This window comes from Sphingomonas naphthae (genome assembly GCF_028607085.1).
Classification (GTDB): Bacteria; Pseudomonadota; Alphaproteobacteria; order Sphingomonadales; family Sphingomonadaceae; genus Sphingomonas_Q; species Sphingomonas_Q naphthae.
In genome coordinates, this window is sequence record NZ_CP117411.1 from 57,672 (window position 1) to 113,841 (window position 56,170).

Below are 56,170 nucleotides of genomic sequence, written 5' to 3' on the forward strand. Positions count from 1 at the left end.
GCTCGCTTTCGGTATAAGTGTAGTTGAGCGATAGCGAGACGGCCGGCGTGAAGGCGAACTTCACCGCCACTTCGCCACCCCGCGTCACCGCCTTGTCCACGTTGACCGTTTGGCCGAAATTCTCCGCGCGCGGGAATTCGCCGAGATCGAGGCAACCCGGTCGGTTGCGCTGCACGCTCCAGGTGCAGTTGGGGATCGGCGCGCCGGTCGCGATCTTGTCCTTGAAGCGGTTGTTGAAGACAGTGGCGTTGCCGCTGACGACGCCGCCGTCGTCATAATAGACGCCCACTTCCATCGAGGTGCTGGTCTCGGGCTTCAGCCCCGGCGTGCCGATCAGCGGAATGGTGCCCTGCCCGCCGAAGCCGACGATGCCCGGCGCGATCTGGTCGAGGCGCGGCGTCTTGAAGCCCCGGCTGACCCCGCCCTTCACGGTGAAGGCGTCGCTGGTGTTCCACACCGCGTAGATGCGCGGCGAGAGCTTGCCGCCAAACGTCTCGTGATCGTCGTAGCGCGCGCCCAAGGTCACCTTGAAGCGATCGACCAGCTTCACCTCGGCCTCGCCGAACAGCGCCCACTGGACGAATTCGTACTTATCGACGGCGACGCCATCGACCATCTCGGCCTGCCAATATTGCCCGCCGACGGTGGCGGTAACGGGCCCCAGCGGCACGACCGCGCGGCTGTCGGCGATGCTGTTGGTCGCCGTCAAGCCGCGCGGATCGCCGGCGACCTTGCCGGGGGTGCCGGGCGGGATGGTGCGGCCGAACGTCTCGGTGATGTTGCGCGTCAGGGTCGTGTCGATCTGCGCGAAGCCCGCGCGCCAGCTGTGCGCCAGCACATAATTGTCCCGGTTGAACCTCATCTCCGGGCCGTAACCGCCCTGCACCGTGCCGGTGCCGAGCTGCGAGTCCGAATTGTCATACCATTGCCGGTTAATATCCGCCTCGAACCAGAGGTCGTGATCGACATGCGGGGTCATCGACAGGCGGCCGCCCAAGGTGTGCGTGCGCGACTTGACCGGTGCCGGCCCGCGCTTGCTCACCTCCGCTTCGGTGCCGGTGATCGTCTCGTAGGTGATGTCGGCGGCCTCGCGGCGGAAATAGCTGCCGCGCACCGAAAGGCCGATCAGATCCCTGACCAGCGGCCCATGCAGATAGGCGTTGCCCGAATAGATGTTGCCGAACTGGCCATCCTCCTGAAGCGTCGCCTCGCCGGTGACGGTGCCCGCCCAGCGCGTGCCGACCTTGCGGGTGATGAGGTTGACCACGCCGCCCATCGCGTCCGATCCGTAGAGCGTCGACATCGGCCCGCGCACCACCTCGATCCGGTCGATCGCGGAGAAGGGCGGCAGGAAGCTGGTCGAGGTCTCGCCGAAGCCGTTGGGCGTTACGTTGCCCGGCGCGTTCTGGCGGCGTCCATCCACCAGGATCAGCGTGTAATCGCTCGGCATGCCGCGGATCGAGATGTTGAGCCCGCCGGTCTTGCCCGCCGTCTGGCCGACGTCGATCCCTTCCACGTTGGTCAGCGCCTCGGCGAGGCTGCCGAAGCGGCGCTCCTGCAATTCGGCGCGATTGAGCACGCTGATGCTGGCCGGCGCGTCGCGGATCTTCTGCTCGAAGCCGGCGGCGGTCACCACGATTTCGTCGGGGTCGCTCACCTCGGGCGCGGGCGCCACCGTCGCCGGTGCGGCCAGCACGAGGGCGGGGCAGAGCGACAGCGCAAGCGCGCTGGTCAGCGCCAGATGGCGTGTATGGGCGTGCAGCATTTCGTCCCCCGATAATGCGATTGATTAGCAATTGCGGGGTGCGTTGGTGGGTGAGGGCCGGACCGTCAATCGCGGGTTGCGGCGCGAAAAGGTTCTTAACGGAACCGACATCCGCGCATAATCGACAGGCGCTTTCGGGAAATGTTGGGGGCTATTCGCCGCAGTCGAGCTTCACCGTCGCCGTCTGGCGCTGCCTGCCCCAGATGGCTGTGAGGGTGACCTTGCCGGCGCACTGGATGTTCGGCACCCACAACGGGCTCACCACCGGATCGCGATAGGGGATCGAGAGGTAGGGGAAGGTGCGTTTCGCCAGCACCTTGCCCGCCGTGTTGGTGGCCGTCAGGGTCAGCGGCACCTCGCTATTCTCCCCCATGTCGCGCCCCGCCGGCATCCGCACCGCGACGCTGACGATCATGTCCTCGGCTGGCTCCTTCGTGTCGCCTTCGCCGGCACCCGTATTCCAGCCGACGAATTTGGCGGGCGAGGCGATGTTGGCCGAGAGCGTGCCGGTCGTCTTGTAATAGAGCTGGGCGCGGATCGGGCCAAGGACGGGGCCGGTGTCGGCGGCCGGAGCCGGGGCGCCGAGGGTGGCGAGCGCGAGGCCCGTCAGGATCGCTGGCCGCATCATTTCTCCTCCCGTTCGATCACGCCATTCTTCATCACCAGCCGCACCGCGCGCACCGCCGTGATGTCGCGGGTGGGGTCGCCCGCCACCGCGACGAGATCGGCGAGGAGGCCCGGCTTCACCGCGCCCAGCCGGTCGGCGATGGCGAACAGCGCGGCATTGCCCGATGTGGCGGCGATCAACACCCGCGGCGCGGGCATGCCGGCGGCCGCCATCAACTCCAGCTCGCGGGCATTCTCGCCATGGGGAAAGACGCCGACATCGCCTCCGGCGCAGATCGCAACGCCGGCAGCGCGCGCGGCGGAGAAGGCCGCGCGGGCGGTGGCGAGAGAAGCGGGCACCGGATCGCCGCCCGTCCAGCCGCGATAGCGGGCGATCGCGTCGGCGGCGGCGAGGGTCGGGCAATAGCCGATGCCGCGCGCCTTCATCTGGCGGAACAGATCGGGCGTGCCGGCATAGCCATGTTCGATCGTATCGACCCCGGCGAGGATCGCGCGGCGCATCCCCTCGGCGGTGGAGGCGTGGGCGACGGCGGTGCGGCCGGCGCCATGGGCGATGGCGACCGCGCTTGCCAGCTCCGCCTCGGTGAAGGTGGCGCGGGCGGGTTCGCCCGGCCGCCAGCGGTAATCGGCGTAGAGCTTGACCACGTCGGCGCCGTTCGCGATCTGGCGCCGCACCGCGCGGACCAGCCCGTCGCTATCCGCCTCCTCGGCGCCCTGCGGCACGACCACGCCGGGCTCGAACCCCTTCGGCCCGTAAGCGCCGGTCGCGACCAGCGCGAGCGTGGCGACCAGCATGCGCGGGCCGGGGATGATGCGCTGCTCGATCGCCTGCTTCAGCCCGACATCGGCATAGCCCGCCCCCTCGGTGCCGAGATCGCGCACCGTGGTGAAGCCCGCCATCAGCGTCGCCTTCGCCGCGACGCTGGCGCGCGCGGTGCGCAGCGCCAGCGGCTCGTGCAGCACCTGATCGTCCCACGATGTTTCGTTATAGGGATGGAGGAACAGGTGCGAATGGCCCTCGATCAGGCCGGGCATCAGCGTGGCGCCGGGCAGGTCGATCACGGTCGCGCCGGCGGCCGACAGGTTCGGCCCGACCTCGGCGATGCGTTCGCCGCGCACCAGCACCTGCCAGCCCTCGTGCGGGCGCGGATCCATGCCGTCGAAGACGCGGGCGGGGCGGATGAGATAGACGGTCTCGGCCGACGCCAGGCCGGGCGCGAGGAGAAGGAGCAGGGCGATCAGCAGGCGCATGGACTTCCCCGTCGCGGCGGTTAGGTTTCGGACTATGCCGCAATCCACCCGCTTCGCCACCCGCGTCCTGCTTCCGCTGCTGCTGATTGCCACGCCGGCGATCGCGCAGGGCCCCGCCGATCTCGGCCGCTGGAAGGCGCAGGCGGCTAGGGTCACCATCACCCGCGACACGCATGGCATTGCGCATGTGAAGGGCAAGACCGACGCGGACGCGGTGTTCGGCATGATCTACGCGCAGGCCGAGGACGACTTCAACCGGATCGAGAGCAATTACCTCACCAACCTCGGCCGCATGGCCGAGAGCGAGGGCGAGATCGCTGTGTGGCAGGATCTGCGGCAGCGGCTGTTCATCGATCCCGAGGTGCTGAAGGCGGATTACGCCAAGTCGCCGCCGTGGCTGAAAAAGCTGATGGATGCCTGGGCGGACGGGCTGAACTATTATCTCGCCACCAACCCGCATGTCGTGCCCCGGGTCATCACGCATTTCGAGCCGTGGATGGCGCTGAGCTTCACCGAGGGCAGCATCGGCGGCGATATCGAGAAGGTGCCCGTCACGCAGGTACAGGCCTTCTACGGCCGGCAGGCGGTGGCGATGACCGATGTGGAGCGTGGCACCGCCTATCGCGAGCCGCAGGGATCGAACGGCTTCGCCATCGCGCCGAGCCATACGCAGAACGGCCACGCGCTGCTGCTCATCAACCCGCACACCAGCTTCTTCTTCCGATCCGAATTGCAGATGACGAGCGACGAGGGGCTCGACGCTTATGGCGCCGCGACCTGGGGGCAATTCTTCGTCTATCAGGGCTTCAACGCGAAGGCCGGCTGGATGCACACCACCAGCGGCGTGGATGCGGTCGACGAATTCGCCGAGACGATCGAGACCGGCGCGGACGGGCGCCGCACCTATCTCTACGGCACGGAGCGGCGGCGGCTGATCGAGAAGGTCATCACGCTCAAGGTGCGCCAGCCCGATGGCTCGCTCGCCGAGCGGCGCATCACCACTTATGCCACCCATCACGGCCCGATCACGCGCGCGGCTGGCGGCAAGTGGATCGCGACCGCGCTGATGAACCGGCCGATCGCCGCGCTGGAACAGAGCTTCCTGCGCACCAAGACGGCCGATCTGGCCGGTTTCGTGAAAGTGGCCGGGCATCATCAGGCGAACAGCTCGAACAACACGCTGTTCGCCGACGCCAGGGGCGAGATTGCCTATCTCCACCCGCAATTCGTGCCGGTGCGGGACGATCGCTTCGATTATCGCAGCCCGGTCGACGGCAGCGATCCGGCGACCGACTGGAAGGGGCTGACCCCCTTCGCGCAGCTGCCGCAGGCGCTGAAGCCCGCCAACGGCTGGACGATGAACGTCAACAACTGGCCGTGGACGGCGGCCGGGGCGGACAGCCCGAAGCGCGAGGCCTTTCCGCGCTACATGGATCAGGTCGGCGAAAATCCGCGCGGGCCGCACGCGCTGCGCGTGCTGGAAGCGCGCAAGGATTTCACGCCCGAGACGCTGATCGCGGCGGCCTACGATCCCTACCTCACCGGCTTCGCGCGGATGCTGCCGCCGCTGATCGCCGCTTATGACGCGCTGCCGGCGGGCGATCCGCAGAAAGCGAAGCTGGCCGAGCCGATCGCGCTGCTGCGCGGCTGGGATTATCGCTGGGGGCTGGCCTCCAAGCCGACCTCGCTCGCGGTCTTCTGGGGCGAGATATTGTGGGCGGCGGTGACCGACGCGGCCAAGGCGCAGCGCATATCGCCATGGGATTATATGAGCGATCGGGCGAGCGACACCCAGCGCCTCGCCGCGCTGGCCGCCGCCGCCGATCGGCTGAAACAGGATTTCGGCTCGGTCGCGGCGCCGTGGGGCGAGATCAACCGCTTCCAGCGCAACGACGGGCGGATCGTGCAGCAGTTCGACGACGCCAAACCGTCGATCGGGGTGCCCTTCACCGGATCGCAATGGGGCTCGCTCGCGGCGTTCGGCGCGCGGCGCTATCCGGGCACGAAGCGATATTATGGCACGCTGGGCAACAGCTTCGTCGCGGTGGTCGAGTTCGGGCCGAAGGTGCGCGCCTGGGCGGTGAGCGCGGGTGGCGAGAGCGGCGATCCGGCCTCGCCGCACTTCAACGATCAGGCGCAGCGTTATGCCGATGGCGCGCTGCGGCCGGTATATTATTATCCCGAGGATGTGGCCGCGCATGCCGAGCGCCGCTACCGGCCGGGCGATTGAGGAGGGTTTCGATGGTTCGCACTTTCGCGCTGGTGCTGGCGCTCCTCGCCGCCCCGCTGGCGGCGCAGACGCCGGTGGTGCCGCCGCCCGCGCCGCCGATGCTGGGCGTCGCCCCCGCGCCGCGCCCGGCGACCGTGAAGGTCACGCTCGCCACCAGCGAAGGCCCGATCGTGCTGGAGCTGGAGAGCGAGCGCGCGCCGATCACGACCGGCAATTTCCTGAAATATGTCGATCAGAAGCGGCTCGACGGCACCAGTTTCTACCGGGCGACGATGGTGGCGAAGGAGCCTCTGTTCGGGCTGATCCAGGGCGGCGTGAAGTTCGATCCGAAGAAGGTGCTGCCGCCGATCAAGCATGAGCCGACGACGGTGACGGGCCTTGGCCATACCGACGGCACGATATCGATGGCGCGCGGCGCGCCGGGCACCGCGACGGCCGATTTCTTCATCACCATCGGCGACATGCCCTCGATGAACGCCGACCCCAAGGCGCCCGGCGACAATCAGGGCTTCGCGGCGTTCGGCCATGTGGTGGAGGGGATGGACATCGTCCGTCGCATCCTGACCGCGCCGACCTCCCCCACGGCAGGGGTGGGGCCGATGAAGGGCCAGATGCTGGCGGCGCCGGTGAAGATCGAGACGGCGAAGCGGGTGAAGTAAACAAGCCCATCCCTTGAAGGGGAGGGGCTTAGGTTAGGCCAGCCGCTCTGGCACTTCCTCGGCTTCGTCGATCAGACTCTCTCGCTCCTGCATCGCTTCCCACGGGAAGACGAACCAGTCCTTGGTCACCGAGCGATCGATCTCGCGCGACCAGTAATCGACGGTCGCCTTGGAGCGGACATTGTTGATGAGGACGGCGACGCGGGCGTTGGCCATGTCGCCGCCGTGGGCGCGGATCGCGTCGAGCAGATAGGCGATGGTCGATCCCGAATCGTTGATATCGTCGACGAACAGGATGCGCTCACCCTCGGCGGTCTGGTGGGCCAGCTTCACGAGCAGTTCGTCGGCGAAGCCATAGACCTTGCTGCTGTGATCGACCGACAGCATCGAGATCCCCGTGCTGTGCGAGAGATACGCCCCCGGAACCAGCCCGCCGCGGCCAATGCCGACAACGAAATCGGGCGTCCAGTCCCCCGCGCGCACGGCGGCGCCGATCGCCTTCACGTCGGCGACGAAATCCTCATAGGGAATGTAGGCGAGATTGGGCTGGCTCATGCGCGGCCTCTAGCGCGGGAGAAGGGGATTCGCCACTGGCTGTGTGGTCGAAGAAATTCGGTGCTCCGGCGCAGGCCGGAGCCTTGGCCGCAGGTGCTGCGCTCCGTAACCCTGGGCTCCGGCCTGCGCCGCAGCACGGTGGGGCTTACTGGAAGGCGGCCACATAATCGTCGATCGCCGCAATCTGCTTCGTCACCGCTTCGTCGTCCAGGAACGAGCCCAGGAAGCTGTTGCGCGCCAGGGTCGCGAAATCGGCCTTCGTCAGCACGCCGTTGGCGGCGATGGCGCGGTAATTGTCGTTCACATAGCCGCCGAAATAGGCCGGATCGTCCGAATTGATCGTCGCGCGCAGGCCCGCGCCCAGCATCCGCTCGATCGGGTGGCCGGCCATCTCCGGCACGACGCAAAGCTTGAGGTTGGAGAGCGGGCAGACCGTGAGCGTCATCCCCTCGCGCGCCAGCCGGGTGGTCAGCACGGCATCCTCCAGCGCGCGATTGCCATGGTCGAGCCGGTCGATCCTGAGGATGTCGAGCGCTTCGTGCACGTAAGCCGGCGGCCCCTCCTCGCCGGCATGGGCGACCAGCTTCAGCCCTTTGGCGGCGGCGGCGGCGAACACACGGGCGAATTTCTCGGGCGGGTGGCCGATTTCGGAGGAATCGAGGCCGACCCCGGCGATGCGATCGAGCCACGGCTCCGCCTGCTCCAAGGTCTTGAACGCCTCGGCTTCGCTCAGATGGCGCAGGAAGCAGAGGATCAGTTTCGAGGTGATGCCGTGGCGCGCCTCGGCCTCGGCCATGCCCGCCAGCAGGCCTTCGATGGCGACCGAGAAGGGCAGGCCGCGATCGGTGTGGGTCTGCGGATCGAAGAAGATTTCCGCATGGGTCACATGGTCGGCCGCCGCGCGATCGAAATAGGCCAGCGCCAGATCGCGGAAATCCGCCTCGGTCTGGAGGACACCCGCGCCCTGATAATAAATGTCGAGGAAATCCTGAAGGTTGGAGAAATCATAGGCCGCCCGCAGCGCCTCGACATCGGCGTAGGGCAGGGTGATGCCGTTGCGCGTCGCCAGCGCGAACATCAGCTCGGGCTCCAGGCTGCCCTCGATATGCAGGTGCAGTTCGGCCTTGGGCAGGCCGGAGACGAAGCGGTCGAGATCGGTCATTTGCTATCCCTGATGTGCGCGGGTCGGCCGCGCAGATAGGTGCTGTGGACCGCGCGGTCATCCCCCAGCATCATCAACGCGAACAGCCGGTCGTGGAGATTGGTGGTGGCTGCCGTCCGCCGGGCGAGCAACGGCGTGGCGGCGGGATCGAGCACGACGAAATCGGCCTCGTATCCGGCGGCCAGCGCGCCGATCCTGCGATCCAGCTTCAGCGCCTTCGCCCCGCCCAGCGTGGCGAGATAGAGCGCGCGGAAGGGATCGAGGCTGGTGCCGCGCAACTGGCCGACCTTATAGGCTTCGGCGAGCGTCGCCAGCAGCGAGAAACTGGTGCCCGCGCCGACATCGGTGCCCATGCCGACCGTCACCCCCGCCGAATCCGCCGCCGCAAGGTCGAACAGGCCGGAGCCGAGGAACAGGTTGGAGGTGGGGCAGAAGGAAATCGCCGATCCCACCTTGGCCATCCGCGCCATCTGGCCGGCATCGAGGTGCACGCCATGCGCGAACACCGATCGATCGCCGACGAGGCCGTGGCGGGCATAGACGTCGAGATAATCGTCGTGATCGGGGAAGCAGGCCGCCACGGCGGCGATCTCGCCGTGATTTTCGGACAGATGCGTGTGGAGCAGCACGTCGTCATGCGCGGCCAGCATCGCGCCTGCGCTGCCGAGTTGCTCGGGCGTGGAGGTGAGCGCGAAGCGCGGGGTGACGGCATAACCCAGTCGCCCGCGCCCCCGGTAGCGCGCGATCAGCGCCTCGCTCTCCTCGCGCCCGCTGGCGACCGTATCGCGCAGGCCATCGGGCGCGTCGCGGTCCATCAGCACCTTGCCCGATACGATCCGCATGTCGCGGGCGAGGGCGGCATCGAACAAGGCCTCGACCGACTGGCGGTGGACGGTGGCGAAGACGAGCGCGGCGGTGGTGCCGTTGCGGAGCAGTTCGCCCAGGAAGAAATCCGCCACCCCGTCGGCATGCGCCCGGTTCGCGAAGGCCAGTTCGGCGGGGAAGATGTGGCGATCGAGCCAGTCGAGCAACTGATGGCCGTGCGCGGCGATGCGGTCCGTCTGCGGATAATGGATGTGGGTATCGACGAAGCCGGGGACGATCAGGCCGGGCAGGCTGGTCGTCGGCACGCCGTCATATTTCCACCCCAAAGCGGCGCGCGGGCCGACCTCGACGATCTCGCCATCCTCGACCACCATCAGGGCGGAGGGAATGTGGCGGATCGCCGCCTCGCCGTCGCGCTGCGGATCGGCGAGCGTGGTCAGCAATTCGCCGTGAAAGGCTTCGGTCGTCATGCTTGGGGCTTCACGCTCGCGATGGCGGCGAGGATGCGTTCGGGGGTGGCCGGCGCGTCGAGGCGCGGCATGGCGCCATCGCCCGCCGCCTTGACCGCCTCGGTCAGCGCGGAAAGCACGCTGATCGCCAGCATCAGCGGCGGCTCGCCCACCGCCTTGGAGCGGTGGATCGTCTCCTCCACGTTCCGCCCACCAGCCCACAGCGCGATGTTTATCACCGGCGGCCGATCGGAGGCGCAGGGGATCTTGTAGGTGGAGGGGGCGTGGGTCAGCAGCCGGCCGTCGTCCGCGAACACCAGTTCCTCGGTCGTCAGCCAGCCCATGCCCTGCACGAACCCACCCTCGATCTGGCCGAGATCGATCGCCGGATTGAGCGATTTCCCGACATCGTGGAGGATATCGGCGCGCAGCACGCGGCTTTCGCCCGTCAGCGTATCGATCGCGACTTCGGCGACGGCGGCGCCATAAGCGAAATAATAGAAAGGCCGGCCGCGATGGTTGGCCCGATCGTAGCCGATCTTGGGCGTGGCGTAGAAACCGGCCGACGATAGCGACACGCGGGCGAGATGGGCGATGCGGCAGAAATCGTCGAACGGGGTCGCCTCGGTGCCGGCGACGACATGGCCGCCCTCGAAGGTGACATCTTCCGCCGCTACGCCCGCGCGGGCGGCGGCGAGCGCCGCGAGGCGGTCGCGGATCGCGGTGGCGGCGTTGAAGGCGGCCATGCCGTTGAGGTCCGCGCCCGAGGAGGCGGCGGTGGCGGACGTATTGGGCACCTTGTCGGTCACGGTGGCCGAGGTGCGGACCCGATCGACGGACACGCCGAACACGTCGGCCACCACCTGCGCTACCTTCACGAACAGGCCCTGGCCCATCTCGGTGCCGCCATGATTCAGCAGGATCGACCCGTCGGCATAGACATGCACCAGCGCGCCTGCCTGGTTGAGATGCGTCGTGGTGAAGCTGATGCCGAACTTCACCGGCGTCAGCGCGATGCCGCGCCGGAGATAGGGGTGGCTGGCGTTGAATTCGGCGATGGCGGCGCGGCGGGCTTCGTAATTCGACGAGGCGGCCAGTTCGTCGATGATCTCGGGCGCGACATTGTCCTCGACGATCATGTGATAGGGCGTCACGTCGCGCTCCGGCCCGTAGAGGTTGGCCCGGCGCACGGCGAGCGGATCGGCCCCAAGCGTCGCGGCGATATGGTCCATCACCCGCTCGATCGCGACCATCCCCTGCGGCCCGCCGAAGCCCCGGAAAGCGGTGTTGGAGACGGTGTGGGTGCGGAAGCGGTGGCTGACGATCTCGACCGCCGGAAAATGATAGCAATTGTCCGCGTGGAACATCGCCCGGTCGTTGATCGCGAGGCTGAGATCGACCGTGGCGCCGCAGCGTGACGCGAGATCGAGGCGGATGCCGGCGATGCGGCCGTCGCCGTCGAAGCCGACGTCGTAATCCACCACGAAATCATGGCGCTTGCCGGTGATCGCCATATCCTCGTCGCGATCGACGCGATATTTCGCCGGCCGCCCTGTCTTGGCCGCGACCAGCGCGCAGGCGGCGGCGAACAGCGCGGCCTGGCTTTCCTTGCCGCCGAACGCGCCGCCCATGCGCCGCACCTCCACCGTCACGTCGGCGTGGGTCAGGTGCAGCATGTGGGCGACGAGATGCTGGATTTCGGAGGGGTGTTGTGTCGAGGCGAGGATGTGCACCGCGCCGCTCTCGCGCGGGGTTGCGATCGAGACCTGCCCTTCGAGATAGAAATGATCCTGCCCGCCGATTTCGATCGATCCGGCGATCCTGTGCGGCGCGGTGGCGAGCGCGGCATCGGCGTCGCCGCGCGCCATGCGCTGGGCTTTCTCCAGCACCGATCCGGCGGCGCGCGCTTGGGCGATAGTGACGAGCGGCGGCTCGACCGCATAGTCGATCCGGCCCAGCTTCGCGGCGGCGCGCGCGGCGCGGACGCTGGTGGCGGCGACGAGGAAGATCGGCTGGCCGTGCGAGATCACCTCGCCATCGGCCAGCAGCAGATCGTCGGCGAACACCGGGCCGACGCTGTTGCGGCCGGGAATGTCGGCGGCGGTATAGACGCCGACCACACCCGGCGCGGCGCGCACCGCATCCAGATCGACCGACAGGATCTTCGCCCGCGCATGGGCCGATCCGCCGAAGGCGAGGTGCAGCATATCGCCGGGTTCGGGCGTGTCGTCGGTATAGGTGGCCGTGCCCGAAACGTGGAGCGCCGCGCTGTCGTGCGCCAGCGCGCGGGCGACCTGGCGGGTCGGGCGGCGGGGATCGGCCTCAGCCATCCACCGCCTCCAGCGCGAGCAGGCCGGCGGGCGCGCTGCGCTCGTGCCACATCCGCCGCAGGATATTGCCCGCCGCCTCCAGCCGATAGGCCGAGGTGCCACGCAGATCGTCGAGCGGTTGATAATCCTCCGCCAGCGCGCGGGCGGCGCTGTCGAGCGAAGCGGCGGATAGCGGTGCGCCGGTGAGCGCGGCCTCGGCGGCGGGCGCGCGCTTTGGGGTGCCCGCCATGCCGCCGAAGGCGATGCGTGCGGCAGTGACGATCTCCCCGGCCATGGTCAGCCGGATCGCGGCGCAGACGGCGGAAATATCGCTATCGAACCGCTTCGAGAGTTTGACGATGCGGACGATATCGGTGGGCGCGGGGCGCGGCACGAAGACGCTCTCGACCCACTCGCCGGGCTGGCGATCCTGTTTCCCATAGGCGAGGAAATAGTCTTCCAGCGGCATCGTGCGGCGTTCATCGCCCCGCCGCAGGGTGAGCGTGGCGCCCAACGCGATCAGCGCGGGCGGCATGTCGCCGATCGGCGAGCCGTTGGCGATATTGCCGCCGATCGTGCCGGCGTTGCGCACCTGCGCCCCCGCGATCCGCCGCACCAGTTCGCCGAGATCGGGATGCAGCCCGCCCAGCGCCGCCTGCGCCTCGGCATAGCGCACGCCCGCGCCGATCGTCAGGCCGGCATCGCTGTCCTGAGTATCGCGCAGATCGGCGATGTCGGCGATCGAGACGACGGTATCGATGATCCGCCCCATCTTGGTGACCCACAGGCCCACATCGGTCGCGCCCGCCACGATCCGCGCGTCGGGGTGGCGCAACATGACCGCCGCGAATTCGTCCGCCGTGCGCGGGGCGATCCAGCGGCGGGTGGTGCCGACGATCGGATCGGCCCAGGTGAAATCGAGCGCCGCGTCGCGCTGGATCGCCTGCAACGCGGCGATCGTCGCGCCATCGTCGCGCGCCTCGGGCACGATGTCGCGCGCCACGTCGAGGATCGGGCCATAGCCGGTGCAGCGGCACAGATTGCCGCCGAGCAGGTCCGCCGCCGATCCGCCGCTGCCCGCCGCATCGATGCTGCGCGCGTAGAGCGACATCACGATGCCCGGCGTGCAGAAGCCGCATTGCGATCCGTGCCGCTCCACCATCGCCTGCTGGACGGGGTGGAGCGCCCTGGGCGTGCCGAGGCTTTCGACCGTGAGCAGCGCCTTGCCGTCGAGCGCGGGGAGGAAGAGGATGCAGGCGTTGACCGCGCGCCATGCCATGCCGTCGCCCGCCAATTCGCCGACCAGCACGGTGCACGCGCCGCAATCCCCCTCGGCGCAGCCCTCCTTCGTGCCGGTGCGGCGGGCGCGGGTGCGCAGCCAATCGAGCAGGGTGCCGGTGGGATCGACCGGGCCGGGCGCGATGATTTCGCCGTCGAGCAGGAAGCGGGCGCCGGTCATGCGCGGGCCGCCCCGTCCACCCGTTCGTCCTGAGCGTAGTCGAAGGACGTGCGGCTGGACGCAGCGCTTGGGGCACGCCCTTCGACTGCGCTCAGGGCGAACGGGGTTGGTGGGGTGACGTATGCCACCTCAACTCCCCCGATAGGTCGAATAGCCGAAGGGCGAGACCAGCAGCGGCACATGATAATGGCCATCGGGTTCGGCCACGCCGAAATCGATCCCGATCACGTCGAGGAAGGGCGGATCGGGCAGCGCCACGCCCGCGCCCCGAAAATAGTCCGCCACCGCGAACTCCAGCCGATATTGCCCCGCCGCGAACGGACGGTCGCCGATCAGGCCGGGGCAGCGGCCGTCGCCGTTGGTGACGCCCTCCGCCACCAGCTCGCCGCCCACGAACAGGCGGAGGGCGATGCCGGCCGCCGGGCGGCCGTGGGCGGTGTCGAGGACGTGGGTGGAGAGGCTCATGCGCCGGCCTCCGGGCGCACCCACTGGCCAGTGAATTCGATCTCCGAATAGTCGAGATAATCCTGCAACATCGCCTGCTCGTCATCGAGGAAGAGCTGGTTGGCGACGCCGGTCACCAGCTTGGGAATGGCCTGTTTCAGCCCGGACAGCGCGGCGGCTGACAGGCCCAGCGAGATCAGCGCCGAATAGTTGAACGCGAACAGCCCGTGCAGCCGCGCCACCCCCGCCTCGCTGCGCGCGGTGAACTGGAAGCCCTGGCCCAGATAGGGGTGGGCGTCGGCCAGCGCATTGCCCCTGCCATCGGGCACGTAGCGATCCGACCAGCGCGCGATATCGTCCGCCACCAGCGCCAGTTCGGGCCGCAGCGCGGGATCGCTGACGAGGCCGGTCGACAGGACGAGGAAATCATAGGTGAAACGGCCCTGCGGCGTCGTCACCACCACGCCCTCGGCCGTCTCCTCCACACTCTCCCACGGGGCGCCCAGATGCAGCGCGAAGCCGGGATAGGCCGCCGCGCGATCGAACGTGTCGTTGGTCGGCGGCTGGTTGCGATCGAGGAAGCTGACCATCACCGCATATTTGCCGGCATCGTCGAGCGCGGTGTAGCGGCCGATCAGCCCGGCCTGCTCCATGTGGCGGATCGGATTGACGCGGGGCATCTCCCGCCGGCGAATGAACACCTCCGCCGCCGCCACGCCCAGCGACAGCGCATGTTGCGCATTGTCGAACGCCGAGGCGCCGCCGCCGAGGATGGCGACGCGCTTGCCCTTCAGCGCCTCATAATCGATTGGCTCGGACGTGTGCGCGTAGCGCGATTTCGGCAGGGCATCGCGGATGAAGCCGGGCGTATGCCACTCGCCGCCGCCCTGGATGCCCGTCGCCAGCACCACCTTGCGCGCGACGATCCGCCCGGAGGCGGGCGCGCCGGGGCCGGAGACCTGCAACACGTGCACGCCACCCGCCTGCGGCTCGATCCGGTCGAGCCGCGTCTCGTTGCGCACGGGAATGCCCAGCACCTGCCGATACCAGCGCAGATAGGCCATCCAGTCGCGGCGCGGGATCTTGCCGACCGCTTCCCAGCCGGCGGGGCCATGCTGCGCCTCCCAATAAGCGCGGAAGGTGAGGCTGGGGATGCCCAGGTCGATCGAGGTGATCGCCTTGGGCGTGCGGAGCGTCACCATGCGGGCATAGGTATCCCACGGCCCCTCGTAGCCCGCCGGATTCTCGTCGATGACGAGGATGTTCGACACCCGCTCGCGCATCAGCCCGAAGGCCGCGCCGAGCCCCGATTGCCCGCCGCCGACGATGACGACGTCATGGACCGGCTCGCCATCCACCGGCGCGCGCGGGCGGGTCCAGCTCGCCCCGCCATGGGCGAGCGCCTCCAGATCCCACGCCACCTGCGCGGCGAGGTCGTCGAGGCTCATCGGGCCCATCATCCGGCGACCCGATCGTCGAGGCGCAGCCGCACGATCTCGCCGATCTGGGCGATGGCCTCGGCCAGTTCGGTATCGCTGTCGTGGGCCAGTCGCCGCTCCATCGCCGTCAATATCCCCGCCTTGTCCGTCAGCCGGACGCAGATGATGAAGGGAAAGCCGAAGCGCGCGCCATAGGCCGCGTTCAGTGCGTGGAAGCGGTCATATTCCGCTTGGGTCAATCGATCGAGGCCCGCCGAAGCCTGTTCGGCGGTGGATTCCGCCGTCAGCGTCCGGTCGATCGCCGCCTTGCCGGCCAGTTCCGGGTGGGCGCGCACCAGCGCCAGCCGGGCTTCCGGCGATGCATCGGCCACCACCGCCATCAGGCTTTCGTGCATCGCCGCGAAGTCGCCGAACGGTCGCCGGCCCGCCGCCTCCGCCACGATCCATGGCGAATGTTCGAACAGGAAACCGAAGGCGGCGACGAAGCCGGCCTCGTCCAGATTATTGACCTCGTCGATCGTCAAGAGGTGGTGCCCTCCAGAGAGACATGCGCCGAGACGACCTTCCAGCCGTCCGGGAACTTCACCCACGCCTGCGTCTGCCGCCCGCGCCGGTCGGAACTCTCGCGGAAGAACTCCGCGTCGGCGGTGGCGAAGCTATCGCCATAGACGGTGATCGCGACCTTGCCCAATTTGCGCTGGGGTGATCCGCCGCGCCCTTTGCGGAACTCGCGGATTTCCTCGATGCCGTACAGCACCTCGCCCACGCCATAACGGTTGGTGGTCGGCGCGTCGTGGAACAGCAGATCCATCGCGGGGATGTCGTCGGCCATCAGCGCGCGCTCATATTCCTGGAAGGCGGCGGTCACTTCGGCGAGCAGCTTGGGGTCGTCGATCGTCATGCGGGAAAAGTCTCCATCCAGTGGCGGGCGATATCGATGCGGCGCGCGACCCATACGTCGGAATGCGCCATCACATGATCGAGGAAGCGGGCGACCGCCAGCGCGCGGGCGGGCTTGCCGGCGATGCGGCAATGCAGCCCGACCGACATCATCCGCCCGCCCTCGTGATAGAGCATGTCGAACGTGTCGCGCAGGTGGCGGAAGAATTGCTCGCCCTCGGTGAAGCCGTTCAAGGCCACGAACTTCATGTCGTTGGCCTCCAGCGTATAGGGCACGATCAGCTGCACCCCGCCGTTGGCCTTGTCCCAATAGGGCAGATCGTCGGCATAGCTGTCGGCGTCGTAGAGGAAGCCGCCCTCCTGCGCGATCAGCCGCGCGGTGTTGGGGCTGGTGCGGCCCTGATACCAGCCGAGCGGCCGCTCGCCGGTGAGCATCGTGTGGATCGCGATCGCCTGGTGGATGTGGGCGCGCTCGACCTCCTCGGGCACATTCTGGTAATCGATCCACTTGAGGCCATGGGTCGCGATCTCCCAGCCGGAGGCGAGCATCGCCGCGACGGCCTCCGGATGTTTCTCCATCGCGGTCGCCACGCCGAAGACGGTGAGGGGCAGCTGCCGCTCGTCGAACAGGCGGCGCAGGCGCCAGAAGCCGGCGCGGCTGCCATATTCGTACAGGCTCTCCATCGCCATCGCGCGGGCGGGATGGGCGGGGGCGCCGACCATGTCGGAGAGGAACGCCTCGGAGCCGGCGTCGCCATGCAGCACGCTGTTCTCGCCGCCCTCCTCGTAATTGAGGACGAAGTTTACGGCGATGCGGGCGCCGCCCGGCCAGCGCGGGTCGGGTGGGGTGGCGCCGTAGCCGATGAGATCGCGGGGGTAGGTCATGTGACCAAATTCCTCCCCCGCAGGGGGAGGGGGACCATGCGAAGCATGGTGGAGGGGTATCGCGCTATCGAGAGGGGGGATACCCCTCCACCACCGCCTGCGGCGGCGGTCCCCCTCCCCTTGCAGGGGAGGAACTCAGGAATATTCATCCCCACGCCTCCAGCGCCGCATCCACCCCCGCGCCCGCCGGCACCGCAAACCCCTCGGCCCGCAACACCGCCTCCAGCGCGCCCAAGGTAATCAGCACCTTATGCTTGCGGGCGTTGTAGCCCATCGCCCCGATCCGCCAGATGCGCCCCGCCAGCGGCCCGAAGGCCGTGCCGATCTCGATCTCGAAATCCTCGCGCATCCGCCGGCGGATGGCCTCGCCGTTGACGCCCTCTGGTATCCACACGCCGGTCACGTTGGTCATGCGGCAGGCGTCGTCGCCGAACACCACGAGCCCCATCGCGCGCAGCCCGGCGGTGATGGCGCGGCCGGCCGAGGCATGGCGGGCGAAGCGCGTCTCCAGCCCTTCCTCCAGCATGATCCGGGCACATTCCCGCGCGCCGTAGAGCATGGTCGTCGCCTCGGTATGGTGGTTGAGGCGCTTTTCGCCCCAATAATCCATCACCATCGCCAGATCGAAATAATTGGAGCCGATCCGCCGCCCCGGCCCCTCGTCGAGATCGTCGGTGGCGATGCCCTTTTCGACATGGCGGCGCGAGAAGATGAAGTCGGCCGCACGATCGGAAATGGTGATCGGCGCCGAGCCGGACGGGCCGCCGAGGCATTTCTGCAAGCCGCCCGTCACCACGTCCGCGCCCCAGCCATCCGTATCGACCGCCATGCCGCCGATCGTGGCGGTGGCATCGACATAGGCCAGCGCGCCCACCTCGCGCGCGACCGCGCCCAGCCCGTCCAACGGCTGCGCCATCGTCGTCGAGGTGTCGCCATGGACGCAGGCGATCACCGCCGGCCGCACCCGCCGCGCCGCCTCGGCGATGGCCTCCATACTTACCACCTGGCCCCATTCGGCATCGACCGTCTCGACCCGGCCGCCGACCCGCTCGACGATCTCCTGCAACAACAGGCCGAAGCGGCCGGCGCGCACCACCAGCACGGTCGCCCCCGGTTCGACCAGCGAGACGAGCGCCGCCTCGATGCCCGCCCGCGCGGTGCCGTCGACCAGGAAGGTCCAGCGGTTCCCGGTCATGAAGACGCCCCGGTAGAGCGCCATCGTCTCGTTCATGTATCCCGTCATCTCGGGATCGAACTGGCCCAGCAGATCGGCCGACATCGCCCGCAGCACGCGGGGATGCGCGTTGACCGGGCCGGGGCCCATCAACAGCCGCTGGGGCGGATCGATCTCACCGAAAACGTCAGGCACGGGGCACATCTCCAAACCGCCGAACGAAGCCCAGCATCGCCTGAAGCGCAAGCTCCACGTCGGCGGGATCGACCTTTTCCGCCGGATTGTGGCTGATCCCGCCTGCGCAGCGGATGAACAGCATCGCCATCGGCGCGAGCCCCGCCATCACCATCGCATCATGCCCCGCGCCCGAAACGAGCCGGCGGACGGGCAGACCGAGATCGGCAATCGCGGCGTCGAGCAACGCCATCAACTGCGGATCGCAGGGCGAGGCTGGCAGATCCTGCACCTGCTCCCACGTCAGGCCGAGCCCGCGCGCGGCGGCGATGGCATGCAGCGCCTCGCCGATCCGCGCCGCCCCGGCATCGCGCCGCGCCACTTCGCCCGATCGCACATCGACCGAAAACTCGACCCGCCCCGGCACCACATTCACCGCGCCCGGCGCGACGCTCAGCCGGCCGACGGTGGCGACCAGATCGGAGGAATCGTCTGTGGCGATCCGCTCGACCGCCAGCACCATCTCGGCCGCGCCCGCCAGCGCATCGGCGCGCAGGCCCATGGCGGTGGTGCCGGCATGGCCCGCGCGACCACTGACGACCGCGCGAAACCGCAATTGCGCGGCGATGCCGGTGACGGTGCCCAGCGCCAGCCCCTCGGCTTCCAGCACCGGCCCCTGCTCGATATGCGCCTCCAGAAAGGCCAGCACCGTCCCCGGCCGATAGCCCGCCCGGCCGAGCCCCGCGACGCCCAGGATCGGCGCGGGCACGCCCGGCGGTTTGGGAAAGGCCTGGAGCGCGGCATCGAGTGTCAGCCCGTCGCGATCGACCACGCCGTCGGTGGCGTCTGCCGGCAGCGACCCCGCCGCCGCGCGCGAGCAGATCATGCTGGCGGGGAAGCGCGACCCCTCCTCGTCCCCGAAGGCGATGACCTCGATCGCGAAAGGCGGCCGCTCGCCCGCCGCATGGAGCGCCGCGACCGTTTCGATACCCAGCATGATGCCGAGCGGGCCGTCGTAATTCCCGCCGTCGCGCACGCTGTCGATATGGCTGCCGGTCAGCAGGCAGGGCGCGCCGGGCGTCTGCCCCTCGTAGCGGCCGATCAGATTGGCGGCGCCGTCGAGCCGCACGCTCATGCCCGCTTCCGCCATCCAGCCCGCCAGCCGCTCCAGCGCGGCGGCGTGGGCGGGGGTGAGGAAGGCACGGAACAGCATGTCCGGCTCTTCCGAAAAACGGCCGCGCCCCAGTTCGTCGCAGCGCGCCACCGCGCGGGCGCCGCCGGGTGGCGGCATCACCATGCGCCGACCTGCCCGTCGCTGCGCGGATCGGTGGCGCCTTCGAGCAGACCGGTCGGATGGCGCACGATCGCGCCGGCATGGCCCATCGTCGTCGCGGTGAACGGCTCGACCAGTTCGACATCATGCCCGGCCGCGCGCAATGCGGCGATCAGCACGGGATCGAAGCGATCCTCCAGCTTGAGCGACACGCTCGCCTCGCCCCATGTCCGCCCAAGCAGCCAACGCGGCGAGGTGATCGCGGCCTGCAAGCCCATGCCGAACTTGGCGTAGCGGGTGAAGATCGCCGCCTGCGTCTGCGGCTGGCCCTCGCCGCCCATCGTGCCATAGACCATCGTGCGACCGTCATCGAAGCGGGCGAGCGCGGGGTTGAGCGTGTGGAAGGGCTTGCGGCGCGGCGCGAGCGCGTTCCAGCCGTTGGCGGCCAAGCGGAAGCTGCTGCCCCGATTCTGCCAGGTGATGCCGGTTTCGGGCAGGACGATGCCCGATCCGAACTCGAAATAGGTCGATTGGATGATCGATGCGGCGCGGCCCTCGCCGTCGATCGCGCCGAACCACACGGTGTCGCCCGCGCTCGGCGGCTGCGGCCAGGCGAGCGCGTGGGCGGGGTCGATCCGCGCCGCCATCGCGTCCAGCCGCGCGCCGTCGTCGAGCAGGGCCTGCGCCGTCTCTTCCATCCATGCCGGGTCGCCGCAATGGCGGTCGCGCCACAGGAAGGCCTGCTTGGTCGCCTCGACCAGCCCGTGGACGTGCGCGAAGCCCTCGCCCTCCGTCACGCCCAGCCGATCGAAGAGGGCGAGGATCGCGAGCGAGGCCACGCCCTGCGTCGGCGGGATCATATTGAACAGGTCGATCCCGGTGATCCGCGCGTGGAGCGGATCGACCGTGTCGGCGCGATGGTCGGCCAGATCCTTGGCCGAAACCGGGCTGCCGGCGGCCGCCAGATCGGCGGCGATGTCGCGGGCAAGCGCCCCGGTGTAGAAATCCTGTGCGCCGGCCTCGGCGATGCGGCGCAGGGTGCGGGCCAGCGCGGGTTGTTTCAGCGTCTCGCCCTCGCGCAAGGGCCGGCCATCGGGCAGGAAATGCGCGGCGAAGCCCGATATCGGCGCCAGCTCGCCCGCCTTGGCGGCCATGATCGCCGCCCCTCCGGCCGTCACCGCGACGCCCGCTTCCGCATGATGGATCGCATCTTCCAGCAGGCGGGCGAGCGGCAGGGTGCCGCCGCCCACCTCCAGCGCCCTGGCCCAGCCGGAGACGGTGCCCGCCACGGTGTTGGCGGCGAGCGGCCCGCGCCAAGGGATCGCGTCGAGCCCGGCATACAGATCCAGCGACAACGACGCCGCCGATCGCCCGCAGGCATCTACCGCACGCACCGGCTGCCCCGGATCGGCGAGCAGCCAGAAGCCGTCGCCGCCCAAGCCCGTCATGTGCGGATAGACCACCGCCAGCGCGGCGGCCATCGCCACCCCCGCCTCGGCCGCGGTGCCGCCATCCTGCAACACGCGCAGCCCCGCCTGCGAAGCGAGATGGTGGGGCGATGTCACCATCCCCCGATGGCTTTTGACGCTGTTCAACATGACATCAGCCTAGCCTGCCGCATCGCGGGCGTCACCCTGCCGAGAGCCATACGAAGCGCACCACGAACAGCGCCGCGAGCACGAACAGCAGCCAGTCGGCCCGCGTCGCCTTACCCTTGATCGCCTTCAGCAGCGCATGGGCGGTGATGCCGAAGGCGAGGCCGTTGGCGATCGAGAAGGTCAGCGGGATTATCACCAGGGTCAGGAAGGCGGGGATGGCGTCGGTCGGCTCGTCCCACGCGATCTCGGCCAAGGGCGCCATCATCAGCGCGCCGACCAGAATGAGCGCGGGCGCCGTCGCCGCCACCGGCACGAGCTGGGCGTAGGGTGCCGCGAACATCGCGATCAGGAACAGGAGGCCGGTCACCACGGCGGTCAGCCCGGTGCGCCCGCCCGCCTGCACGCCCGCCGCGCTCTCGACATAGGAGGTGACGGTGCTGGTGCCCGCGACCGCGCCGACCATCGTGGCGACCGCGTCGGTCATCAGGATGCGCTTGAGGCGGGGAATGCGCCCCTGCGCGTCGACGAGGCCGGCGCGCTTGGTGACCGCCACCAAGGTGCCGATATTGTCGAACAGATCGACGAACAGGAACACGAACAGGATTTCCAGCACGCCGATGCCATGCCCGCCGGCGCGGCCGAACACCCCGCCGAAATCGAGCGCGAAGGCCGTCTCGGTCAAGGCCGCCAGGCTGTAGGGCTGGGGGATGAAGGTGACGAGGCCGATCGCCCAGCCGATGATCGTACTGACGACCATCCCGATCAGGATCGCCCCGCGCACGCCCCAGGCCGAAAGTCCCGCGATCAGCACCAGCCCGAAGATGGCGAGCGCCGCGTCGGGCGCCTTGAGGTCGCCCAGCCCCACGCTGGTCGCCGGGCTCGACACGACGATGCCGGCGTTGCGCAGGCCGATGAAGGCAATGAACAGGCCGATGCCCCCCGCCACCGCCGCCAGCAGCGTCGGCGGGATGGCGGCGACGATCATCTGGCGGATGCCGACCAGGGTGAGGGCGAGGAAGGCGAGGCCGGAGATGAACACGCAGGCCAGCGCCACCGGCCACGGCACGCCCATCCCCTGCACCACGGTGAAGCTGAAATACGCGTTGAGCCCCATGCCGGGGGCGAGCGCCAGCGGCACGTTGGCCACCAGCCCCATCGAGATCGAGGCGAAGGCCGCCGCGAAACAGGTCGCCGCCGCCACCGCCGCCACCGGCAACCCCGCCTGCCCCAGGATCGCCGGGTTGACGAGGATGATATAGGCCATGGTGAGGAAGGTGGTGGCCCCCGCCATCGCCTCGGTCCGCAGACTCGTTCCGCGCGCGTTGATGGCGAAGCGGCGTTCCAGAAATCCGATCATCGCCGATCCCCCCGGATGCAATGGCAAGCGTGTGAGCCTAGCCGATCTGCTGCGTTGCACAATGGGGAAGCTCGCGCGGGAAAAATGAGAACGTCGCCCCGGCGAAGGCCGGGGCCGCAGGCGGCAGGGGCGACGCGATCAGGCTCGAGCGGGCGCCGAATAGCCCGTCACGCCCTCGGCCTCCAGCCGCCGGGCGACCGCCATCAGCAACCCCTCCCGCCCCGGCGCGGCGATCAGCTGGATGCCGAGCGGTAGCGCGCCGGGCCGCCGCAAAGGCACCGCCAGCACCGGCACGCCCAGCAGGGTCAGCGGCTGCGTGTAGAGGCCCAGGTTCGCGCGCGCCGGCACCGGCTTGCCATCCACCAGGATCGTGCCGTCGGCGATGCGCGGGGCGGGGCCGACGACGGCGGGGGCCAGCAGCAGATCGAAACGGTCGAACAAGTCATGCATCCGCTCCCGCGCCCACGCCCGGAAGCGTTGTGCCTGCAGATAGATCGCCGCCGGGGTCAGCGCGCCCGCGATCAGCCGGTCGCGTACGGCGGGGTCGTAGCCGAGCGCGTCGGTGCGCAGCGTCGGCAGATGGAGGTTGCCCGCCTCGCAGGCCGAGATCAGGAAGGCCGCCGCACGGCAGCGCGCCGCCTCGGGCAATTCCACCGGGGACGATCCGCCCAGCGCCGCGCCGATCGCCGCCACGCCCGCCAGCATCGCCGGATCGGCATTGGCCTCGAACCAGCCGGTCAGCCGCCCGACCCGCAGCCCCTCGGCCGGATCCGCCGTCGCGCCCGTCAGCACATCGTGCACCAGCGCCATTTCGGCGGCGGTGCGGGTGAAGGGGCCGACCGTGTCGAAGGCGGCGACGAAGGGGAAGCTGCCGTGGCGGCCGGGCGCGCCGCCCTGCGTGGGGCGCAGGCCGTGGATACCGCACAGCGATGCGGGAACGCGGATCGATCCGTTGGTGTCCGATCCCAGCGAGAGCGGCACCAGCCCCGCCGCCACCGCCGCCGCCGACCCGCCGGACGATCCGCCCGCCAGCCGCTCGCGATCGTGCGGGTTGAGCGTGCGGCCGTGATGCGCGTTCTCGGTGGCGAAGCCATAGGCGAATTCGTCCATCACCGTCGTGCCGACCAGCACCGCGCCCGCCGCCGCGAGCGTGGCGACGATCGGCGCGTCCTCGGCGGCGGGCGGCGCATCGGCGCGGATCGCGGAGCCGGCGGTGGTGACCTCGCCGGCCACATCGAACAGATCCTTGGTGGCGAAGGGCACGCCCGCCAGCGGCCCCGGATCGCCGCCGGCCGCGACCACCGCATCCACCCGCGCCGCATCGGCCAGCGCGCGGGCCTCGAGGATGCGGGTGAAGGCGTTGAGCGCCGGATCGCGCGCCGCGATGTCGGCCAAGGTCGCGCGAGCGATGGCGACCGCCGATTCGCGGCCCGACCGCACGGCGGCGGCGATGTCGATCGCGGAACGCGCGCCGCTCACGGGCGATACTCCGGCGCGGGCTCGATCTCGGGCGGCAGCGGGAAATCCATCACCAACGCGGCATAATGATCGAGCAAAGCGAGATTGGCGCGTACCCCCGGCCGGCAGGCATCGGGCAGGTCGAGCCCGACCAGCGCGGTCAGCAGATCGATGCGGGTATCGTCGGCGGGCGTATCCATCGCCTGTCTTTGGCGGGCCGACGGCGCCGAAACAACCCACCTTTCCCGCGCCTTTGCATCGGCAAAGCCGACCTTCGCCTGATCCAGAGCAGTTGACAGCGGAAACAATCCAGCTTTTCCGCGTTTTTGCGCCATCGACAGGATCGAAACCATAGCGGCCGGCCAACTTGGGCGGACCGCTCGGTCGTTCATCTCCTCTTCAACTCGTCGCGATTATATTTCGCTTCGTCGCTCAAATCGAAGGATCGAAAGCGCGACGACGGCCGTTTCTGCGGCCAAAGGGAGACATTCGATGTCACGCCATTCTCGCTTCGCCCATCTGCTGACCAGCCGCTCGCTCCAGGGCCGCGTGCTTCCCGCCGTCGCGCTGTTCGCGGCTTCGGCGGCGCTGTTCACCGCCGCGCCCTCGCCCACCGCGACCACGCCGGACGCCACCGTCGCCCCCGCGATCGAGGCCGCGCCCGCCCCGCTGCCCGTCGCCTCGCTGTGGAGCGAGCGCGCCGCCAAGCAACTGCGCGAGGAAATCCGCGCCTCGGCCGACGAGGGCCTGCGCCCGTCCGATTATGCGCTGTCGGAGCTGGATCGCGCGATCGAGAGCGGCAAGGGCGCCGCGCTCGATCAGATCGCCAACGCCTCGGCGCTGTCGCTGGCCCGCGACTATTCGCAAGGGCGCGTTACCGATCGCCGCCGTTTCGGCTGGCTGATGGAGCGGTCGGCCTATGAAACCGCCGATCTGCCGCAGCGCATGGCCGATGCCGTCGCGCGCAACGACGTGAAGGACTGGCTGCGCTCGCTGCTGCCGACCGACGATCGCTATGCCGCGCTGCGCGACGCCTATGTCCACACCAGCCCCGCCGATGTCCTGTCGCGCGATCGGCTGCGCGTGAACATGGAGCGGTGGCGCTGGATGCCCCGCGCGCTGGGCGATCGCTACATCTACGTCAACGTGCCGAGCTACAAACTGGCGCTGATGGAGGGCAAGACCCGGCTGGCGGATTACACCGTCGTCGTCGGCAGCCCCAAGACGCCGACGCCGCAGCTGGCGGCCTATGCCGAATCGGTCGTGGTCAATCCGTGGTGGACGGTGCCCAAGAGCATCATCAAATCCTCCAACCTCACCGCCGGCAGCCGGGGCTATGTGATGAAGGCCGGCGCGCTGCGCCAGCCGCCGGGGCCGCGCAATTCGCTGGGCAAGATCAAGATCGACATGCCCAACGCCGAGGCGATCTACCTGCACGACACGCCCTCCAAGGCGCTGTTCGCCCGTGATGAGCGCGCCTTCAGCCACGGCTGTATCCGCGTGAAGGATGTCGACCAGCTCGCCGCCGACCTGCTCGGCTACGATCAGGCCGCCACCGGCCGCCTCGACAGCGCGCTGGACGGCACCAACACCACGACGATCGCGATGCCCAAGAGCTGGCCGGTCTATCTGGTCTATTTCACCGCCGACGTGGGCGAGGATGGCCAGATGGCCACCTACAGCGACCCCTACGGCCGCGACGCGCCGCTGCTCGCCGCCCTCGACGGCACGATCCGCCGCGAAGCGACGATGACGGTCGCCTCACGCTGAAGAAAGGACCGCTGAACCGGCTGAACCGACGCGCCCTTCCCGCCGGCGGCGGGGGAGGGCGTCGTCCGCGCCTGTCGCGATCGGCAGGCGCGGATCAGCGGGCGCAGCACCCGCTCGGCATTGGTCGCCGGCACCTTCCACGCGGTATCGCCGTGATAGACGGTAACCGGGAAGCCGGCGCGTAAGGCCGCGACGGCGGGGTCGTCGTAGTTTACGTCGACCGTGAAGTTCAGGCCGTCGCCCAGCCCGATCAGCCGCCCGCTATGCCGCCGCACCTGCCGCCGCACGCCGAACCCCACGTTGGTCCTGCTACCCTCCGCCCCGTCGATCGCGGAAGGGCCGGCTATCGAGAGGCCGTCGCGCGCGCCGCAATCGATCCGCAGCGCGCGCTCGTCGGTGTCGGCGATGCCGTACTGGATCGCCTCGCCGGGCATGTAGGCGATCCAGCGATAGGCCGGTGCGGCCGAAGCGGCGCCGGCGATGGCCATCACGGCCAGCGCCATCGCGCGCCCGAGCCAAAGGTGCCCGATCAGGATATCGCCGCCACCGCCGCCGCGACGACGGCGCCCGCGATCATCGCGAAGCCGATCCGCTTGCGCCGCTTCGACGTGTCGTCCTTCAGCGCGGCTTCGTCGAGATGCCAGCGGCCGTCCGCGCCGGCGACCAGCACGCCCTTGCGGGTCATCCGCTCGAACTGGCGGCGCTCGATCAGGCGGCCGGGCGTATAGGCCACCGCCGTCTCGGCCGAGGTGGCGCCGGCCTCGCGGAAATGCGTGACGATGCGGCGGCGGGCGGCGGCGATGGCCACCGCGATGGTGGATCCGGGCTGCGGAGCGATCATGGACGCGAGACTGGCATGGCCGCCCGCCTCGCGCAAGACGGGCGGATCAGCCGCCCAGCTTGCCATATTGCGCCTCGTAAGCGGCGATATCGCCCGCCGCGAGGAGCCTCGCCTGCTCACGCCAGCGATCGCGATCGAAGCGGCCCTGGAACGGCCCCATCTGCTCGTCGATCACCCGCGTATCGGCGTCCGACAGCGCCGCCAGCGCCGCGATTTCGGTGATGCCCAGTTCCGCCAGCCGGCTCGCCGCCTTGGGGCCGAGGCCCTTCAGCTTGGTCAATTCGGCGCCGTCGCCGACCGGCGCGGCCGAGGGCGGCGGCGGGGCGGGGGGCGCCACCGGGCGCGGATCGATCGTGCGGGCCAGCGGCGGCGGGGTCGGCGCGGTCGCGTCGAACGTCACCTGCTGCCGCCGCGTCATCGCCCGGATCAGGATGATGGCGACGATCGCCACCACGACGGCGACGATCGCCCAGATGATCTGCTGCTGGGTCATGCCCTTGTCCCTCTCAACATAACGGAGATGTAGAACCAAATTCAGAGCGCACGCCAGCCTATGTCGCGCCGGTGAAACCCACCGGGGAAATCCACCGCCGCCACGCCCGCATAAGCGGCCGCGCGCGCGTCCGCGATCGTCGCGCCGCTGCCCGTCACCGACAGCACCCGGCCGCCGTTCGCGATCAGCGCACCGCCGGCCTCCGCCGTACCCGCATGGAACACGATCGCGCCGCCCGCCTCCGCCGCGTCGATCCCGCCGATCGCGCCGCCCTTTTCGGGCGTGCCGGGATAGCCGTTGGCGGCCAGCACCACCGTCATCGCCGCGCGATCCGCCAGAGCGGGCGCCGCCACGGCGCCCAGCCGCCCATCGGCCACCGCGAGCATCAGCGCCGCCAGATCGCCGTCGTAGCGCGCCATCAGCACCTGCGTCTCGGGGTCTCCGAAGCGGGCGTTATATTCGATCAGTTGCGGCCCCTCCGCCGTCAGCATCAGCCCGGCATAGAGCACGCCCGAATAGGGCGTCCCCGCCTCCGCCATCGCCCGCACGGTGGGTTCGACGATCTCGGCCATCGCCCGCGCCTCCAGCTCGGCCGTCAGGCAGGGGGCGGGGCTGTAGGCGCCCATGCCGCCGGTGTTGGGGCCGGTATCGCCCTCGCCGACCCTCTTGTGATCCTGCGCCGATCCGAAGGCGACGACGCTTACGCCATCGGTCAGCGCGAACAGGCTGGCTTCCTCGCCGGTCAGAAAGGCCTCGATCACCACCTCGGCCCCCGCCGCGCCGAAGCCGCCGCCGAACATATCGGCCAGCGCCGCCTCGGCCTCGTCGGCCGTCTCGGCGATCACCACGCCCTTGCCCGCCGCCAGCCCGTCCGCCTTGATGACGACGGGGAGTCCGAAGCCCGCCACCGCCTCCCGCGCCGCGCCCAGATCGATGAAGCGGCGATAGGCGGCGGTCGGGATGCCGGCGCGCGCGCACAGATCCTTGGTGAAGCCCTTCGATCCCTCCAACTGCGCCGCCGCCGCGGAAGGGCCGAACACCGCCACGCCGGCCGCGCGCACCACATCGGCGACGCCCGCCACCAGGGGCTGCTCCGGCCCGATCACGACGAGGCCGACGCCTTGCTCCACCGCGAAACCCGCCACCGCCGCGCTATCGAGCATGTCGAGCGCCACGATCTCGGCCACCGTGGCGATACCCGGATTGCCCGGCGCGGCGTACAGCCGGCCGACGCTGGGCGATTGCGCCAGCTTCCACGCCAGCGCATGTTCGCGCGCACCCGATCCGAGTAACAGGACGTCCATGGTCGATTATCCTTCCGAACCCGGCCGGCTGCTAGCCGAAGAGGTGCCGGGCGACAATTCAGCGGCGCTGTCCGTGTCCGAATTGTCCGGCGCGCTCAAGCGCAGCGTGGAGGACGCCTTCGGCCATGTCCGCGTGCGCGGCGAGATTTCGGGGTGGAAGCGCCACGCCTCCGGCCATTGCTACCTCGCGCTGAAGGACGATCGCGCCGTGATCGACGGGGTGATCTGGAAAGGGCAGGCGGGCAGCCTCCGCTTCCGGCCCGAGGACGGGATCGAGGTGATCGCCACCGGCAAGCTCACCACCTATCCCGGCCGATCGAAATATCAGATCGTCATCGACCGGCTCGAACTGGCCGGCCAGGGCGCGCTGATGCAATTGCTCGACCAGCGCCGCCGCGCGCTGGCCGCCGAGGGGCTGTTCGATCAGGACCGCAAGCGCCCGCTGCCCTTCCTGCCGCGCACCATCGGCGTCGTCACCTCGCCCACGGGCGCGGTGATCCGCGACATCCTCCACCGGCTGGCCGATCGCTGCCCGACGCATGTGCTGGTCTGGCCGGTCGCGGTGCAGGGCGAGACGGCGGCGGCGCAGGTGGCCGCCGCCATCAGGGGCTTCGCCGAAATGGCGGGCGCGCCCGATCTCATCATCGTCGCGCGCGGCGGCGGGTCGATCGAGGATCTGTGGGCCTTCAACGAGGAGGTGGTGGTGCGCGCCGTCGCCGCCTCGCCGATCCCGGTGATCTCGGCGGTCGGCCACGAGACCGACACGACGCTCTGCGATTTCGCCGCCGACGTGCGCGCGCCGACGCCCACGGCGGCGGCCGAACTGGCCGTGCCCGTCCGCGCCGAATTGCTGGCGGGTCTCCAGACGATGGGCGCGCGGATGGGCCGCTGCGCCCATCGCTACCGCGAACGCGCCGGCGAGCGGCTGGCCGCCACCGCGCAGCGCCTGCCCACGCCCGAACGCCTGCTCGGCCCCCAGCGCCAGCGTGCCGACGAGGTGGGCGAGCGGCTGCCCCGCGCCCTCTCGCGCCGCCTCGCGCTGGCGGGGGCCGAACTCAGCCGCACGGCGGGCGCGCTCCGCCCCCGGCTGCTGCGCGACCGGATCGGGCGATCGGCCGATCGGCTGGCCGCCGTGCGCCTGCGCCCCGATCTCGCCACGCGCAGGATCGCCGAGGCCCGCGAGCGGCTCGACCGGCTGTGGCGGGTGGCCGAGCAGTTGCACCCCGAAAAGCCGCTCAAGCGCGGCTATGTGCTGGTCGAGCGCAAGGTGGGCGGCGGCGTGCTGACCACGTCGCAGGCCGCGCGCGAGGCCGCCGCGCTCACGCTCCACTTCGCCGACGGCACGGTCGACGTGGCGGTTGAGGGGGAGGCGTCCACCGCTTATGTTCGCCCGAAGCAGACCGCGCCGAAGCGCGACAAGCCGGACCAGCCCACGTTCCTGTAACGGGCCGCTCCAAGAATAAGGATATGACCCCATGTTGATGTCGCAGGGCGGCAAGCTCGCCAAGCTCCACTATCTGCCCGGCGGCTTCCGCGTGCTGGTGCCGGGCGATATCGTCCGCTGCGCCGTCTCCGGCGAGGCGATTCCGCTCGATGCGCTGCGCTACTGGAGCGTGGCCCGGCAGGAGCCCTATGCCACCGCCGAGATCGCGACGAAGGTGGAGCAGACCGCTTGATCCGCCGCGGCGGGTCTCTCGCCGCATTGCTGTTCGTGGCCGGCTGCGTCTCCGCGCCGCCACCTCCGCCGCCGCCCGAGCCGGTCGTCGAGACCGCGCCGATGGCGCCCCCGGTGATCGGCGTCATCGCCGGCGAATTCACGCTCGATCGCCCGCCCGAACAGGGGGGCATCGCCTACGGCCACCTGCCCGCAGGAGCGACCGGGCTCACGCTGGATGGCAAGCCCGTTGCGGCCGCGCCCGACGGCATGTTCCTGATCGGCTTCGGCCGCGATCATGGGCCGACCGCGCTGCTGGAGGCGCGCACCCCGGCCGGCATCCTGCGCCAGCCGCTCACCGTCGCGCCGCGCAACTGGGCGATCCAGTCGATCCCGAGCTTGCGCAAGGGCACCACGCCCACCCCCGATTTCCTGCGCCGCCGCCCGATCGAACTCGCCCGCATCGGTGCCGCGCGTCGGGTGCGCTCGGCGGTGGATGGCTGGCGGCAGACCTTCATCTGGCCGCAGGGCGGGCGAATCAGCGGCGTGTTCGGATCGCAGCGCATCTATGCGGGCGAACCGGGCGATTATCACGCCGGCGTCGATATCGCGGTCGGCACCGGCACGCCCGTCTATGCGCCCGCCGATGGCGTGGTGGTGCTGGCGACCGAGGCGCCCTTCACCCTGGAGGGCAATCTCGTCATCCTCGATCACGGCATGGGGCTGACGTCCGCCTTCCTCCACTTTTCGCGTGTGGACGTTCGCGAGGGGCAGCGGGTGCGCCAGGGCGACCGCATCGGCGCGGTCGGCGCGACGGGCCGCGCGACGGGGCCGCATCTGCATTGGGCGACGATGTGGAATGGCGAGCGGGTCGACGCGCAGAAGATCGCGGGGCCGATGCGCTGATATCAAGCCGTCGCCCCGGCGCAGGCCGGGGCCTCGGGAGGCTTGGGGCGACGGCGGTGGCCGCCGCCTGAGACCCCGGCCTGCGCCGGGGTGACGGACTGTGTTTAGGGCCGCCGCCTCAATGATTCCGCGCCGGCAGCGCCCGCCTTCAGAACGGGACGTCGTCGTCCAGATCGCTGTCGAACGCCGAGGAGGGCTTGGCCGCGCCGCCGCGCGGGGCGCCGCCGCGATCGCCATAGCCGCCGCCGGACGAACCGCCGCCCGAGGAGCGCCCGCCGTAGCCGCTGCCACCGCCGCCGCCGAAGCTGCTGCCGCCCTCGTCGTAATCGCCGCCGCCGGCACCCCCGCCGCCGCCTTCGCGGCCGTCGAGCATCACCAACTGGGCGTCATAGCCCTGGAGGACCACTTCGGTGGAGTAACGATCCTGGCCCTGCGCGTCCTGCCATTTGCGGGTCTGTAACTTGCCTTCGATATAGACCTTGCTGCCCTTGCGCAGATAGCGTTCGGCGACGTTGGCGAGGCCTTCGGAAAAGATCGCGACCGAATGCCATTCGGTCTTTTCCTTGCGCTCGCCGCTGTTCTTGTCCTTCCACGTCTCGCTCGTGGCGATGCGCAGGTTCACGACCTTGCCGCCATTCTGGAAGCTGCGCGATTCGGGATCGCGGCCCAGATTGCCGACGATGATCACCTTGTTCACGCTGCCAGCCATCTCAAACCCTCTTCTCTGTACGGGGCGCTACAGGCCCAAGGCCGTCGCCGCCCAGAATGTCGCGCCCGCCGCGATGTAGGCGAGGGCAAAGAGGTAGCCTAGCGTGAACAGTGGCCACTTCCACCCGTTCGTTTCGCGGCGGATGACCGCGATTGTGGATAAGCATTGCGGCGCGAACACGAACCACATCAGGAAGGCCAGCGCCGTCGGCAGCGACCAGGCGCCGTGCAGCCGGTCGCCCAGCTGGCGCTCGCCGCCCGCCTCATCCTCGCCCGCGTCGATCGAATAGACCGTCTGCAACGCCGACACCGCCACTTCGCGCGCGGCCATCGCCGGGATGATCGCCAGCGTCATGTCGTGCCCGAAGCCGATCGGCCGCACGATCGGCTCCAGCACGGAGGCGATGCGCCCGGCGAAGCTGTATTCGCTCTGCTTCATGCCCGATCCGATCGGCGCCCTGGGGTAGGCGGTCAGCAGCCACAGGGTGAGCGTGACGGCCATGATGATCGTGCCGGCGCGGCGCAGAAAGACATAGGCGCGCTGCCACAGGCCGATCGCCACGTCGCGCCACACCGGCATCTGATATTTGGGCAATTCCATCAGGAAGCTGCCCGCCGCCCCCTTGGCCACCGTCCGCCGCAGCACGGCCGCCGCCGCCATCGCGCCGAGGATTCCCGTGACGTAGAGACCGAACAGCACCAGCCCCTGCAAGCCGATCCCCGGCCCGATGCTCCTTGCCGGGATGAAGGCGCCGATGATGACGGCATAGACCGGCAGCCGCGCCGAACAGGTCATCAAGGGCGCGATCAGGATCGTCGTCAGCCGGTCCTTGGGGTCGTCGATCGAGCGGGTCGCCATGATGCCGGGGATGGCGCAGGCGAAGGAGGAGAGAAGCGGGATGAACGCCCGGCCCGAGAGCCCGACCGAGGCCATGATCCGGTCCATCAGGAAGGCGGCGCGAACCATATAGCCGGAGGCTTCGAGCAGCAGGATGAAGAAGAACAGGATGATGATCTGCGGCAGGAACACCACCACCGATCCCACGCCGTTGATGACGCCATCCACCATCAGCGACCGGAAGAAGCCGGCGGGGATCAGCGCGCTTGCCCGGTCGGCCAGCCAGCCCTGCGCCGCCTCGATCCAGCCCATCGGCGCCTCGGCCCAGGCGAACACCGCCTGGAACATCACGAACATCAGCAGCGCCAGGATGATCGGCCCGGCGATCGGGTGGAGCGCGACCCGGTCGATCGCGCGGGTCCAGGCGCGCGCGGCGGGGCGCACGGTCGTGGCGGATCGCGCGATGCGGCGGGCGTCGCGCTGGAGGCTGGTCATGTCGCCCAGCACCGGCATGTCCTTGGGCTGCGGCGGGCTGCCGTCGCCGACCATCTCGCCGATCAGCCCGCGCAGTTCGGTGAGGCCGATGTTGCGCACCGCGACCGTCGGCACCACCGGCACGCCGAGCGCGGCCGACAGCTTGGCGGGGTCGATCTCCAGCCCGTCGCGTCTCGCCATGTCGAACATGTTGAGCGCGATCACGGTCGGGCGGCCGAGCGCGATCAACTGCATCGCGAAGCGCAGGTGATTGTCGAGGTTGGTCGAATCGACCACCACCACCAAAGCGGAGGGCAGGCGATCGAGATGGTGTCGGCCCAGCACCACGTCGCGCGTCACCGCCTCGTCGGGGCTGGAGGGATCGAGGCTGTAGGTGCCGGGCAGATCGACCAGCTCGACCGGGCGGCCGTCGTCCAGCGCCAGCCGGCCCGATTTCCGCTCGACCGTGACGCCGGGATAATTGCCGACCTTCTGGCGCGCGCCGGTCAGCGCGTTGAACAGCGCGCTCTTGCCGGCATTGGGATTGCCAACCAGCGCGACCATGGGCTGCGGGTTCATCGCGCGATCGGGTCCACGGCGACGGCGCTGGCGGTGGCGCGGCGCAGCGCGATCGTCATGCGGCCGATACGGCAGGCGATCGGGTCCAGCCCGAACGGCCCATGGTGCAGCGCCTCGACGCCGACGCCCTCGTCGAACCCCAGCTCGCGCAACCGCCGCCCCTCGCCGGCCGACAGGGCATCCCAGTCGATCGCGGTGATTTCAGCGGGCTGGCGCAGGGGAAGTTGATCGAGAGACACGGTCACGCCGCCGCTCTAGGCGGGCTGCGAACGATTATCAATTACTTTGGCGCTGCCGTGCTCCTGCGAAGGCAGGAGCCCAGAGCCCCGAACGCAGCGCCCTGATAACCCTGGGCTCCTGCCTGCGCAGGAGCAAAACGCCGTATCAGTTCGCCTTCTTGAACGGATCGAAGAAGGCCGGCGTCTCGGCCGGAGCGTCGCCCGCCGTCGCGGCATGTTCGCGCTCATGGCGGAGCTGTTCCAGCAGCGCCTCGCGATCGCCCTCGAAGCGGGTATCGACCGGGGCCTCGATGCCCGCGGCCTTGGCGGCCTTGGCCACCACCGCGTCCAGCTCGCGCTGCGAGCAGAGGCCGAGCGTCACCGGGTCCTTCGGGGTGATGTTGGCGATGTTCCAGTGGCTGCGATCGCGGATCGCGGCGATCGTGGTGCGGGTCGTGCCGATCAGCTTGCCGATCTGGCCGTCCGACACTTCCGGATGGTTGCGGATGATCCAGGCGATGCCGTCGGGCTTGTCCTGCCGCTTGGAAACCGGCGTGTAGCGCGGGCCCTTGGTGCGGCGGACCTGCTCGGGGCCCTTTTCCATGACGAGGCGATATTTCGGGTCGTTCTGGCCCTTCTCGATCTCGGCCATGGTCAGCTCGCCCGCGCGCACGGGATCGCGCCCGGTCAGCTTGGTGGCGGCGGTGTCGTCGGCGATCGCCTGCACCTCCAGGATGTGGAGGCCGCAGAAAGCGGCGATCTGCTCGAACGAGAGCGCGGTGGTATCGACCAGCCAGGACGCGGTCGCATGGGGCATGAGCGGCTGGGCCACGACGATAACTCCCGGATAAAGAAAGGGCCGCCCCAACGAGGGAGCGGCCGTACATTGTCCCGATCTAGTCCCGCCGCCCCGCCAGCGCAAGCGGGCAGGGTCAGTCGGCGATCGATATATGGCCGGGCAGCGCCGCGACCCGATCGACCCACGCGGCCACCGCCGGCCAGCGCGCCAGATCGAAGCCGCCCTCGCCCGCGACATGGGTGTAGGCGTAGAGCGCGATATCGGCGAGGCTGAGGCGATCGCCGACGAAGAAGGCGCGGGTGGCGAGATGTTCGTCCATCAGGGTGAGCGCGGCCTCGCCTGCGGCGCGCTTGGCCGCAAGCGCACGGCGCTGGTCGTCGGTCAGCTTGTCCTCGCCGATGAAGGCCAGCCAAAAGCGCAAGGTCGCGACGTTCGGCTCGTGATTATACTGCTCCCAGAACATCCAGCGCAGCATGTCGGCCTGATCGAAGCGGTCGGCCGGGATCATGTCGCTGCCGTGCGCCAGCCACACGCACGCCGCATTGCTCTCCGGCAGAAACCGCTCGCCGATCTGGAGGACGGGGATGCGGCCGTTGGCGTTGACGGTCGCCAGAAATTCCGGAGTCCGCGTCTCGCCGGTGACGATATCATAGCCGCGCCGCTCCAGCGCGATGCCGAGATGGGCCGACGTCAGCCGGATCTTGTAGCAATTCCCCGACGGGGCATATTCGTGAAGGATCAGCTCTGCCATCGACCGTCTCGTTTTGAAGTTCGTGCTCCTGCCCAAGAGTACGATCGTACAGAATCACCAGCGCGTCGATAGCCGTACCGCCACGCCCAGATCGTCCGGGGCGGCCGCGATATTGCCCGGTTGGCGGCGCCAGTAGAGGTTGGTGTCGAGCCAGCCCGCGCCCAGCGCATGGCCCCAGGCGATCTCGGCCTGCCGCTCGCGGCCCTGCGGGGCGAGGTCGAGGCGGCGGCGCTCCGTCGTGGTGGTGCCGGTCTCATAATCGTAGCCGACCGGCAGATCGACCCAATAGCCGCCCGTCGCCACCCTGAGCGGTTGGGCGAGGCGCAGGCCGAAGCGGCTCGCCGCCCCCGTGCGGCCGAGATCGAGCGCATAGGCCGTGCTGCGCAGCCGCCCGTCCTCCGCCAGCAGCCCGGCCTGCGCAACGCGGGTCCAGCCCGTCCGCCAGCCGGCGCCCGCCTGCCAGCCGCCGCCCAGCGCCAGCCGCCCGCCGACATCGGCCAGCATCGTCCGCGCGCCACCATTGCCGAACGCCCCGCCGAAGCGGCTGCCCAGCACGCTCGCCTCCTCCCGCAGCAACGATCCGCCGGCCGACAGGGTCAGCGGCCCGAAGCGCCGGTCGAGCGCCGCGCCGGCCTGCGAATAATGCGGCGGCAGGGCGCCGCGCTCGGGTCGGTAGTCGATCAGCCGGCCTTCTTCCGCCGTCACCGTCAGCGCGATCGGCCCGAGATCGTGGCGCAACGCCATCGCCATGCCCCGTCGCGCATCGAAGCCGGGGCTGCCCGCCGGCCGCTCGGCGATCAGGAAGCCGCCGCCGTCGCCGCCCGGCGTCATCGATCGCGCCAGCCCGTCCGCGCTGGCGGCGATGGCGAAGCCCGCCACCGTCCGCCGATCGACCCGCGCCACCATTGATGCCGCCACCGTTTCCGCGCTTGGCCGGCCACGATCGGCGGCGCTGGCCCAGGGCTGGCCGGCGAACAGGTCGCGCCGCACCGTCAGCGACATCACCATCCGCTCGTCGCCGAGGCTGGCGGCGCCGAAGCTGGCGCCGATCGCGCCCATCAGCGGGCGGCGCGGCGCGGTTCGGGCGAAAGTGTCGCCCACCGCCAGCCCGAAGGCGCGGCCATAATCGTCGAGGATCACCGCCCGGCCCAGCCCGCTCGTCCGCGCGTCGCCCATCGCCGGCGCGGTCACCCCATTGCCGTCGAGCGAGACGGCGATGCTCGTGCCGGCCAGACTTGCCGTGCCCACCGGGCGGAAGGCGGCGGCGAGGTTGAGGATGCCGCGCCCGAAGATGCTGTCGATCCCCGCCGCCCCGGCATCGGTCGCGGTGCGGTAGAGCAGGTCGACGATCTGCGCCCCCGTCATCGTCGGAAAGGCGCTCTTGATGAGCGCGATCGCGCCCGAGATAGCGGGCGTGGCATAAGAGGTGCCCGAAAAGAGGAAGGCGCCGCCCGTCTCGTCGAACGCCCGCACCCGGTCGCCCAGCGCGGTCAGGTAGACATTGCCGAAGCTGCCCGCCTTGTTGGAGAAACTCGCACTGGCGAAGCTGGCGTCATGCGCCCCGGCGATGATGACGAGGCCGCGCGACACCGCCGCGTCGCTCGCGATCTGGGCGAACACCTCCGGGTCGGCGCCGCTTTCGTTGCCCGCCGCCGTCACGATGATGACGCCGGCCGCCGTCGCCCGCGCATAGGCCGCGCGCAACGTGCTCGGCGCCGCCCCGTCGCCGCCGAGCGACAGGTTGATGACCGTCGCGCCATTGGCCACCGCATAATCGATCGCCTGCGCCAGATTGGTCGAGGAGAATTTGCACCCGTCGGTCGTGCCGCAGGTGCCCGACGTATCGGTGCGCAGCGCCAGCACGGTCGCGTTGAACGCCAGCCCCTCCATCTGCGCGCCATTGCGCCCCGCCGCCGCGACGGCGGCCACGGAGGTGCCGTGGCCGTCGCTGTCGGTGATCGCGCCATTGCCGCCGAAATCGCGGCTGGCGGCGTCGATCCGCGTACCGAACTCATTGCCCGGATTGGCAATGCCGGTATCGAGGATAGCGATCTTCACGCCCGCGCCGGTCGCGCCGGCATTGTAGGCGGTCAGCGCGCTGGCGGCGACGGCGGCGTTGGAGCGGGCATATTCCGAATCGTTGAAATTGGTCGTCGGCGTGGTCGGCGTCGGCGTGGGGGTCGGTGTCGAGACGACCGGCGGGGTGGTGACGATCGGCTCGGTCGGGGTGGGGGTCGGTGTGGGCGTGGGCGTTGGGGTCGGGGTAGGCGTCGATCCGACGCCGCCGCCACCCCCGCCGCATCCCGCCAGGGTCGCCGCCAGCGCCAACAGGCTCACCACGCCGAACCGCCGCATCTTCAGGCCCTCCGTCGCGCGGCCGCCATTCCCGGGGCAACCTTGTGCAACTTCAGCAACATACGCGCACCCTGTTGCGATGCGCCAGCCCCCCGGCTACGTCGCCGCCCGTGCCGCCCGAACTTGCCCATATCGATACCTGGATCTTCGATCTGGATAACACGCTCTACCCGGCGTCCTGCGACCTGTTCGGGCTGATCGATCAGCGGATGACGGCCTATGTCGCGCGCATCACCGGCACGGAGCCCGACGAGGCCTATCGCATCCAGAAGGGCTTCTTCCACCAGCATGGCACGACCCTGTCGGGCCTGATGGCCAATTACGGCGTCGATCCACACCACTTCCTGGAGGACGTCCACGCGATCGAGATGGATGCGCTGGCCGAGGACCGCCGGCTGATCGCGGCGCTCGCGAAGCTGCCCGGCCGCAAGCTCGTCTTCACCAATGGCGATGCGCCTTATGCCCGCCGCGTGCTCGACCGGATCGGCCTGTCGGAGACGTTCGAGGCGATCCACGACATCCACGCCTGCGCCTACCAGCCCAAGCCCCATGCCGACAGCTACGCCAGCCTCTGCCGCAGCCTGCGCGTCGACCCGACGACCGCGCTGTTCGCCGAGGACATGGTCCGCAATCTCGCGCCGGCCAAGGCGCTCGGCATGATGACATTGTGGGTGGACAACGGATCGGATCAGGGGCCGGCGGGGCTGACCCACGACCATATCGACTATCGAACCGCCGATCTCGGCGAATGGCTGCACAGCATAACGGAAGGCGACGACGCATGAGCGATCTTCAGACGACCATCGAGCAGGCGTGGGACGAGCGCGAGACGCTCGGCCTGACCACGCAGGGGCCGGTGCGCGATGCGGTGAATCAGGCGCTGGCGCTTCTCGACAGCGGGCAGGCGCGCGTTTCGCACCCGGGCGAAAATGGCTGGGTCGTCAACCAGTGGCTCAAGAAGGCCGTGCTGCTCTCCTTCCGCCTCAACGACAATGCGGTGATGGAAGGGCCGACCGCCTTCGACAAGGTGCCGTCGAAATTCGCCGGCTGGGGCGAGGCGCAGTTCCGCGACGCGGGCTTCCGCGTGGTGCCGGGCGCGGTCGCGCGGCGCGGCGCCTTCATCGGCAAGGGCGTCATCCTGATGCCCAGCTTCGTCAACATCGGCGCCTATGTCGGCGAGGGGACGATGGTCGACACCTGGGCGACGGTCGGCTCGTGCGCGCAGATCGGCAAGAACGTCCACCTGTCGGGCGGCGTCGGCATCGGCGGCGTGCTGGAGCCGCTCCAGGCCAATCCGGTGGTGATCGAGGACGGCTGCTTCATCGGCGCCCGCTCCGAAGTGGCCGAAGGCGTCATCGTCGAGGAGGGCGCGGTCCTTTCGATGGGCGTCTATCTCGGCGCCTCCACCAAGATCGTCGATCGGGCGACGGGTGAGGTCTTCATGGGCCGGGTGCCGTCCTATTCGGTGGTCGTGCCCGGCACGCTTCCCGGCAAGGATGGCGGCCCCGGCCTCTATTGCGCCGTGATCGTCAAGCGGGTCGACGCGCAGACCCGCAGCAAGACCGGCATCAACGAGCTGCTGCGCGATTGATCCGCCGCCGGCGCCTCGCCGCCGGCGCGATCGGGGTGGCGGCGCTGTCTGGCGCCGCCCTCGCCCTGTTGGCTTATGGCGAGGCGCGGCGGATGCCGGTGGTGCGGACGGCCAGCATCGGCCTGCGCGACTGGCCGGCCGGCGCCCCGCCGATCCGTGCGGTGCTGCTGAGCGACCTCCATGTCGGCAGCCGGGCGATGGATGGCGCGCGGCTCGGCCGGATCGTGGCGCAGGTCAACGCGCTCGGCCCCGATCTGGTGCTGATCGCCGGCGACTTCATCGACGGCCACGCCAAGGGGAATGCCGCGCGGCAGGCGACGGTGCTGGAAGAAGGGATGCGCGCGCTGCGCCCCCGCCTCGGCACGGTCGCGGTGCTGGGCAATCACGATCTGTGGACCGGGCAGGGCACGGTCCGCGCCACGCTGACCCGCGCGGGCGTCACGGTGCTGCACAATCAGGCGATCACGCGCGGCCCGCTCGCCATCGCCGGCCTAGGCGACATCTTCACCGGCCAGCAGAACGTGCACGCCACATGGGCCGCGCTGAAGCCGCTATCCGGCGCCCATATCGCGCTGACCCACTCCCCCGACCGCGCCGAAACCCTGCCCGCCGATGCCGGCCTTGTCCTCGCCGGCCACACCCATTGCGGCCAGGTCCGCCTGCCGCTGATCGGCGCGATCGACCCAGTCGCCCGCCTGCGCTACCCCTGTGGCCTGATGCGTGCCGGCGGCCGCACGATCGTGGTGACCGCCGGCCTCGGCACCAGCCTGCTCCCGTTCCGCCTGCTCGCCCCACCCGATCTGTGGCTGCTGACCTTGGGGCCAAAGTAACCCTCCCCTGCAAGGGGAGGTGGCATGTCGCAGACATGACGGAGGGGTGACCCGCCCTCGAGAGCGCGTCACCCCTCCACCATCGCTACGCGACGGTCCCCCTCCCCTTGCAGGGGAGGATCATGACTTTACGGCATCAGCACCGTATCGACGACGTGGATCACGCCGTTGGACTGCATGACGTCCTTGATCGTCACCATGGACATGCCGCCCTTGGCGTCGGTCAGCATCAGCTTGCCGCCCTTCATCATCGCGGTGAGCGGCTCGCCCTGTACCGTCGTCAGCATCGCCTTGCCGCCGCCGGCCTTGATCGCCTTGGCGATCGCCTTCGAATCCATCGTGCCGGATACGACGTGATAGGTCAGGATCGTGGTCAGCATCGCCTTGTTCTCGGGCTTCACCAGCGTGTCGACGGTGCCGGCGGGCAGCTTGGCGAAGGCGGCGTTGGTCGGCGCGAAGACGGTGAAGGGGCCGGGGCCGGACAGCGTCTCGACCAGCCCTGCGGCCTTCACGGCGGCTACCAGGGTGGTGTGATCCTTGGAATTGAGCGCATTCTCGACGATCGTCTTGGTCGGATACATGGCGGCGCCGCCCACCATCGGGTTGGCGGCCATCGCCGGCGCGGTCAGCATCGTGGCGCTGGCGGCCAGCGCGATCGTGGCGAACAGGTTCTTGCTCTTCATGTTGGCATCCTTTCGATGAAGTTCTGTGACTTCGGCGAAAGGTACGGGCCGGCGGCTGCGCGGGATGCAGGGGGGCGTGAAATTTGCGCGGGCTATCCCGCCGCGACATCCTTGCCGGCGATGGCATCGTCGATCAGCGCCTTCGCCCTCGGCCCGGTCCAGTCGAGCGATCCGCGCACGCGCCACAATTCCTTGCCCCTGGCGTCGTACAGGATCGTCATCGGCAGTTCGTCCGCCTTCAGCGCCAGCATCAGGCCGTTCTCCTTGTCGAGATAGGGCTGGAGGCTGGCGAATTTCTTCTTGGCGAAGAAGGGCGTCACCACGCGGCGGCCCTCCATGTCCTGGCTGATCGAGATCACCTTCAGCGATCCGGCGCGCTGGCGGGCCAGCGTGTCGAGCGTCGGCATCTCCGCCACGCACGGCGCGCACCAGGTGGCCCACATGTTCACCAGCAGCGGCTGGCCCCGGAAGGTGCCAAGCGTCGCGGGCGTATCGTCCGGGCTAGCGAAGGGGATGGCGGGCGCCTCGGCGCCCTTGTTGTCGAGGATGACCTTGGCGGTCTCCGCTTTGGGGGCGACGGCGGGCTGCGCTTGCGGCTCCGCGGGCTTTTTCCTATCGCATCCCGTCACCGCGGCACAGCCGAGCAGGAGAAGCGGGATTAGCGCGAACGAGGAAGAACGGGGCACAGGCAGCTCCAACGCGATGTGGGGCGGGCGCTTCGCCGAAGGGCCAGCCGCGATCATGCGCGAGATAAACGCCTCGATCCCCTTCGACAAACGATTGTGGCGACAGGACATCGCCGGCAGCCGCGCTCACGCCACGATGCTGGGCGCGCAGGGCATCGTCGCGGAGGGGGACGTCGCCGCGATCCTGGGCGGACTCGACGCGGTCGAGGCGGACTATGCCGCAAACGGCGTGGACGAGGATCTGGCGCTCGAAGACATTCACATGGCGACCGAGTCGCGGCTGGCCGACAAGATCGGCGCCGCCGCCGGCCGGCTCCACACCGCGCGCAGCCGCAACGATCAGGTCGCGACCGATTTCCGCCTGTGGGTGCGCGACGCGATCGATTCGGTCGAGGCGGGCTTGAAGGCGTTGCAGGTGGCGCTCGTCACCCGCGCCGGGGAACAGGCCGAGGCGGTGATGCCCGGCTTCACCCACCTCCAGGTCGCCCAGCCGGTGACGATGGGCCATCATCTGATGGCCTATTATGAGATGATCGCGCGTGATCGCGACCGGTTCGCGGCGGCCCGCAAGCGGCTCAACCGCTGCCCGCTGGGCGCCGCCGCGCTGGCGGGCACCGGCTTCCCGATCGACCGGCAGGCGACGGCCACGGCGCTCGGCTTCGATTCGCCGACCGACAACAGCCTCGATTCGGTCTCCGATCGCGATTTCGCGCTCGATTATCTGATGGCGGCGGCGCAGGCCTCGCTCCACCTGTCGCGGCTGGCCGAGGAGATCGTGATCTGGGCGAGCCAGCCCTATGGCTTCGTCACCTTGCCGGATGCCTATTCGACCGGCTCGTCGATCATGCCGCAAAAGCGTAACCCCGACGCGGCAGAATTGGTGCGCGGCCATAGCGGGCGGATCACCGGCTGCCTCGTCGCGCTGATGGTGACGATGAAGGGGCTCCCGCTGGCCTATTCCAAGGATATGCAGGACGACAAGCCGCCCCTGTTCGAGGCGCACGACCTGCTCGCTTTGTCGATCGCGGCGATGACCGGCATGATCGAGACGATCGGCTTCCGCGCCGATCGGATGCGGGGCGCGGCCGAGGCCGGCTATTCCACCGCGACCGACCTGGCCGACTGGCTGGTGCGCGTGGCCGACATTCCCTTCCGTGAGGCGCATCACATCACCGGCACGATCGTCCGCATGGCCGAGCGCGAGGGTGTGGCGCTGGGCAAGCTGCCGCTGGAGGCGATGACGGCGGTCGATCCGCGCATCGACGATCGCATCTTTTCGGCGCTTTCGGTCGATGCCTCGGTCGCGGCGCGCGCCAGCCATGGCGGAACCGCGCCGAGCGAGGTACGCAAGCGCGTGGCCCAGGCACGGGCCGCGCTGGAGATGGCGGAATGACGAAACGGATCGTCCTGATCGCGGGCTGCCTGATGCTCGCCGGCTGCGGCGGCAAACAGGTGCTGCAACCCGCCGAGGGCCGCCAGCTGCCGCCGCGCCCCGCGCTGGCGCAGACCACGCCTTCGCCCGATCAACTGCTCGGCGTGCCGCCCGCGATCCAGCCGGGCCGGTCGGACGAGCTGCTCACCAAGTCCGAGGAGCGGCGCGACGACCGTTTCTCGCTGCCGCCGCCATAGGACATCCGTGAACCATTTCGATTTGATCGACGGCGTCCTCCACGCCGAAGCCGTGCCGCTGACCCTGATCGCCGAGGCGGTCGGCACGCCGGTCTATGTCTATTCCACCGCCACGATCGAACGCCATGTCGAGGTGTTCCGCGAGGCGCTGGCCGGGATCGACGACCCCTGGATCGCTTATGCGGTAAAGGCCAATCCCAACGCCGCCGTGCTGGCGACGCTGGCGAAGCTCGGCCTCGGCGCCGACGTGGTCTCGGGCGGTGAACTGATGCGCGCGCGCGCCGCCGGCATTCCGGCCGAGCGCATCGTTTTTTCGGGCGTCGGCAAGACGGCCGACGAGATGGCGCTGGCCCTTCGCGAAGGCATCGGCCAGTTCAACCTAGAGTCCGAGCCCGAGGCGGAGATGCTGGCCGACGTGGCCGAGATGCTCGGCATGGTCGCCCCTTGCGCCTATCGCATCAACCCGGCGGTCGAGGCGGGCACCCACAGCAAGATCTCGACCGGCCGCGCCGACGACAAGTTCGGCATCGCCTACGATACTGCACTTGACGCTTATGCCCGCGCCGCCGCGCGGCCCAGCCTGAAGATGCAGGGCATCGCCGTCCATATCGGCAGCCAGCTCACCGATCTCGCCCCCAGCCGCGCCGCCTTCGAGAAGGTCGGGCTGCTGCTGGCGGCGTTGCGCGCGGCGGGGCATGCCATCGTCAACGCCGATCTCGGCGGTGGCCTCGGCGTTCCCTACGATCCCGCCAAGCCGATCCCGCCGCTGCCCGCCGCTTATGGCGAGATGGTCCGCGACGTGACTGCGGGCTGGAACGCGCGGCTGATGTTCGAGCCCGGCCGGCTGATCGTCGGCAATGCCGGCGTGCTGCTGTCGCGGGTGATCCGGGTGAAGGAGGGGGTCAACCGCCCCTTCGTGATCCTCGATGCCGCGATGAACGATCTGCTGCGCCCCGCCATGTACGAGGCCTGGCACGACATCCGCGCCGTGGTGCCGCGCGAGGGCGAGATGACCGCCCATGTCGTCGGGCCGATCTGCGAGACGGGCGACACCTTCGCGCGCGATCGCGAGATGGACCGGGTCGAGGCGGGCGATCTCGTCGCCTTCATGACGGCCGGGGCCTATGGCGCGACCATGGGGAACACTTATAACAGCCGGGCCCTGACGCCCGAGGTGCTGGTGTCGGGCAAGGATTGGGCGGTGGTGCGCAGGCGCCTGCCGCTGGAGACGTTGATCGCGGGCGACGAACTCGCCCCCTGGTTGCAGCAGGACCAACACGCGGAGGCTTGAGAGCATATGAAGCCAGTGAAGAAGGCAGTCTTCCCGGTCGCGGGCTTCGGCACCCGCTTCCTTCCCGCCACCAAGGCCGTGCCCAAGGAGTTGCTGCCCGTCGTCGATCAGCCGCTGATCCAGTACGCGATCGACGAGGCGCTGGCCGCCGGCATCGAGCAGATGATCTTCGTCACCGGGCGCGGCAAGCACGCCATCGAGGATTATTTCGACAGCGCGTTCGAGATCGAGGCCGATCTGCTGGCCAAGAACAAGCAGGAGATCATCGAGAAACTCGCCCCCACCCGCCTCGCGCCGGGGCAGGCGGCGTTCGTGCGCCAGCAGATCATGTCGGGCCTCGGCCATGCCGTATGGTGCGCGCGCCATCTGACCGGCGACGAGCCGTTCGCGGTGCTGCTGCCCGACGAGCTGTTGTGGAACCCGGCCTCCCCCTGCCTCACGCAGATGATGGAGACCTATCACGACAAGGGCGGCAGCGTGATCGCCGTGGTCGAGGTGCCGCAGGAGCATACCAAGCGCTACGGCATCGTCGATCCGGGCGCGATCGAGGGGCCGACGATCGAGATCAAGGGCTTCGTCGAAAAGCCCGATCCGTCGGTCGCGCCGTCGCGGATGGCGGCGGTCGGCCGCTACATTCTCGATCCGAAGGTGATGCGCCTGCTGGAGACGCAGGAGAAGGGCGCCGGCGGCGAGATCCAGCTGACCGATTCGCTCGCCAAGCTGATCGGCGATCAGCCCTTCCACGCCCGCGTGTTCGACGGCGCGCGCCACGATTGCGGCGAGAAATCCGGCTTCATCCAGGCGAATGTGGCGCTGGCGCTGGAACGCCCCGACCTGGAAGGCCCGCTGCGGGAGTATCTGAAGAGCCTGTGACCTCAAGTTCCTCCCCGGCACGGGGAGGGGGACCATCCGCAGGATGGTGGAGGGGGCTATCCACACGCGCTGCGCTTCGCTGTGAGCCCCCTCCGTCAGCCCTTCGGGCTGCCACCTCCCCGTACCGGGGAGGATCACAATGTGATCCCGTTCATCCCGAGCGCAGCCGAGGTCCGTGTGGCGGCCACCCGCATCTCGGCTACGCTCGATGCTGACCGATCCCTCGACTGCGCTCGGGACGAACGGTTTGGGTAAGGCTGGCGCCGCGCCACAATTTCCCGCTGTCCTACAGCCCCCGATTCGTGCCACCAGCCCCTCCCGCCGCGACTCCCCACCCGGAGGCCACGGCAAAAACCGGGGCTGTAGGATGCGAACTCCGTGAACTTCCCCATCTTCCTCCGCCTCGCCGGCCGGCCGGTGATCCTGCTCGGTGACGGCCCCGCCGCCGAGGCCAAGGGCCGGTTGCTCGACCGCGCCGGGGCGGTGATCGTCGGGGAGGAAGCGCCCGCCACGCTCGCCGTCGTCGCCATCGCCGATGACGCCGAAGCCCGCGCCGCCGTCGCCCGGCTCAGGGCGCGCCACATCCTCGTCAACGCGGTCGATCGCCCCGATCTGTGCGATTTCACCCTGCCCGCGATCGTCGATCGCGATCCGCTGCTGATCGCGATCGGCACCGGCGGCGCCTCGGCCGGGCTGGCCAAGGCGGTACGGCAGCGGATCGAGGCGCTGCTACCGGGCGGCGCCGGCGCGATTGCCACCGCGCTCGCCGCCGCCCGCGCCGCGATCCGCGCCCGCTGGCCCGATACGATCGCCCGGCGCGAGGCGATCGACGCGGCGCTGGCGGAGGGCGGGCCGCTCGATCCCTTCGCTGATACCGGATCGGTCGAGGGCTGGCTTGCATCCGAGACGGCCGATCAGCCTGCTGAAACCGCGCATGTCCTCCTGCGGTCGCCCGACGCGGACGATCTGACGCTTCGCGAGGCGCGGCTGCTTGGCCGGGCCGAGCGCATCTGCCATGGCCCCGACGTGCCCATCTCCATCCTGTCCCGTGCCCGCGCCGATGCCACCCGCATCGCGGGCGACCCGCCTGTCCCCGCCGGCCCCGGCCTCACGCTGATCCTGCGGTGGGCGGGATGAACGGCTGGGCGCTCAGCCTGTCGAGCAACGGCGCGGTCCGCTCGATCGACCCCGGCCATGCCTGCACGATGCCGCCCGAGGGCCAGTTCACCTGGGTCCACCTCGACGGCAAGGAGGCCGAGACCAACCGCTGGCTGCAACAGCATGGCCATTTGCCCGAAACCGTCGTCGCCGCGCTGACGGCGGTCGAGACGCGGCCGCGTTCGGAGGCCTTCGCCAACGGCGCTCTCGTCAATTTGCGCGGCCTCCACCCGGAGGGCGACCATGGCGGCGATCCGCTCGTCTCGATCCGGCTGTGGGCCGAGCGCGGGCGGGTGATCTCGGTCTCCTTCCGCCCGCTCGACGGCTTCGAGCATCTGCGCGCCGCGATGGAGGATGCCGAGCTGCACGATCCGGGCGACCTGATCTCGGCGCTGGCGATCCTCATCACCGCCAAGCTCGATCCGCATGTCGCCGATCTCGGCGATCTGGTCGATTCATGCGAGGCCGATTTCGATGCCGATCGCGCCTATGAGATGCGCCGCCTGATCGCCCGCGCCCGATCGCAGGCGATCGCCTACCGCCGCTTCGTCGTGCCCCAGCGGCAGGCGCTGGAGGGGCTGGCGATCATGAAGACCGAATGGCTGGAGGAGGCCGACCGCCTCCACCTGCGCGAAGCGGCCGACCGCTTCGCCCGCATGGGCGAGGAACTGGAGGCGGTGCGCGAGCGATCGGCCCTGCTCCACGAACAATTCACCGATCTGCGCGCCGAACAGATCGAGACGCGCACGTTGGTGCTGTCGGTCGTGGCGCTGGTGTTCCTGCCGCTGACCTTCCTGACGGGCCTGCTCGGCATGAACGTGGCGGGCATCCCCTTCGCGCATGAGCCGTGGGCGTTCGCGGCGGTGGTGGGGATGTGCGTCGCGGTGGCGGCGGCGATCGCGGTGTATTTCGTGCGGGCGCACTGGTTTCGGAATTGATCGTCATCCCGGCGAAGGCCGGGATCTCGGGAGGCTGGACGCACCGTTCGGGAGCTGCCTCAGCCCTACCCCAAGACGCCTGAGGCCCCGGCCTGCGCCGGGGCGACGGAAAGGCTCAACCCCGCTTGGCGCTCTTGCCCTTCGGCTCGCCCTTGTCGGCCACCTTGGCCTTGGGCTCGTCCTTCGCTTCCTCCTTCGCCGCGCTCTGCACCGGCGCCGCGCCATTGTTGAGGCGCGTGGCGAGCAGGCGGTTAAGGGTGGAGCGGAAGCGGCCGAGTTCGGCGCCGGCCAGCTGCGGCGCGCTGGCGAATTTCACCGAAGTCGGGTTGATCGCCTGGCCGTTGCGGTACAGCTCGTAATGGAGGTGCGGGCCGGTCGACATGCCGGTCGAGCCGACATAGCCGATCACCTGCCCCGCCGCGACGCGCTGGCCTACCGTGGCGACGATGCGGCTCATATGGCCGTATCCGGTGCCGAGGCCGCCGGCATGGGCCAGCTGCACATATTTGCCGTGGCCGCCGTGCCAGCCGGAGAATTTCACCACGCCATCGGTGGCCGCCACGATCGGCGCGCCATAAGGCGCGCCATAATCGATGCCCTTGTGGAGCCGCGAATAACCGAGCAGCGGATGGCGCCGCATGCCGAAGCTGGAGGTGACGCGGCCCGCGACCGGCATGCGCATCGTGCCCTTGGTCTGGCCGACGCCCGACGCCTCGAACCATTGCTCGCGGCCGCCGCTCTCCCACTTCAGGATGCGGACGTTCTTGGCGCCCTTGCCGCTCTTGTCGAGCCCGGCATAGAGCAGCCCGCCCGTCTCCGTCTCGCCGGTGGCGGCGCGGCGGTGGGCGATGATGAGGTCGAAGCGGTCGCCCGAGCGCACGTCGCGGCTGACCGAGACATGCTGGCCGAGCGCCCGCAGATAGGTCTCGACCGCCTTGGCCGGCGCGCCGGCGTTGCGCGCCGACTGGAACAGGCTGGCGCCGACCCGGCCCTGGATGCGCAGCGGCGTCTCGTCCACCGCGATCGGGATGCGGCGCAGGCGGAGATCGGGGCCGGCGCGCTCGACGGCGAGCGACAGTTCCAGCTTGGCGCGGAAGGAGAGGTGATCGAGCGGGCGGGGCGCGTCCTTGGCGGGGCGACGGCCCAGCGTCAGCTCCATGCGGGTGCCGGGCTTGATCGCGCCCAGCTCGACCGCGCCCGACACGAGCTGCGCGACCTTCCTGGCCTCGCTCTCGCCCACGCCGTTGCGGCCGAGGACGCGGGCGAAACCGTCGCCCTGGCCGAGCGTCGCGACCAGATCGATCGACGGCCGCTCGGGCGTGTCGGCGAGGCGCTGGACGGCTTCGGTCGGCGCCATGCGGCGGCCGGTGTCGCCGCCATAGGCCAATGGGGAAATCGCGGAGGCCGACGCCTCCTGCCACTCGGCCTCGCCCATCACCGGGCCGGAGGGGGCCTCCAGCGGGCGGAAGCCGGGGGCGAAGCAGCCGGCGGCGACGCAGAGCGCGGTGCAGGTGGCGAGGCCGCGCCACCATTCGCGGCTGCCGATGCGGCGGCCGAGATCGACCACCAGCTCGATATCGTCGATGCGCGACAGGCTCTTGGAAACGCGGGTGCGGACAGTGCTGCCGACCTGTTTCAGCGGGTTGGCCACCAGCGACACGTCGAGCGCGAGAGTCGGTGCGACTCCTGCCTGACCGAATCCCTGACTATGCTTGAGATACAAGCCCTGTGTCCCCCGGTGCGTCCCCCGCGACCGCCATGCGGTGCGAACCGAATGACTGTGGCAGCCAATCCTTAAAGTCAAACTAACCGAGCATTTTAACGATCGTCGCTGCGACGAAACGTGGCTTAGCGCGGCCAGGCGGCTGGAACTTCGCGGAAGATCGGCGGGCTCTTGCGTTTCCCCCGCGCGATGGCAATCTGCCGGACGAAATGGCGCGCTTCGCAAGTCAGCCGCTCGTCGCGGTGCTCGGGCCCACCAATACGGGCAAGACGCATCTCGCGGTGGAGCGGATGTGCGGCCATTCCAGCGGCATCATCGGCTTCCCCCTCCGCCTGCTGGCGCGCGAAGTGTATGACCGGGTCGTCGCGATCAAGGGCGAGAAGAGCGTCGCGCTCATCACCGGCGAGGAGAAGATCGTGCCGCCCGAGGCGCGTTATTTCCTCTGCACGGTCGAATCGATGCCCATGGAGCGCGACGTCGCCTTCCTCGCGATCGACGAGGCGCAGTTGGGCGCCGATCCGGAGCGCGGCCATGTCTTCACCGATCGGCTGCTGCGCGCGCGGGGCCGCGAAGAGACGATGATCCTGGGATCGGAGACGCTGCGCCCCGTGCTGACCCGGCTGCTGCCCGAGGTGGAGGTCATCAATCGGCCGCGCTTCTCGACGCTCAGCTATGCCGGCGCCGCCAAGCTCTCGCGCCTGCCGCCGCGCTCGGCGATCGTCGCCTTCTCGGCCGAGGAAGTCTATGCCGTGGCGGAGATGCTGCGGCGGATGCGCGGTGGCGCGGCGGTGGTGATGGGCGCGCTCAGCCCCCGCACCCGCAACGCGCAGGTGGCGATGTTCCAGGCGGGCGAGGTCGATTATCTGGTCGCGACCGACGCGATCGGCATGGGCCTCAACATGGATGTGGCGCACGTCGCCTTCGCCTCGCTGCGCAAGTTCGACGGCAAGAAGGTGCGCCGGCTGGGCGTATCGGAAATGGCGCAGATCGCCGGCCGCGCGGGTCGCCACCAGCGCGACGGCACGTTCGGCACGCTCTCCTTGGAGGGCGCGCAGGGCGCCACGTTCGAGGAGGAGGAGATCGAGGCGATCGAGGGCCATCGCTTCCCGCCGCTCGACCATCTCTTCTGGCGCGACGGCGAACCCTCGACCGAAAGCCTCGACGAACTGATCGCCGATCTGGAGCGCCGCCCCGACGAGCCGATGCTGCGCGCCGCGCCGCTCGCGGTCGATCTCGCCGTCCTGAAACGTATGGCCGAGGAGCCGTGGGTGCGGGAGCGCACGGCGCGGCGGCCGGGGATGGTGAAGCGCCTGTGGGGCGCCTGCGGCCTCCCCGATTTCCGCCGCACCGGGGCCGAAGCCCATTCGCGCCTCGTCGGCCGCGTCTTTCGCCATCTGAGCGAGGAGACGGGCCATCTGCCGGTGCAATGGTTCGCCGACGAATTGCAGCGGCTCGACAATATGCAGGGCGATGTCGAGACGCTGTCGGATCGGCTCGCGGGGGTACGGACCTGGGCCTATATCGCGCAGCGGCCCGACTGGCTGGCCGATCCCAAACATTGGGCCGGCCGGGCGCGATCGATCGAGGAGGCGCTGTCGGACGCGCTCCACCAGCGGCTGACCCAACGCTTCGTCGATCGGCGCACCGCCGTGCTGATGCGCGATCTGGGCGCGCGCGGCGGCGAGCTGCTGCCGGTGAAGGTGGCCGAGGACGGTACCGTCACGGTCGACGACGAGCCGATCGGCCACCTGATCGGCTTCCGCTTCAAGACCGACCATCGCGCGCGCCATGGCGACATGAAGCGGCTGCTGGCGGCGGCCGAGCGGCGGCTGGGCGACGAACTGGCGAGCCGCGCCCGCGCGCTGGCGGCGGACGGCGACGAGGCGTTCACGCTCGCGACCGATCCCGGCCGCCCGGTCGCGATCTTCTGGCGCGGCGACGTGGTGGCGCGGTTGCAGCATGGCCGGGCGCTGACTCAGCCGAGGGTCCACCTCCACCGCGCGCTCGACGTGCTGACCCCGGCGGATCGCAAGGGCGTCGAGACGCGGCTGGAGGCGTGGCTGGTCGCGAGCGTCGCCAAGCAATTGTCGGCCCTGTCGGCGCTGGCCTTCGCCGCGCGCGATGCCGAGCGGGCGGCGCCCTTGCGCGCCCTGCTGGCGCCGCTGGCCGAGGCGGGCGGGGTGTTGCCGCGCCATCAGGTCGAGGCGGTGGTCGAGGCGCTCGATCGGCCGCTGCGGCAGGAGGCGGCGCTGCTAGGCCTGAAGATCGGCACGCTCGACGTCTATCTGCCCGCGCTCATCAAGCCGGAGGCGATGCGCTGGCGGCTGGCGCTCCACGCGGCGCAGGAGGATGGGGTGATGCCCGAGATGCCATCGGCCGGCGCGGCCTCGCTCGCCACGCCGAAAGATGCCGCGCTCTGCGCCGCCTGGGAACGCGCCGGCTATCGCCCGCTCGGCGCGCAGATGCTGCGGATCGATCTGGTCGAGCGGCTGGCGCGGATCGTCCATGACGCGCGCACCGGCCGCGCCGCCTTCAATCCCGATCCGGCGCTCGCCACCTCGCTGGGCCTGCGCAGCCCGAGCTTCGCGCAATTGATGCTGGCGCTCGGCTTCCGCCCGATCGGCGCCGAGGACGAGCGCAGCTGGGTGTGGCGCGGCAAGCGGGCCAAGCCCGTGCGCGACGTGCGCCCGCCCCGCCCCGGCAACGCCTTCGCCGCGCTCGCCGCGCTCCAGGCGATCGGCCGCTGAGGGGCGCCGTGCGGCTCGACCTGTTCCTGTGGCACGCCCGGATCACCAAGACGCGCGCGCAGGCGCAGGCGATCGCCCATGGCGGCCATGTGCGGATCGACAGCCGCCCGGTAAGCCGCGCCGCCGCCGCCGTCGCGGTGGGCAATGTGCTCAGCTTCGTCGCGCAGGAGCGGGTGCGCGCGATCCGCATCGAGGCGCTGCCGGCGCGGCGCGGGCCGCCTGCCGAGGCGCGCGCCTGCTACACCGATCTGCTCGCGCCGGCCGACGCCGGGCACGGCGCGGAACACGAGGACGTTGACGATGACGACGGGGGCTCATAGAGCCCGGCCACTCCACTGATCGAGCCCGAACCGCCCATGACCTACGTCGTCACCGACGCCTGCATCCGCTGCAAATATATGGACTGCGTGGAAGTGTGTCCCGTGGACTGCTTCTACGAGGGCGAGAACATGCTCGTCATCAATCCCAGCGAGTGCATCGACTGCGGCGTGTGCGAGCCCGAATGCCCGGCGGAAGCGATCCTGCCCGATACGGACAGCGGGCTGGAAAAGTGGATCGAGCTGAACAACGAATTCGCCAACCAGTGGCCGAACATCACCCGCAAGCGCGAGGCGCCGGCGGATGCGGACCAGTGGAAGGACGTGAAGAACAAGCTCGAGACCGAATTCTCGCCGGAGCCCGGCCAGGGCGACTGATTTCAGCGTGCCCGGCCAGGCCGTTTCGGCCCTGTCGCGACAGGGCCGAAACGGCCTTGTCTGCGCCAACAGTTGGCAAAAGCCCGAAATTCGGCTATAGCGCGCCCAAGGCAAGGGGCGTGGCGAATCGCGCTCGTCCGGAAAAATTGGTGATTACGGTCGGCGAACCGTGCTGGCAGGCCCCTTTCCTCGGGTGCCCGGCCAGGCCCGCCGGCCGATCCTGGCGAAAGGTATCAGTGAATGGCTGCCAAGGCGCTTAGTTTCGTCGTGGGGGATTATGTCGTGTATCCCAAGCATGGCGTGGGCCGGGTAATCGAATTGCAGAGCCAGGAGATCGCGGGCGCCAAACTCGAACTCTACGTCCTTCGCTTCGAGAAGGAGAAGATGACCCTCCGCGTGCCGACCAACAAGGCCGAATCGGTGGGGATGCGCAAGCTCTCGTCGAACGTGACGATGACCGAGGCGCTGACGACCCTGAAGGGCAAGCCCAAGGTGAAGCGCACCATGTGGTCGCGCCGCGCGCAGGAATATGAGGCCAAGATCAATTCGGGCGACCTGGTGTCGATCGCCGAAGTGGTCCGCGATCTGTTCCGCGCCGACGACCAGCCCGAGCAGAGCTATTCCGAGCGCCAGATCTTCGAGGCGGCCACCAGCCGCCTCGCCCGCGAACTGGCCGCGATGGAGCAGACCGACGAGCCCAAGGCGCAGGAAAAGATCCTCGACATCCTCCGCGCCTCCGCGGCGGCGATGGCGAAGTAAGCCCTTTCGGGTTTCGGGAAACAGGGGGCGGGCCGAGCGATCGGCCCGCCTTTTTTTCATGGCCGTCGTCCCGGCGAAGGCCGGGATCTCAGGCGGCTGGGGGCGACGGGGGTGTGGCTCCCCGGATGGCTCGCGCCACCGCCTGAGATCCCGGCCTGCGCCGGGATGACGGTTCGGGGTTACTTCGGCACGGTCGCCGGGATCGTCGCCGCCGGCTGCGCGAACATCGAGGCGACCACCGCGATCGACCGGTCCGCCGCCGCGCGGTCGATCGTCTCGTTGGGGTCGTTATAGCCGAACGTGTCGTCGCTGCCGGTATCCTGCACGACGATGCCATCGCGCCGCGCCAGCACGCTGACATGGTTGTAATAGATGCCGTAATGCGCGCCTTCCTGCGGGATCAGCCAGGCGATCTGGCCGCGCACCGGCAGGATGCTCTCGTCGCGGAACAGCGCGCGCGATCCATAGCCGGTGCAGGCGATGATGACCTTTTCCTTCAGCTTGCCGAAATCGCCGGTCTCGTTGAATTCCATCGGTACGAAGCGGCCGCCGCCCAGCATGAAATCCATTTCCAGCTGGCGCGCGAAATCGGCGACGTTGAAGGCGATCGAGCTGTTGCGGCGCACGAAGGGCGCGGCGAAGGGGTGGCTGCCGGGCGGCAGCATCTGCGCGCGCGGCGTCAGGTCGCGCACCCGATCGCCATATTCGACGAATCCCAGGGTGCGCGGCGCATTGCTGGAGCGCGCCGAATTGGGATCGGGCATCTCGTCGGCCAGCATATAGCGTTCGGTCCACTCGACCGGATCGCCGGGCGTGCCGAGAAAGGACATGTGCCTCGCGTAGCTGGCCCGCGTCATCTGCTCCCACAAGGCCGGGAAGTCGGGCGCGACGGCGCTTTCCAGCGCGACACGCGAATCCGGCGACCAGGTGCCGGTGGCGCGCGCCGAGCGCACGTCGGGGAAGCGTTCCTTGGCGTAGATCGTGACCTTCGCGCCGGCGCGCTGCGCGGTGATGGCGGTGGTGAGGCCGATCGCGCCCGCGCCGATCACGGCGATGTCCTTGGCGCCCAGCGCCATCGCCTTGGCGACGGCGATGTCGGCCGATCCCCACGAGAGCGACCAGCCGCTGCCGCCATGGCCATAGTGGCGGATCACATGCTTGCGGCCGACTTCCTCGACATCGAAGCGCGGGCCGGCGGCGCGGAACGGGCGCAGGCAGACGGTGGTGCGGAAGATGCGATCGGGCGTGGCGCGGATCGGCACGATCGCCGGCAAGGGCGCCAGCAGCGGCGCGATCGTCTGCGCGCCGAGCCGCCCCGGCAGGGCAAGCGCGGCCATGGCGCCGGCACCGCCGACGCTTCCCAGAAATTCCCGTCTCCGCATACTGACGCACCCCTAAGATGGTTGTTCGGCGCCCTCTCCCAAGGCCCGCATAGTGCACGGATGGCGCGTGCGGCCAAGCGTGAAGCGGCTTGAACCGCAAATTCATGTGTATTATGTCGCCAACACAGTTGAAGGAGAGACATGATGCGCCTGCCCGTCCTCGCCGCGATCCTCGCCACGGCGGCCGTCGCCGCGCCCGCCTCGGCCGCGGTCCGCACCTTCCCGCTCGGCGCCTATGACGCGATCGAGGCGGCCGGGCCGTTCACGGTGGACGTTCACACCGGCAAGCCCACCGGCGCGCGCGCCGTCGGCAGCCAGAAGGCGCTCGACCGGCTGGAAATCGAAATCCGCAACCGCACCCTCTATATCGGCACCAAGCGCGGCATGAGCGGCTTCTGGGGCGACGATCTCGGCAAGGTGACGATCACGGTGGGCGCGGGCAAGCTGGAGGCCGCCGCGCTGACCGGATCGGGCGACCTGACGATCGATCACGTCACCGGCCCGACCTTCGATCTGGCGCTGCGCGGATCGGGCAGCGCCAGCCTGCCGCATGTCGCGACGGGCAAGCTCGGCCTCGCGCTGACGGGGTCGGGCGATGCGACGCTGGCGGGCCGTGCCGAGACGGTGGCGATCAACCTGCGCGGTTCGGGCGACATCGGTGCCAAGCGTTTGATGACCCGCACCGCCGCGATCTCGCTGATGGGATCGGGCGATATCGATCTGGGCGCATCGGGCAGCGCGGTGGTCAATCTGATGGGATCGGGCGACGTGACCATCAACGGCGGCGCGCGCTGCACGGTGAACCGCAAGGGCTCGGGCGAGGTGCATTGCTGAGATGAAGGGCTGAAACCTCCGGATCCGGACGGGCGCATGGACGGGGCGAGCGTCTCGCTTATGCGTCGTCCCGCAGGAAAATCCCGTCCGCCTGCAACATCTCCCGGCTGTCCGGATCATGAAACCCCGGATGCAGCCCGATGCAGCGATAGCCGAGCGCCGCCAGATCGCCGACCAGCCCGCACAGCAGCGATCCGCCCTCGTAGAGCGGGGTCAGCGACATCTCGATATGCAGCAGCGGACAGCGCGGCAGCACCGGCGCCGCGCCGCGCAGCACCTCCGCCTCGAACCCCTGCACGTCGATCTTGAGGAAATAGCGCTCGCTCTCCGGCCGGTCGGCGATCGCCTCGGCCAGCGGCAGCACCTTGACCGTCTCGGTGCGGACATAGGCCGATTCGGGCGCCGCGTCGCTATGGCGCGCCAGCATCGGCAGGATGGAGGAACTGAGCAGATTGCCCGCGACATTGATATCGACCGTGCCGGCTTCCGCGCCGATCGCCAGTGGCGGCGCCACCTGCCAGCGTCGATGCGCGCTCGCCTCGGCCACCAGTGCCGCATGGGCATCGGCCAGGGGCTCGAACGACAGGATCTGGCCGGACCATCCCGCCCGGATCATCCGCGCGCCGAACTGGCCGATATTGGCCCCTACATCCAGCATCGTCCCCGCG

At 69.6% G+C, this 56,170-nt stretch carries 54 protein-coding genes (2 of these 54 only partly in view); 20 read left to right on the forward strand and 34 right to left on the reverse strand.

From position 1 onward, the window contains the following. The 3 genes from PQ455_RS00325 to PQ455_RS00335 all read right to left on the reverse strand — a co-directional run. Positions 1 to 1,765: the 5' portion of a TonB-dependent receptor domain-containing protein gene (locus PQ455_RS00325; protein ID WP_273688161.1), read on the reverse strand. Its footprint begins 374 nt before the window's first position; only the first 1,765 of its 2,139 coding nucleotides appear in the window; the start codon lies at positions 1,763 to 1,765; the stop codon falls past the left edge of the window. 151 nt (positions 1,766 to 1,916) lie between these two features. After that, positions 1,917 to 2,390: a hypothetical protein gene (locus tag PQ455_RS00330; protein ID WP_273688162.1), complete on the reverse strand. Its 474-nt coding sequence runs from the start codon at positions 2,388 to 2,390 to the stop codon at positions 1,917 to 1,919. Continuing rightward, positions 2,390 to 3,643 carry a metal-dependent hydrolase family protein gene (locus PQ455_RS00335; protein ID WP_273688164.1) on the reverse strand — a complete coding sequence of 418 codons (1,254 nt, stop codon included), beginning with the start codon at positions 3,641 to 3,643 and terminating at the stop codon, positions 2,390 to 2,392. Before PQ455_RS00335 ends, PQ455_RS00330 begins: the two co-directional genes overlap by 1 nt. Positions 3,644 to 3,677: 34 nt before the next feature. Between PQ455_RS00335 and PQ455_RS00340 the strand changes: the two genes are divergently transcribed. Together PQ455_RS00340 and PQ455_RS00345 are read left to right on the forward strand one after the other, a co-directional pair. Continuing rightward, a complete protein-coding gene (locus PQ455_RS00340) occupies positions 3,678 to 5,873 on the forward strand; it encodes a penicillin acylase family protein (protein WP_273688166.1) in 2,196 nt (731 codons plus the stop codon). Positions 5,874 to 5,884: 11 nt separating this feature from the next. Further along, positions 5,885 to 6,532 (forward strand): peptidylprolyl isomerase, encoded by a 648-nt coding sequence (locus PQ455_RS00345; protein WP_273688168.1) that lies wholly within the window; start codon positions 5,885 to 5,887, stop codon positions 6,530 to 6,532. Positions 6,533 to 6,565: 33 nt separating this feature from the next. Here the strand turns inward: PQ455_RS00345 and PQ455_RS00350 are convergent, their stop codons facing one another. The 16 genes from PQ455_RS00350 to PQ455_RS00425 all read right to left on the reverse strand — a co-directional run bounded on the left by PQ455_RS00350 (position 6,566) and on the right by PQ455_RS00425 (position 24,193). Beyond that, positions 6,566 to 7,087, reverse strand: a complete 522-nt coding sequence (locus tag PQ455_RS00350; protein ID WP_273688171.1) for a phosphoribosyltransferase — start codon at positions 7,085 to 7,087, stop codon at positions 6,566 to 6,568. A 145-nt stretch (positions 7,088 to 7,232) separates the two neighbouring features. After that, the gene (locus PQ455_RS00355; protein ID WP_273688173.1) at positions 7,233 to 8,249 is read right to left on the reverse strand and encodes an adenosine deaminase; all 1,017 of its coding nucleotides are present in this window, start codon (positions 8,247 to 8,249) and stop codon (positions 7,233 to 7,235) included. Next, positions 8,246 to 9,544, reverse strand: a complete 1,299-nt coding sequence (gene guaD / locus PQ455_RS00360) for a guanine deaminase (RefSeq protein WP_273688175.1) — start codon at positions 9,542 to 9,544, stop codon at positions 8,246 to 8,248. The genes PQ455_RS00355 and guaD overlap by 4 nt, the downstream gene beginning before the upstream one ends. Further along, on the reverse strand, positions 9,541 to 11,853 hold the full coding sequence (xdhB, locus tag PQ455_RS00365; protein WP_273688177.1) for a xanthine dehydrogenase molybdopterin binding subunit: 2,313 nt from the start codon (positions 11,851 to 11,853) through the stop codon (positions 9,541 to 9,543). Before xdhB ends, guaD begins: the two co-directional genes overlap by 4 nt. Then, positions 11,846 to 13,291, reverse strand: coding sequence for a xanthine dehydrogenase small subunit (gene xdhA / locus PQ455_RS00370; protein ID WP_273688179.1), 1,446 nt, complete (start codon positions 13,289 to 13,291; stop codon positions 11,846 to 11,848). The genes xdhB and xdhA overlap by 8 nt, the downstream gene beginning before the upstream one ends. 129 nt (positions 13,292 to 13,420) lie before the next feature. Next, positions 13,421 to 13,756 carry a hydroxyisourate hydrolase gene (gene uraH, locus PQ455_RS00375; RefSeq protein ID WP_273688182.1) on the reverse strand — a complete coding sequence of 112 codons (336 nt, stop codon included), beginning with the start codon at positions 13,754 to 13,756 and terminating at the stop codon, positions 13,421 to 13,423. Beyond that, complete coding sequence (locus PQ455_RS00380) at positions 13,753 to 15,183, reverse strand: FAD/NAD(P)-binding protein (RefSeq protein ID WP_273688183.1); 1,431 nt, start codon at positions 15,181 to 15,183, stop codon at positions 13,753 to 13,755. Before PQ455_RS00380 ends, uraH begins: the two co-directional genes overlap by 4 nt. 8 nt (positions 15,184 to 15,191) lie before the next feature. After that, a complete protein-coding gene (gene uraD / locus PQ455_RS00385) occupies positions 15,192 to 15,698 on the reverse strand; it encodes a 2-oxo-4-hydroxy-4-carboxy-5-ureidoimidazoline decarboxylase (RefSeq protein ID WP_273688186.1) in 507 nt (168 codons plus the stop codon). Then, positions 15,695 to 16,075 (reverse strand): oxalurate catabolism protein HpxZ, encoded by a 381-nt coding sequence (gene hpxZ / locus PQ455_RS00390; RefSeq protein ID WP_273688189.1) that lies wholly within the window; start codon positions 16,073 to 16,075, stop codon positions 15,695 to 15,697. Before hpxZ ends, uraD begins: the two co-directional genes overlap by 4 nt. Further along, positions 16,072 to 16,959: an allantoinase PuuE gene (gene puuE, locus PQ455_RS00395; protein WP_273688191.1), complete on the reverse strand. Its 888-nt coding sequence runs from the start codon at positions 16,957 to 16,959 to the stop codon at positions 16,072 to 16,074. The genes hpxZ and puuE overlap by 4 nt, the downstream gene beginning before the upstream one ends. Positions 16,960 to 17,104: 145 nt before the next feature. Further along, positions 17,105 to 18,283, reverse strand: coding sequence for a pyridoxal-phosphate-dependent aminotransferase family protein (locus tag PQ455_RS00400; protein ID WP_420542878.1), 1,179 nt, complete (start codon positions 18,281 to 18,283; stop codon positions 17,105 to 17,107). A 37-nt stretch (positions 18,284 to 18,320) separates the two neighbouring features. Further along, complete coding sequence (locus PQ455_RS00405) at positions 18,321 to 19,604, reverse strand: allantoate amidohydrolase (RefSeq protein WP_273688195.1); 1,284 nt, start codon at positions 19,602 to 19,604, stop codon at positions 18,321 to 18,323. Continuing rightward, positions 19,598 to 21,178, reverse strand: a complete 1,581-nt coding sequence (locus PQ455_RS00410) for a gamma-glutamyltransferase family protein (protein WP_273688197.1) — start codon at positions 21,176 to 21,178, stop codon at positions 19,598 to 19,600. Before PQ455_RS00410 ends, PQ455_RS00405 begins: the two co-directional genes overlap by 7 nt. A 31-nt stretch (positions 21,179 to 21,209) precedes the next feature. Then, a complete protein-coding gene (locus tag PQ455_RS00415; protein ID WP_273688198.1) occupies positions 21,210 to 22,535 on the reverse strand; it encodes an NCS2 family permease in 1,326 nt (441 codons plus the stop codon). Between the two features lie 138 nt (positions 22,536 to 22,673). After that, the gene (locus PQ455_RS00420; protein ID WP_273688199.1) at positions 22,674 to 24,014 is read right to left on the reverse strand and encodes an AtzE family amidohydrolase; all 1,341 of its coding nucleotides are present in this window, start codon (positions 24,012 to 24,014) and stop codon (positions 22,674 to 22,676) included. Beyond that, positions 24,011 to 24,193 (reverse strand): DUF4089 domain-containing protein, encoded by a 183-nt coding sequence (locus PQ455_RS00425; RefSeq protein WP_273688202.1) that lies wholly within the window; start codon positions 24,191 to 24,193, stop codon positions 24,011 to 24,013. The genes PQ455_RS00420 and PQ455_RS00425 overlap by 4 nt, the downstream gene beginning before the upstream one ends. 292 nt (positions 24,194 to 24,485) lie before the next feature. On the opposite strand from PQ455_RS00425, the gene PQ455_RS00430 reads away from it, so the two are divergent. Then, positions 24,486 to 25,763 (forward strand): L,D-transpeptidase family protein, encoded by a 1,278-nt coding sequence (locus PQ455_RS00430; protein ID WP_273688204.1) that lies wholly within the window; start codon positions 24,486 to 24,488, stop codon positions 25,761 to 25,763. Here the strand turns inward: PQ455_RS00430 and PQ455_RS00435 are convergent. The 4 genes from PQ455_RS00435 to purD are packed head-to-tail and all read right to left on the reverse strand — an operon-like array spanning position 25,682 to position 28,401. Beyond that, on the reverse strand, positions 25,682 to 26,266 hold the full coding sequence (locus PQ455_RS00435; RefSeq protein WP_273688206.1) for a hypothetical protein: 585 nt from the start codon (positions 26,264 to 26,266) through the stop codon (positions 25,682 to 25,684). The two genes, PQ455_RS00430 and PQ455_RS00435, sit on opposite strands and share 82 nt — an antisense overlap. A gap of 26 nt (positions 26,267 to 26,292) precedes the next feature. After that, positions 26,293 to 26,670, reverse strand: coding sequence for a hypothetical protein (locus tag PQ455_RS00440; RefSeq protein ID WP_273688208.1), 378 nt, complete (start codon positions 26,668 to 26,670; stop codon positions 26,293 to 26,295). Further along, positions 26,651 to 27,097 (reverse strand): hypothetical protein, encoded by a 447-nt coding sequence (locus PQ455_RS00445; RefSeq protein WP_273688210.1) that lies wholly within the window; start codon positions 27,095 to 27,097, stop codon positions 26,651 to 26,653. The genes PQ455_RS00440 and PQ455_RS00445 overlap by 20 nt, the downstream gene beginning before the upstream one ends. A gap of 41 nt (positions 27,098 to 27,138) precedes the next feature. Beyond that, a complete protein-coding gene (gene purD, locus PQ455_RS00450; RefSeq protein ID WP_273688212.1) occupies positions 27,139 to 28,401 on the reverse strand; it encodes a phosphoribosylamine--glycine ligase in 1,263 nt (420 codons plus the stop codon). On the opposite strand from purD, the gene xseA reads away from it, so the two are divergent. From xseA to PQ455_RS00465, 3 genes are read left to right on the forward strand one after another with little or no spacing between them, the layout of a single operon-like run. Beyond that, the gene (xseA, locus tag PQ455_RS00455; RefSeq protein WP_273688214.1) at positions 28,400 to 29,845 is read left to right on the forward strand and encodes an exodeoxyribonuclease VII large subunit; all 1,446 of its coding nucleotides are present in this window, start codon (positions 28,400 to 28,402) and stop codon (positions 29,843 to 29,845) included. The two genes, purD and xseA, sit on opposite strands and share 2 nt — an antisense overlap. Before the next feature lie 31 nt (positions 29,846 to 29,876). Continuing rightward, the gene (locus PQ455_RS00460) at positions 29,877 to 30,077 is read left to right on the forward strand and encodes a DUF2093 domain-containing protein (RefSeq protein WP_273688215.1); all 201 of its coding nucleotides are present in this window, start codon (positions 29,877 to 29,879) and stop codon (positions 30,075 to 30,077) included. Then, entirely contained in the window at positions 30,074 to 30,961 is an 888-nt protein-coding gene (locus PQ455_RS00465; protein WP_273688217.1) for a M23 family metallopeptidase, read from the forward strand. Before PQ455_RS00460 ends, PQ455_RS00465 begins: the two co-directional genes overlap by 4 nt. A 148-nt stretch (positions 30,962 to 31,109) precedes the next feature. On the opposite strand, the gene ssb is transcribed toward PQ455_RS00465, so the two are convergent. From ssb to PQ455_RS00495, 6 genes are all read right to left on the reverse strand, one after another. Continuing rightward, positions 31,110 to 31,670 (reverse strand): single-stranded DNA-binding protein, encoded by a 561-nt coding sequence (gene ssb, locus PQ455_RS00470; RefSeq protein ID WP_273688219.1) that lies wholly within the window; start codon positions 31,668 to 31,670, stop codon positions 31,110 to 31,112. A gap of 27 nt (positions 31,671 to 31,697) precedes the next feature. Then, complete coding sequence (gene feoB, locus PQ455_RS00475; RefSeq protein WP_273688221.1) at positions 31,698 to 33,560, reverse strand: ferrous iron transporter B; 1,863 nt, start codon at positions 33,558 to 33,560, stop codon at positions 31,698 to 31,700. After that, entirely contained in the window at positions 33,557 to 33,799 is a 243-nt protein-coding gene (locus tag PQ455_RS00480; protein ID WP_273691459.1) for a FeoA family protein, read from the reverse strand. Before PQ455_RS00480 ends, feoB begins: the two co-directional genes overlap by 4 nt. Before the next feature lie 145 nt (positions 33,800 to 33,944). Beyond that, on the reverse strand, positions 33,945 to 34,610 hold the full coding sequence (locus tag PQ455_RS00485; protein WP_273688223.1) for a DUF1013 domain-containing protein: 666 nt from the start codon (positions 34,608 to 34,610) through the stop codon (positions 33,945 to 33,947). 100 nt (positions 34,611 to 34,710) lie between these two features. Next, positions 34,711 to 35,328 (reverse strand): glutathione S-transferase family protein, encoded by a 618-nt coding sequence (locus tag PQ455_RS00490; protein WP_273688224.1) that lies wholly within the window; start codon positions 35,326 to 35,328, stop codon positions 34,711 to 34,713. A gap of 54 nt (positions 35,329 to 35,382) precedes the next feature. Next, the gene (locus PQ455_RS00495; protein WP_273688226.1) at positions 35,383 to 37,683 is read right to left on the reverse strand and encodes a S8 family peptidase; all 2,301 of its coding nucleotides are present in this window, start codon (positions 37,681 to 37,683) and stop codon (positions 35,383 to 35,385) included. A gap of 110 nt (positions 37,684 to 37,793) precedes the next feature. Between PQ455_RS00495 and PQ455_RS00500 the strand changes: the two genes are divergently transcribed. Genes PQ455_RS00500 through PQ455_RS00510 form a run of 3 tightly spaced genes read left to right on the forward strand, consistent with a single transcriptional unit; the run spans position 37,794 to position 40,104 of the window. After that, positions 37,794 to 38,468: a pyrimidine 5'-nucleotidase gene (locus PQ455_RS00500; RefSeq protein WP_273688228.1), complete on the forward strand. Its 675-nt coding sequence runs from the start codon at positions 37,794 to 37,796 to the stop codon at positions 38,466 to 38,468. Continuing rightward, the gene (gene dapD, locus PQ455_RS00505) at positions 38,465 to 39,274 is read left to right on the forward strand and encodes a 2,3,4,5-tetrahydropyridine-2,6-dicarboxylate N-succinyltransferase (protein ID WP_273688229.1); all 810 of its coding nucleotides are present in this window, start codon (positions 38,465 to 38,467) and stop codon (positions 39,272 to 39,274) included. Before PQ455_RS00500 ends, dapD begins: the two co-directional genes overlap by 4 nt. Then, positions 39,271 to 40,104 (forward strand): metallophosphoesterase, encoded by an 834-nt coding sequence (locus PQ455_RS00510; RefSeq protein WP_273688230.1) that lies wholly within the window; start codon positions 39,271 to 39,273, stop codon positions 40,102 to 40,104. The genes dapD and PQ455_RS00510 overlap by 4 nt, the downstream gene beginning before the upstream one ends. Positions 40,105 to 40,232: 128 nt before the next feature. On the opposite strand, the gene PQ455_RS00515 is transcribed toward PQ455_RS00510, so the two are convergent. Both PQ455_RS00515 and PQ455_RS00520 read right to left on the reverse strand, forming a co-directional pair. After that, positions 40,233 to 40,787: a fasciclin domain-containing protein gene (locus tag PQ455_RS00515; RefSeq protein ID WP_420542813.1), complete on the reverse strand. Its 555-nt coding sequence runs from the start codon at positions 40,785 to 40,787 to the stop codon at positions 40,233 to 40,235. A gap of 92 nt (positions 40,788 to 40,879) precedes the next feature. Next, positions 40,880 to 41,473 (reverse strand): TlpA family protein disulfide reductase, encoded by a 594-nt coding sequence (locus PQ455_RS00520; RefSeq protein WP_273688232.1) that lies wholly within the window; start codon positions 41,471 to 41,473, stop codon positions 40,880 to 40,882. 16 nt (positions 41,474 to 41,489) lie between these two features. Between PQ455_RS00520 and argH the strand changes: the two genes are divergently transcribed. From argH to PQ455_RS00550, 6 genes are all read left to right on the forward strand, one after another. Further along, a complete protein-coding gene (gene argH / locus PQ455_RS00525) occupies positions 41,490 to 42,866 on the forward strand; it encodes an argininosuccinate lyase (RefSeq protein WP_273688233.1) in 1,377 nt (458 codons plus the stop codon). Then, positions 42,863 to 43,102, forward strand: a complete 240-nt coding sequence (locus PQ455_RS00530) for a hypothetical protein (protein WP_273688235.1) — start codon at positions 42,863 to 42,865, stop codon at positions 43,100 to 43,102. The genes argH and PQ455_RS00530 overlap by 4 nt, the downstream gene beginning before the upstream one ends. 7 nt (positions 43,103 to 43,109) lie before the next feature. After that, positions 43,110 to 44,393, forward strand: a complete 1,284-nt coding sequence (lysA, locus tag PQ455_RS00535) for a diaminopimelate decarboxylase (protein WP_273688237.1) — start codon at positions 43,110 to 43,112, stop codon at positions 44,391 to 44,393. A gap of 6 nt (positions 44,394 to 44,399) precedes the next feature. Then, positions 44,400 to 45,266 carry a UTP--glucose-1-phosphate uridylyltransferase GalU gene (gene galU, locus PQ455_RS00540; protein WP_273688239.1) on the forward strand — a complete coding sequence of 289 codons (867 nt, stop codon included), beginning with the start codon at positions 44,400 to 44,402 and terminating at the stop codon, positions 45,264 to 45,266. Between the two features lie 378 nt (positions 45,267 to 45,644). After that, positions 45,645 to 46,403: a precorrin-2 dehydrogenase/sirohydrochlorin ferrochelatase family protein gene (locus PQ455_RS00545; RefSeq protein ID WP_273688241.1), complete on the forward strand. Its 759-nt coding sequence runs from the start codon at positions 45,645 to 45,647 to the stop codon at positions 46,401 to 46,403. Next, on the forward strand, positions 46,400 to 47,362 hold the full coding sequence (locus tag PQ455_RS00550; protein WP_273688242.1) for a zinc transporter ZntB: 963 nt from the start codon (positions 46,400 to 46,402) through the stop codon (positions 47,360 to 47,362). The genes PQ455_RS00545 and PQ455_RS00550 overlap by 4 nt, the downstream gene beginning before the upstream one ends. 115 nt (positions 47,363 to 47,477) lie before the next feature. On the opposite strand, the gene PQ455_RS00555 is transcribed toward PQ455_RS00550, so the two are convergent. After that, a complete protein-coding gene (locus tag PQ455_RS00555; protein WP_273688244.1) occupies positions 47,478 to 49,085 on the reverse strand; it encodes a M23 family metallopeptidase in 1,608 nt (535 codons plus the stop codon). A gap of 209 nt (positions 49,086 to 49,294) precedes the next feature. On the opposite strand from PQ455_RS00555, the gene PQ455_RS00560 reads away from it, so the two are divergent. The 4 genes from PQ455_RS00560 to PQ455_RS00575 all read left to right on the forward strand — a co-directional run bounded on the left by PQ455_RS00560 (position 49,295) and on the right by PQ455_RS00575 (position 53,286). Next, positions 49,295 to 51,832: a helicase-related protein gene (locus tag PQ455_RS00560; RefSeq protein ID WP_273688245.1), complete on the forward strand. Its 2,538-nt coding sequence runs from the start codon at positions 49,295 to 49,297 to the stop codon at positions 51,830 to 51,832. An 8-nt stretch (positions 51,833 to 51,840) separates the two neighbouring features. Continuing rightward, positions 51,841 to 52,152: a S4 domain-containing protein gene (locus PQ455_RS00565; protein WP_273688247.1), complete on the forward strand. Its 312-nt coding sequence runs from the start codon at positions 51,841 to 51,843 to the stop codon at positions 52,150 to 52,152. Positions 52,153 to 52,188: 36 nt separating this feature from the next. After that, positions 52,189 to 52,527 (forward strand): ferredoxin FdxA, encoded by a 339-nt coding sequence (gene fdxA, locus PQ455_RS00570; protein WP_273688248.1) that lies wholly within the window; start codon positions 52,189 to 52,191, stop codon positions 52,525 to 52,527. A gap of 240 nt (positions 52,528 to 52,767) precedes the next feature. Next, entirely contained in the window at positions 52,768 to 53,286 is a 519-nt protein-coding gene (locus PQ455_RS00575; RefSeq protein ID WP_273688250.1) for a CarD family transcriptional regulator, read from the forward strand. Positions 53,287 to 53,465: 179 nt separating this feature from the next. Here PQ455_RS00575 and PQ455_RS00580 read toward each other — a convergent pair whose 3' ends face one another. Beyond that, positions 53,466 to 54,668 carry an FAD-dependent oxidoreductase gene (locus tag PQ455_RS00580; RefSeq protein WP_273688253.1) on the reverse strand — a complete coding sequence of 401 codons (1,203 nt, stop codon included), beginning with the start codon at positions 54,666 to 54,668 and terminating at the stop codon, positions 53,466 to 53,468. A gap of 144 nt (positions 54,669 to 54,812) precedes the next feature. On the opposite strand from PQ455_RS00580, the gene PQ455_RS00585 reads away from it, so the two are divergent. Next, positions 54,813 to 55,502: a head GIN domain-containing protein gene (locus PQ455_RS00585; RefSeq protein ID WP_273688255.1), complete on the forward strand. Its 690-nt coding sequence runs from the start codon at positions 54,813 to 54,815 to the stop codon at positions 55,500 to 55,502. 58 nt (positions 55,503 to 55,560) lie between these two features. Here PQ455_RS00585 and PQ455_RS00590 read toward each other — a convergent pair whose 3' ends face one another. Further along, positions 55,561 to 56,170: the 3' portion of an FkbM family methyltransferase gene (locus tag PQ455_RS00590; RefSeq protein WP_273688256.1), read on the reverse strand. Its footprint extends 113 nt past the window's final position; the window shows 610 of its 723 coding nt (coding positions 114-723); its start codon lies beyond the right edge, outside the window; its stop codon occupies positions 55,561 to 55,563.

Bases quoted from the DNA above. Each gene is read 5' to 3' on its own strand.
- PQ455_RS00330 (WP_273688162.1), bottom strand. From the start codon at position 2,390: ATGCGGCCAGCGATCCTGACGGGCCTCGCGCTCGCCACCCTCGGCGCC.
- PQ455_RS00335 (WP_273688164.1), bottom strand. From the start codon at position 3,643: ATGCGCCTGCTGATCGCCCTGCTCCTTCTCCTCGCGCCCGGCCTGGCG.
- PQ455_RS00340 (WP_273688166.1), top strand. From the start codon at position 3,678: ATGCCGCAATCCACCCGCTTCGCCACCCGCGTCCTGCTTCCGCTGCTG.
- PQ455_RS00345 (WP_273688168.1), top strand. From the start codon at position 5,885: ATGGTTCGCACTTTCGCGCTGGTGCTGGCGCTCCTCGCCGCCCCGCTG.
- PQ455_RS00350 (WP_273688171.1), bottom strand. From the start codon at position 7,087: ATGAGCCAGCCCAATCTCGCCTACATTCCCTATGAGGATTTCGTCGCC.
- PQ455_RS00355 (WP_273688173.1), bottom strand. From the start codon at position 8,249: ATGACCGATCTCGACCGCTTCGTCTCCGGCCTGCCCAAGGCCGAACTG.
- guaD (WP_273688175.1), bottom strand. From the start codon at position 9,544: ATGACGACCGAAGCCTTTCACGGCGAATTGCTGACCACGCTCGCCGAT.
- xdhB (WP_273688177.1), bottom strand. From the start codon at position 11,853: ATGGCTGAGGCCGATCCCCGCCGCCCGACCCGCCAGGTCGCCCGCGCG.
- xdhA (WP_273688179.1), bottom strand. From the start codon at position 13,291: ATGACCGGCGCCCGCTTCCTGCTCGACGGCGAAATCATCGCGCCCGGC.
- uraH (WP_273688182.1), bottom strand. From the start codon at position 13,756: ATGAGCCTCTCCACCCACGTCCTCGACACCGCCCACGGCCGCCCGGCG.
- PQ455_RS00380 (WP_273688183.1), bottom strand. From the start codon at position 15,183: ATGAGCCTCGACGACCTCGCCGCGCAGGTGGCGTGGGATCTGGAGGCG.
- hpxZ (WP_273688189.1), bottom strand. From the start codon at position 16,075: ATGACGATCGACGACCCCAAGCTGCTCGCCGAAGTGACCGCCGCCTTC.
- puuE (WP_273688191.1), bottom strand. From the start codon at position 16,959: ATGACCTACCCCCGCGATCTCATCGGCTACGGCGCCACCCCACCCGAC.
- PQ455_RS00400 (WP_420542878.1), bottom strand. From the start codon at position 18,283: ATGGGCCCCGGCCCGGTCAACGCGCATCCCCGCGTGCTGCGGGCGATG.
- PQ455_RS00405 (WP_273688195.1), bottom strand. From the start codon at position 19,604: ATGGTGATGCCGCCACCCGGCGGCGCCCGCGCGGTGGCGCGCTGCGAC.
- PQ455_RS00410 (WP_273688197.1), bottom strand. From the start codon at position 21,178: ATGTTGAACAGCGTCAAAAGCCATCGGGGGATGGTGACATCGCCCCAC.
- PQ455_RS00415 (WP_273688198.1), bottom strand. From the start codon at position 22,535: ATGATCGGATTTCTGGAACGCCGCTTCGCCATCAACGCGCGCGGAACG.
- PQ455_RS00425 (WP_273688202.1), bottom strand. From the start codon at position 24,193: ATGGATACGCCCGCCGACGATACCCGCATCGATCTGCTGACCGCGCTG.
- PQ455_RS00430 (WP_273688204.1), top strand. From the start codon at position 24,486: ATGTCACGCCATTCTCGCTTCGCCCATCTGCTGACCAGCCGCTCGCTC.
- PQ455_RS00435 (WP_273688206.1), bottom strand. From the start codon at position 26,266: ATGGCGCTGGCCGTGATGGCCATCGCCGGCGCCGCTTCGGCCGCACCG.
- PQ455_RS00440 (WP_273688208.1), bottom strand. From the start codon at position 26,670: ATGGCAAGCTGGGCGGCTGATCCGCCCGTCTTGCGCGAGGCGGGCGGC.
- PQ455_RS00445 (WP_273688210.1), bottom strand. From the start codon at position 27,097: ATGACCCAGCAGCAGATCATCTGGGCGATCGTCGCCGTCGTGGTGGCG.
- xseA (WP_273688214.1), top strand. From the start codon at position 28,400: ATGGTCGATTATCCTTCCGAACCCGGCCGGCTGCTAGCCGAAGAGGTG.
- purD (WP_273688212.1), bottom strand. From the start codon at position 28,401: ATGGACGTCCTGTTACTCGGATCGGGTGCGCGCGAACATGCGCTGGCG.
- PQ455_RS00460 (WP_273688215.1), top strand. From the start codon at position 29,877: ATGTTGATGTCGCAGGGCGGCAAGCTCGCCAAGCTCCACTATCTGCCC.
- ssb (WP_273688219.1), bottom strand. From the start codon at position 31,670: ATGGCTGGCAGCGTGAACAAGGTGATCATCGTCGGCAATCTGGGCCGC.
- feoB (WP_273688221.1), bottom strand. From the start codon at position 33,560: ATGAACCCGCAGCCCATGGTCGCGCTGGTTGGCAATCCCAATGCCGGC.
- PQ455_RS00490 (WP_273688224.1), bottom strand. From the start codon at position 35,328: ATGGCAGAGCTGATCCTTCACGAATATGCCCCGTCGGGGAATTGCTAC.
- PQ455_RS00495 (WP_273688226.1), bottom strand. From the start codon at position 37,683: ATGCGGCGGTTCGGCGTGGTGAGCCTGTTGGCGCTGGCGGCGACCCTG.
- dapD (WP_273688229.1), top strand. From the start codon at position 38,465: ATGAGCGATCTTCAGACGACCATCGAGCAGGCGTGGGACGAGCGCGAG.
- PQ455_RS00515 (WP_420542813.1), bottom strand. From the start codon at position 40,787: ATGAAGAGCAAGAACCTGTTCGCCACGATCGCGCTGGCCGCCAGCGCC.
- argH (WP_273688233.1), top strand. From the start codon at position 41,490: ATGTGGGGCGGGCGCTTCGCCGAAGGGCCAGCCGCGATCATGCGCGAG.
- PQ455_RS00530 (WP_273688235.1), top strand. From the start codon at position 42,863: ATGACGAAACGGATCGTCCTGATCGCGGGCTGCCTGATGCTCGCCGGC.
- galU (WP_273688239.1), top strand. From the start codon at position 44,400: ATGAAGCCAGTGAAGAAGGCAGTCTTCCCGGTCGCGGGCTTCGGCACC.
- PQ455_RS00550 (WP_273688242.1), top strand. From the start codon at position 46,400: ATGAACGGCTGGGCGCTCAGCCTGTCGAGCAACGGCGCGGTCCGCTCG.
- PQ455_RS00560 (WP_273688245.1), top strand. From the start codon at position 49,295: ATGGCGCGCTTCGCAAGTCAGCCGCTCGTCGCGGTGCTCGGGCCCACC.
- fdxA (WP_273688248.1), top strand. From the start codon at position 52,189: ATGACCTACGTCGTCACCGACGCCTGCATCCGCTGCAAATATATGGAC.
- PQ455_RS00575 (WP_273688250.1), top strand. From the start codon at position 52,768: ATGGCTGCCAAGGCGCTTAGTTTCGTCGTGGGGGATTATGTCGTGTAT.
- PQ455_RS00580 (WP_273688253.1), bottom strand. From the start codon at position 54,668: ATGCGGAGACGGGAATTTCTGGGAAGCGTCGGCGGTGCCGGCGCCATG.
- PQ455_RS00585 (WP_273688255.1), top strand. From the start codon at position 54,813: ATGCGCCTGCCCGTCCTCGCCGCGATCCTCGCCACGGCGGCCGTCGCC.